The sequence below is a fragment of the Streptomyces sp. NPDC107654 genome, assembly GCF_055639035.1.
The window spans coordinates 166,545-223,767 of sequence record NZ_JBVKBI010000012.1 but is presented as its reverse complement, the minus strand read 5'-3'; the positions used below and the strand labels follow the sequence as shown (position 1 = coordinate 223,767).

The following is a 57,223-nucleotide window of genomic DNA, read 5'->3' as shown; positions in this document are numbered from 1 at the left end:
CGCTGCTTGGGTTACCTCTTCGGGGGTACGCCCGTCGGTGGCCACCACCGCGGTGGCGACCTCCTCGTACAGGTGCCGGCGCGCCTCCATCAGCTCCCGCCACTGCTTGCGCGGGTTGACCGCCAGCAGCGGGCGGGCCACGTTCAGGCCGGTCCGCTTCACGGCCTCCTCGACGTCCATCGACAGGTAGGCCACCTGGTGCCCGGCGAGCAGCGCGCGCGTGTCCGCGTCCATGACCGCCCCGCCGCCGAGCGCGACGACGCCCCGGTGCTCGGCGAGCGCGGCGCGTACGGCGGCCTTCTCGACGGCGCGGAAGGCCTCCTCGCCCTCGTCCAGGAAGATCTCGGCGATGGTGCGGCCCTGGGCAGCGACGATGTCCTCGTCGGTGTCCCGGTAGCCCACGCCCAGACGCTCGGCGAGCAGCCGTCCGACGGTGGACTTGCCCACCCCCATCGGGCCGACCAGGACGACCGCGGGCCCGCCGGTCACCTGATCTCCAGGCCGTCGAGGTACGACCGCACGTTGCGACGGGTCTCGGCTACGGAGTCACCGCCGAACTTCTCCGCGACCGCGTCCGCCAGCACGAGCGCCACCATGGCCTCGGCGACGATGCCTGCGGCCGGGACGGCGGAGACGTCGGAGCGCTGGTGGTGGGCCTGGGCGGGCTCGCCGGTGGCGACGTCGACCGTCTTCAGCGCGCGCGGCACGGTGGCGATCGGCTTCATCGCGGCGCGCACCCGCAGCAGCTCACCGGTGCTGAGGCCGCCCTCGGTACCGCCCGAGCGGCCGGAGACGCGCCGGATGCCCTCGGGGGTGTTGACGATCTCGTCGTGGGCCTGGGAGCCGGGGACGCGGGCCAGCTCGAAGCCGTCGCCGACCTCGACGCCCTTGATGGCCTGGATGCCCATCAGGGCGGCGGCCAGGCGCGCGTCCAGCTTGCGGTCCCAGTGCACGTGCGAGCCGAGCCCGACCGGGACGCCGTAGGCCAGCACCTCGACCACGCCGCCGAGGGTGTCGCCGTCCTTGTGGGCCTGGTCGATCTCGGCGACCATCGCCTTCGAGGCGTCCGCGTCGAGGCAGCGCAGCGGGTCGGCGTCCAGCTTCTCGACGTCGGCCGGGGTGGGGTAGACGCCCTGCGGAGCCTTCACGGAGCACAGCTCGACCACGTGGGAGACGATCTCGATGCCGGCCGTCTCCTTCAGGTAGGAGCGGGCCACGGCGCCCAGCGCGACACGCGCGGCGGTCTCCCGGGCCGAGGCGCGCTCCAGGATCGGGCGGGCCTCGTCGAAGCCGTACTTCTGCATGCCCGCCAGGTCCGCGTGGCCGGGGCGGGGCCGGGTCAGCGGGGCGTTGCGGGCGAGGCCGGCCAGCACCTCCGGGTCGACCGGGTCGGCCGCCATGACCTGCTCCCACTTGGGCCACTCGGTGTTGCCGACCATGACCGCCACCGGGGAACCCAGGGTCAGGCCGTGCCGGACTCCACCGAGGAAGGTGACCTCGTCACGCTCGAACTTCATCCGCGCACCGCGGCCATAACCGAGCCGCCGCCGCGCCAGGTGATCCGCCACCATCTCCGTGGTGATCGGCACGCCGGCGGGAAGACCCTCCAGCGTCGCGACAAGTGCGGGACCGTGGGACTCCCCCGCGGTCAGCCAACGCAGCCTGCTCAACGGTGCTCCTCAGTGTTCGCGCCCGGTACTGCCCTGCCCACGCGCGTCCTCGCGCACGGCGGCGGCGCCACCGGGTGCGCGACCCCGGTGCGCCACCTCCGATCCTCCCACGTCCGGGGGCGGGAACAGGCCGCCGGTCCAGGAAGCGGACGGAGCGGGGGCGTCAGCGGGCCGCGAGCGCCTTCTCCCCGGCGTGCCGCATGGCCTCCACCGGGCCGGGGACGTGCCCGGTCATCTGCTCGAACTGGAGCACGGCCTGGTGGACCAGCAGGTCGAGGCCGCTGACCACGGCACCGCCGAACATGGACCAGCGGGCCGCCAGCTCGGTGGGCCAGGGGGCGTAGAGCACGTCGAAGAGGGTGGCGGGGCGTTCGGGTACGGCGGTGGCGAGGGCGTCGGCCGCCCCCGCGGGCGTGGTGGCGATCACGAGCGGGGCGCGCAGCGCCTCGGCCGCGTCCGCCCAGTCCGCCGTACGGACCTCCACGTCGAGCCGCTCGCCCCACTGCCGCATCTCGGTGGCGCGGGCCTCGCTGCGGACGTAGGCGACGACCTCCCCGGTGCAGATCCGGGCCAGCACGGCGAGCGCGGAGGAGGCGGTGGCGCCGGCGCCCAGGATGGCGGCGGACCCGACCTCCTCGATGCCGTGCTCCCGCAGGGCGGCGACCATGCCCGGGATGTCGGTGTTGTCACCGAGCCGGCGGCCGTCCTCGGTGAGGACGAGCGTGTTGACAGCGTCGACCGAGGCGGCCGTGTCGCTGACCTCGTCCAGCAGCGGGATCACCGCCCGCTTCAGCGGCATGGTCAGCGACAGCCCGGCCCACTCCGGCCCGAGTCCGTCCAGGAAGCCGGGCAGGGCGGCCTCGTCGACGTCGAAGCTGTCGTACGACCAGCCGGTGAGGCCGGCCGCCTCGTACGCGGCGCGGTGCAGCACCGGGGAGAGGGAGTGGGCGATCGGCGATCCGAGCACGGCGGCGCGGCGGCCGTCAGTTGCCCGCGTTGGCATTGAACTTGTCCTTGAGCTCTAGGAATTCTGCGTACGTCTTGGCGAACTCGGTGTTGTTCGTGCCGTCGGTCGCCACGAAGTAGATCCAGCCGTCGTGCGTCGGGTTCAGGGACGCCTTCAGCGCGTCCTCGCCGGGGTTGCCGATCGGGCCGGGCGGAAGCCCCGGGTACCGGTACGTGTTGTACGGGCTCGTGTTGCCGTTGATCTCCTTCTCGGAGATGTGGATGTTGCTCGTGCCCTTGAGGTAGTTGTAGCTCGAGTCGAACTGCAGCAGCCGGTTGGTCTCGGTGTTGGTGGGCTTCAGGCGGTTGTAGACCACCTCCGCCATCTTGCGGAAGTCGTCGTGGGTCTTGCCCTCGGCCTGGACCAGGCTGGCGACGGTGACGAGCTGGAAGGCGTTGTCCAGGCCGAGCGCCTTGGCCTTCTCGGTCAGGCCGTAGGCGGCGTACTTCTGCTTGGCCTGGGTGACCATCTGCTTCAGGACGGCGTCGGGCTTCATGCCCTTGGCGGCCGGGTAGGTGCCCGGGAAGAGGAAGCCCTCCAGCCGGTCCTTGACCTCGCCGCTGTTCTGCGCCCAGGCCGGCAGGCCGAGGCTCTTGTACTGCTGGTCGGCGACCTTCCTGGTCGTGCCCGCGGACAGTTCCAGCTTCTTGTCGATGGCCGCGTAGACGCCCGAGTTGCGCTCGCCCGGGGTGACCACCACGTTGTTCTGGCTGCGCGGGTCCAGCATCAGCCGGACGGCGCTGGCCGCGGACATCTCCTCCTTCAGGAGGTAGGCACCGGCCTGGATGCCGTCGGCGCCCGGTGTGTTGGTCTGGGCGTGGACGAACGCCTCGGCGCTCTTGACGACCCCGGCCTCTTTCAGCCGGCGGCCGATCTCCCAGCCGCCCGCGCCCTTGGGGATCTCGACGGTCACCGTCTGGCTGGTGCCGTCGCCCGCGTAGTCCGGAGCCGTGCCGAAACGATTTTGGTAGAACTGGTACCCGAAGTACCCGACGCCGCCTAGGCCGCCGCCGAAGACCAGGACGACCACCATGCAGGCGCAGCCGGTCCGCCGCTTCTTGCTCTTGACGGGCTTCTTGCCACCCTTGCCGCGCCGCTCCCGCCGGCTCTGCAGCCGGTGCTCCTCGTCGTCCTCGCCGCCGCCCGCGAGGACGGCGTGCTCCTCCTCGGCCGCCGGTTCCGGCTCGGGCTCCGGCTCGGGGCGTCTGCGGCCGGGCGGCTCCGGCGGCGGGTAGGCGTCCTCGGTGCCGTAGAAGTCGGGCTGCTCGCCGCCGTAGGCCACGGGCTGCTGGCCGTACGGGTCGCCGGGGTCGGCGGCGTACGGCACATGGCCGTGGGTGCCGGTCGCGTCCCAGCCGCCCTGGTGGGGCTGCTGCGGGGTGTGATCCGCGAACCGCTGGTCGAAGTGCTGTTGGCCGGAACCGTCGTGGTACTGGTGCTGCTGCCCGTCGTACCCGGGCTGCTGTTGCTGGTTCCAGTCGCCGTACTGCGGCGTCTGGGGATGCTGCTGCTGCGGCCGGCCGTCGTAGGCGGACTGCCGGCCCGCCTGGGTCTGCTGTCCTCCCCATCCGCCGTCCCCGTACAACGGGTCCTCCGGATGCCACGGTTCGGAGCCTGGGCCCCGGCCATACTCAGTCATCGATCCCCTAGAGCCGCGAGGCCGACGGTCACGCGGCCGGTGGGCCGGGCTTCCGCTCCGCCTCTTGCTGTGCGCCGGCTGTTCGAACACCGGCGCATCGCGCGGAACGTTACCGTATCGCGATCAGATGACCACTTCGACGCCTTCGCCGGGTGGATCGCCTGACACCCGTTCGGATTCCAGGGCCTGCTGCAAAATGATGACGGCGGCGGCCTGGTCGATGACCGCGCGGCCCTTCTTCGACTTCACGCCCGAGGCGCGCAGTCCCTGACTGGCCGTCACCGTCGTCATCCGCTCGTCCACCAGCCGCACCGGCACCGGCTTGACGCCCTTGGCCAGCTCCTGGGCGAAGGCGCGGACCTTGACCGCGGCCGGGCCCTCGCCCCCCTTGAGGGAACGAGGGAGGCCGACGACGACCTCGATCGGTTCGTACTCCTCCACCAGGTGGAGCAACCGGCGGTGGGCGGCGGGGACGTCCCGTCCGGGGACGGTCTCCACGGGGGTGGCGAGGATCCCGTCGGGGTCGCACGAGGCGACCCCGATCCGGGCGTCCCCGACGTCGATCGCGAGTCGACGCCCTCTGCGCATCGTCACTTGGCCGTTTCCGTCACGAGCCGCTCGACGGCCTCGACGGCCTCGCCGATCGCGGCCGGGTTCTGGCCGCCGCCCTGGGCGACGTCCGGCTTGCCGCCACCGCCGCCGCCGAGCGTCTTGGCGGCCGTACGGACCAGGTCACCGGCCTTGAGGCCACGATCGCGAGCCGCGTCGTTGGTGGCGATGACCGTGAGCGGCTTGCCGTTGTTCACCGTGAAGAGGGCGACCACGGCGGCGCGACCGCCCTGGATCCTGCCGCGCACGTCCAGGACCAGCTTGCGCAGGTCGTCCGGGGTGGTGCCGTCCGGGACCTGCCCGGTCACCAGGGCGACACCGCGCACGTCCTTGGCGGACTCGGCGAGGCCGGCGGCGGCCTGGAGCACCTTCTCGGCGCGGAACTTCTCGATCTCCTTCTCGGCGTCCTTGAGCTTGCCGAGCATGGCGGAGACCTTCTCCGGCAGCTCCTCCGGGCGGCCCTTGAGCAGCTCGGTCAGCTGGTTGACGACCGTGTGCTCACGGGCGAGGAAGTTGTAGGCGTCCACGCCGACGAGGGCCTCGATACGGCGCACACCCGAGCCGATGGAGGACTCGCCGAGCAGCTTCACCAGGCCCAGCTGGGCGGTGTTGTGCACGTGGGTGCCGCCGCACAGCTCCTTGGAGAAGTCACCGATGGTCACGACGCGGACCCGCTCGCCGTACTTCTCGCCGAACTCGGCGATGGCGCCCTGCTTCCTGGCCTCGTCGATGCCCATGACCTCGGCGTGCACGTCGAGGTCGCGGGCGAGCACCTCGTTGATCTTCTGCTCGACGTCGGTCATCACGGCCGTCGGGACGGCGGACGGGGAGCCGAAGTCGAAGCGGAAGCGGCCCGGCTGGTTCTCGGAACCGGCCTGGGCGGCCGTGGGGCCGAGGGCGTCACGCAGGGCCTGGTGGGTCAGGTGGGTGGCCGAGTGGGCGCGGGCGATGGCCGTACGACGGCGGGCGTCGATGGAGGCGTGGGCCTTGGCGCCGACGGTCACCTCGCCGACCTGGACGACGCCCTTGTGGACGTACACGCCCGGGACCGGCTTCTGGCAGTCGCGGACCTCGATGACGGCACCGGAGTCGATCCTGATGCGGCCGGTGTCGCCGATCTGGCCGCCGCCCTCGGCGTAGAAGGGGGTGCGGTCGAGGACGATCTCGACCTCGTCGCCCTCGGTGGCGGCCGGGGAGGAGACACCGTCGACCAGGATGCCGACGATCGTGGACTCGCCCTCGGTGTCCGAGTAGCCGATGAAGTCGGTCTCGCCGGCGGCGTCGGCGATCTCGCGGTAGGCGCCCATGTCGGCGTGGCCGGTCTTCTTGGCCTGGGCGTCGGCCTTGGCGCGCTCCCGCTGCTCCTTCATCAGGCGGCGGAAGCCCTCCTCGTCCACGGACAGGCCCTGCTCGGCGGCCATCTCCAGGGTGAGGTCGATCGGGAAGCCCCAGGTGTCGTGGAGCAGGAAGGCCTTGTCGCCGGAGAGGACCGTGCCGCCGGACTGCTTGGTCTCGGTGACGGCGGTGTCGAGGATGTTGGTGCCGGCCTTGAGCGTCTTGAGGAAGGCGTTCTCCTCGGCGAGGGCGACCTTCTCGATGCGCTCGCGGTCGGTGATCAGCTCGGGGTACTGCCGGCCCATCATGCCGATCACGGTGTCGACCAGGTCCTTGACGACCGGACCGGTGGCGCCGAGCAGGCGCATGTTGCGGATGGCGCGGCGCATGATGCGGCGCAGGACGTAGCCGCGGCCCTCGTTGCCCGGGGTGACACCGTCGCCGATGAGCATGGTGGCCGTGCGCATGTGGTCCGTGACCACACGGAGGGACACGTCCGAGTCGTGGGCCTCGCCGTAGCGGACGCCGGTCAGCTCGGTGGCCTTGTCGATGACGGCCATGGAGGTGTCGATCTCGTACATGTTCTGCACGCCCTGCAGAATCATGGCGAGCCGCTCCAGGCCGAGGCCCGTGTCGATGTTCTTGCTCGGCAGGTCCCCGAGGATCTCGAAGTTGTCCTTGCCGATGCCCTCGCCACGCTCGTACTGCATGAAGACGAGGTTCCAGATCTCCACGTACCGCTCGTCGTTGACGGCGGGGCCGCCCTCGACGCCGAACTCGGGGCCGCGGTCGTAGTTGATCTCGGAACAGGGGCCGCAGGGGCCGGGGACGCCCATGGACCAGAAGTTGTCCTTCATGCCCAGGCGCTGGATGCGCTCCTTGGGCACGCCCACGACCTCGTGCCAGATCTGCTCGGCCTCGTCGTCGTCCTGGTAGACGGTGATCCACAGGCGCTCGGGGTCGAGGCCGTAGCCGCCCTTGTCCTGGGAGCCGGTGAGCAGCTCCCAGGCGAGCTTGATGGCGCCTTCCTTGAAGTAGTCGCCGAAGGAGAAGTTGCCGCACATCTGGAAGAACGTGCCGTGACGCGTGGTCTTGCCGACCTCTTCGATGTCGGGCGTGCGCACGCACTTCTGCACGCTGGTGGCGCGCGGGAACGGCGGCTTGACCTCACCCAGGAAGTAGGGCTTGAAGGGCACCATGCCGGCGGGGACGAGGAGCAGAGTCGGGTCGTCCGCGATGAGCGACGCCGAAGGGACGACGGTGTGCCCGCGCTCCTCGAAGAAGCTCAGCCAGCGGCGGCGAATCTCGGCCGACTCCATCAGTGGTCCTCATTCCGGTTGTGCGAGTACGTCGGGTTCTCGATGTACTTCGGGTTGCTGCGGTCGTTCTCGATGGCGGCGAGCCGCCGGGGTGCCGGGAGTTCGGGGCTGTCCTGGATGCCGAGGGCCTCCTCCAGCTCGGCCTCCCGCTGGGCCATGTTGTCGCGGACGTCGAGCGCGAAGCCGACCGCGCGGTCCTTCAGCCGCTGACCGGTCTCCAGGGCCTTGTTGGCGGCGGTGGCGGCCAGGCTCTCCGGGGTCAGCTGCCTCAGCTTGCGGTTGACCTTGGTGGTGGCCCAGACTCCGGCGGCGACACCGGTGCTGAACCAGAACGTACGGCGGAACATCGCTCGGTCTCAGTCCTTACTTCCGCTTGCGTCGTGCGGCGGGGACCGTCCGGCCCACGATCACCGTACGCCGGGGCGACTTCGCGGGCACGTCCTCCTTGCGGCCGCCGAGCGCCCGGCGCACGCCGTAGCCGAAGGCCGCGACCTTGACCAGCGGGCCGCCGAAGGTGGAGGCGACGGTGGAGGACAGCGCGGAGGCGTTGGACGTGACCTCCTGGACGTCGGAGGCGATCGCGTCGACCCGGTCGATCTGGGTCTGTGCCGAGCGCACCGCCTGGGAGGCGTCGGCGAGCAGCGGCACCGCCTGGTCGGTCACGTCCGCGACGAGCTTGGTGGTCGCCTTGAGCGTCTGGGCCAGCCTCGCCAGTGCGACCGCGAGGAAGGAGACCAGGATCGCCCAGAACACGGCCACCAGGATCCCGGCCACCTCACCACCGGACACTGTGCGCACCCGCTCTCTGAAACGTGCTCTGAACATCTGAACCATGAAAAAAGCAGTGCCCCGAGCCTATCGCGCCGGGGCTGCGGCTCCGTACCCGATTACCCGGCGGAGCGGGCGGAGTTGCGGTGGGGGATTGTACGGAGTGAACACGGTTCAGTACGCTCCGTGTCCCATGCGAGGTCCTCACAGCCCCGGCTCCCGGGCGGACGGCGATCCGTCTCTCGAACTCACCGCCTTCGTCGGGCGCTCGGCCGAGCTGGCCGAGCTGACGTCGGCGCTCGGCCAGGCGCGGCTGGTGACCGTCACCGGGGTGGGCGGCGTCGGCAAGTCCCGGCTGGCCGCACGGGCGGCGGCGCGGTGGGCGCCGGGTGCCCCGGGCGGCGGTCCGCGCCGGGGGCGGGTGGAGCTGGCGCCGGTGCGCGATCCGCAGTTCGTGGAGTACGCGGTCGTGGAGGCGCTGGGGCTGACCGACCACACCACCCGGATGCCCCGGGAGACGCTGCTGGAGCATCTGGCCGGCCACCCGGCGCTGCTGGTGCTGGACGGGTTCGAGCACCTGGTGACGGCCTGCGCGGATCTGACGGCGGAGCTGCTGCGCCGGCTGCCGGAGCTGCGGGTGCTGGCCGTGGGCCGGCGTCCGCTGGGCCTCGCGGGCGAGCGGCTGTTCCCGCTGGCGCCGCTCGGCGAGGACGAGGCGGTGGAACTGTTCGCGGACCGGGCCCTGGCGCAGGGCGTGCCGGTGTCGGACGGCGCCGAGGTGCGGGAGCTGTGCCGGCGGCTGGAGGGGGTCCCGCTGGCGCTGGAGCTGGCGGCCGGGCGGCTGCGGGCCCTGTCCCCGGGGCAGGTCCTGCAACGCCTGGACGACCGGTTCCGGCTGCTGACCGGAGGCGGCCGGGACGCCCTGCCCCGGCACCAGACGCTGCGCACGGCGATCGGCTGGAGCCACGAGCTGTGCACGCCGGCCGAGCGGCTGCTGTGGGCGCGGCTGTCGGTGTTCGCGCAGACCTTCGACCTGGAGGCGGCCGAGTACGTGTGCAGCGGCGACGGGCTGGCCGCCGAGGACGTCCTGGACGTGCTCTCGGAGCTGCTCGCCCAGTCGGTCCTGGCCCGCGAGGAGACCCCGGCGGGCCCCCGCTACCGGATGCTGGACACCGTCCGGGCCTACGGCGCCGAGTGGCTGGAGGCGACCGGGGACGCGGAGCGGCTGCGCAGACGGCACCGGGACTGGTACCTGGGCCTGGCGACCTGGTGCGAGCTGGAGTGGTTCTCGCCCCGGCAGCGGGAGGTGGCCGCGCGGGTCGAGGCCGAGCTGCCGAATCTGCGGACCGCGCTGGAGTTCTGTCTGACCGAGCCGGAGGAGGCCCATCTCGGGCAGCACCTGGCGGGTTCGCTGTGGTTCTGCTGGGTGGGCTGCGGCCGGCTCTCGGAGGGCCGGCGCTGGCTGGAGCGCAGCGTGGACCTGGACTCGCAGTACGAGCAGTCCCGGCTGAAGGCGCTGTGGGTGCTCGGCTACGTGGCGATCCTTCAGGGCGACACCGTGGCGGCGCTGCAGGCGCTCCAGGTGTGCCGGGAGCAGGCGGAGCGGTCGGCCGACCCGACGGCGGTGGCGTACGCCGAGCACCGCGCCGGGTGCCTGGCCCTGGTCTCGGACGACATGGCCCGCGCGGAGACGCTGCTGCGGTCGGCGCTGGAGCGCTACCAGGAGATCGGCGAGCTGAACAGCAACGTGCTGATGGGCCAGGTGGAGCTGGCGATGACGCGGGCGTTCCAGGGGGATCTGCCGGAGGCGGTACGGCTGTGCGAGGACGTGCGCCGGGTGTGCGAGGACCACGGGGAGCGGTGGGCGCGCTCGTACGCGCTGTACGTGCTGGCGTACGCGGCCTGGCAGGGCGGCGACGCGGCCCGCGCGCGGGAGTTGCTGACCGACTGCCTGGACCACGCGCACACGTTCCGCGATCTGCTGGGGACGGTGCTGTCGATCGAGCTGCTGGCCCTGGTGACGGTGGCGCAGGGGGACGCGGTGGAGGCGGCGGTGCTGCAGGGCGCCGCCGGGCGGATGTGGCCCTCGGTCGGGCTGCCGCTGTTCGGCTCGGCGTACTACAACGCCCCGCACGAGCTGTGCGAGGCGACGGCCCGGAAGGCGCTGGGCGACGAGGGGTACGAGGAGTGGGTGCGCCGGGGGGCGCGGCTGGACCGGGAGGCGGCGGTGGAGCGGGCACTGCGGCCCGACGTACGGCCGCTGCCGGCGCTGCCGACGCCCCGGGGGCCCCTCCCGCGCACCCGCGCCGGACAGCGCGAACCCGCCGCCTCGCCCACCCGGAAGGGCGGGGAGACGGCGGGCTGAGGTGCTGCGCCGGGGCTGGGGTCAGCGGGCGTAGTACTCGACGACGAGCTGCTCGTCGCAGATCACCGGGATCTCCTTGCGGTTCGGCTCGCGGTCCAGGCGGAACGCCAGGGCCTTGAGGTTCACCTGGAGGTAGCGCGGGGTCTCGCCGTCGGGGGCGAAGCCACCCTCACGGGCGATCGTGAAGAGCGTCTTCTCCTTGGAGCGGTCGCGGACCTGCACGACGTCGTCCGGGCGGACGCGGAAGGACGGCTTGTCGACCTTCTGGCCGTTGACCTGGATGTGGCCGTGGACGACCATCTGGCGGGCCTGGTAGATCGTGCGGGCGATGCCCGAACGCAGGACCAGCGCGTCGAGGCGGCGCTCCAGCTCCACGATCAGGGCCTCGCCGGTCTTGCCCTGGACCTTGGACGCACGCTCGTAGGCGCGGACCAGCTGGCGCTCGGAGATGTCGTACTGAGCGCGCAGGCGCTGCTTCTCCAGCAGACGGACCTTGTAGTCCGAGTTCTGCTTGCGGCCGCGGCCGTGCTCACCCGGCGGGTAGGGGCGGGCCTCGAAGTACTTGACGGCCTTCGGGGTCAGCGCGATGCCGAGGGCACGCGACTTCTTGACCTTGGGGCGGGACTGGTTCGCCACTGTCTTTCGTCTCTTTCGTAGTGTCGGCTCGTCAGCGTTAGGGAGGTCGCATCCGCAGCCGGGAAAACCCGCCGGATCCCGTGAAGGGACCTGCCGGGCAGCCGCTTCCCTGGTCTGGGCACATACGTGCAGCACGCGAGTGGCCCACCGACCGTCCCGGTACTCCGGGTGGTGGTGGGCTGCCCGCGACACCGTTCGACGGTGCGCGACGCTCCTGGAACCCGCTGGGGGTTCCGGCTGTCCGTCCCGCTCTGACAGCACGGGACTCAGCACTTCGGAGCATTCTACAGGGTGCTCAGGACCGCCTGCGACCGAGGTGGGTGCGCGTCCACTCGACGGCGTCCGCGTACCTGGCCTCGGCGCCGTGCCGGCTCGGCGTGTAGTACTCGCGGTCCTTCAGGGCGTCCGGGGCGTACTGCTGCTGGGCGATGCCCTCGGGCAGGTCGTGCGGGTACACGTACCCCTGGGCGTGGCCGAGCTTGGCGGCGCCCTTGTAGTGCCCGTCGCGCAGGTGCGGCGGGACCGGTCCGGCCAGGCCCTTGCGCACGTCCTCCATCGCGGCGCCGATCGCGGTGGTCGCCGAGTTGGACTTGGGGGCGAGGGCCAGGGCGATCGTGGCGTGGCTGAGGGTGAGGGCGGCCTCCGGGAAACCGATCATGGCGACGGCCTGGGCGGCGGCGACCGCGATCGGGAGGGCGTTCGGGTCCGCCAGGCCGATGTCCTCGCTGGCGGAGATCATCAGGCGGCGGGCGATGAACCGGGGGTCCTCGCCCGCCTCGATCATGCGGGCCAGGTAGTGCAGGGCCGCGTCGACGTCGGAGCCGCGGATGGACTTGATGAGGGCGCTCGCGACGTCGTAGTGCTGGTCGCCGTCGCGGTCGTACTTCACCGCGGCGCGGTCGACGGTCTGCTCCAGCGTCTGGAGGCTGATCGCGCTCTCGCCCTGGTCGAGCGCGGCCCCGGCGGCCGCCTCCAGGGCGGTCAGGGCGCGGCGGGCGTCGCCGCCGGCGATCCGCAGCAGGTGCTCCTCGGTGTCCTCCGGAAGGGCGACGGCGTCCTTCAGGCCGCGTTCGTCGCCGAGGGCACGCCGGAGCAGGCCGCGGATGTCGTCGTCGGTGAGCGGTTCGAGGGTGAGCAGGAGGGAGCGGGAGAGCAACGGGGAGATCACCGAGAAGTACGGGTTCTCCGTGGTGGCCGCGATCAGGGTCACCCAGCGGTTCTCCACGGCCGGGAGCAGGGAGTCCTGCTGGGCCTTGCTGAAGCGGTGGATCTCGTCCAGGAAGAGGACGGTCTCCTTGCCGAAGCCGCCGGTGGCGCGGCGGGCACCGTCGATGACCGCGCGGACCTCCTTGACGCCCGCGGTGATCGCGGACAGCTCCACGAACCGCTTGTTGGTGGCCTTCGAGACCACGTACGCGAGGGTGGTCTTGCCGGTGCCGGGCGGGCCCCAGAGGATCACCGAGGAGGGTCCGGCGGGGCCGCCGTTGCCCTCGCCGACCAGCCGGCGCAGCGGGGAGCCGGGCCCCAGCAGGTGCCGCTGGCCCACGACCTCGTCGAGTGTGCGCGGTCGCATGCGCACCGCCAGGGGGCTGGCCGCCGGGTCCTTCTCCTGGCGTTCTTCTGCTGCTGCGGTGAAGAGGTCGGGTTCCACGCTGAAACCCTAGAACACCGCACTGACAATCGGGTCCGGGCCGCCGGCCGGCCCCCTGCGCCCGGTCAGCTGGTCCAGAAGTCCCACCAGCGGGTGAGGACCAGCATGCCGATGACGCCGACGTGCGCGACCGGCAGCACCCAGGTGAACTCGCCGAGGAAGGACTTCAGCCGGCGCGGGGACGGCAGGAAGTCGTTGCGGACGTTGAACGAGGTGACGTACCAGAACATCGTGATCGTGGCGACCCAGGCCAGCGAGCACCACAGGCACAGCGCGTTGATCCGGTACAGGGACTGGAACTGCAGCCAGGTGCAGAAGGCCACGCCGAAGAGCGTGCCGAAGTTGAACGTCAGCCAGTACCAGCGCGGGAACCGGGCGCGGGCCAGCAGGCTCATGCCGACGCAGATCACGATGCCGTACGCGACCAGTCCGAGCATGGGATTGGGGAAGCCGAAGACGCCGGCCTGCTTGCTCTCCATGACGCTGCCGCAGGACACCACCGGGTTGAGGCTGCACCCGGGGGTGAACGTCTTCCCGGCGACCTTGGCTTCCAGCAGCTTGAACTTGTCGATCGTGATGACCCAGGCGGCCAGCAGCCCGGCCGCGCCGGTGACCACCAGCAGGACGGCGAAGGCACGGCTGCCGCCTACCGCGCGCGGGACGCCGGCGCCGCGCTCCGGACCGGGCTCCGCGGAGATGTCTGTGACTGTCGTCTTGCTCATCACGCCGATTCCGTCACTTGAGAGTTGGACCACCTTCGGGCACGGGTCATTGTGCCGCACAGGCCTGTGTGCGCACCGTTCGCTGCGCATAAGGACGTACGGACACCGGCCACGGACCGTTCGGAAAACCTCCGGCGGGGGGAACCGTCGCGCACGAGGTTGACGTGGCGTGGGAACGACCGGGCACGAGGAGGGCGGGGAAGCGGACCGTGTCCGCTTCCCCGCCCCGCCGTCTCCGTCTCTAGCCCAGCCGCGCTTCCAGCTCCGCCACGATCTCGTTGACACCGACGGCCGTCTGCTCGCCGGACTCCATGTCCTTGAGCTGGACGACGCCCTCGGCGAGGTCGCGCTCGCCGGCGACGATCGCGTAGCGGGCGCCGGAGCGGTTGGCGTTCTTCATGGCGCCCTTCAGACCCTTGCCGCCGTAGGCGAAGTCCGCCGCGATGCCGACCTTGCGCAGGTCGGTGACCTTGCCGAACAGCACCCGCCGGGCCTCTTCGCCGAGCGGGACGGCGTAGACCGACGTGGCGGGCGGGATGTCCGGTTCCACACCCTCGGCCTCCAGGGCGAGGACCGTGCGGTCGACGCCCAGGGCCCAGCCGACGGACGGCAGCGCGGGGCCGCCGATCATCTCGGACAGGCCGTCGTACCGGCCGCCGCCGCCCACCGCTGACTGCGAGCCGAGACCGTCGTGCACGAACTCGAAGGTGGTGCGGGTGTAGTAGTCCAGGCCGCGCACCAGCTTCGGGTCGTCCTCGAAGGAGACGCCCGCGGCGGTGATCAGCTCGCGGACCTCCTCGTGGTACGCCTTGCACGCGTCGCACAGGTAGTCCCGCAGCAGCGGCGCGCCGGTCAGCTGCTTCTGCACCGACTCGCGCTTGTCGTCGAGGACCCGCAGCGGGTTGATGTCGACGCGGCGGCGCGTGTCCTCGTCCAGGTCCAGGCCGTGCAGGAACTCCTGCAGCGCCGTCCGGTACACCGGGCGGCACTCCTTGTCGCCGAGGCTGTTCAGCAGGATGCGGAAGTTCCTGAGGCCCAGCGAGCGGTACGCCTGGTCGGCCAGGATGATCAGCTCGGCGTCCAGCGCCGGGTCCTCGGCGCCGATCGCCTCGGCGCCGACCTGGGAGAAGTGGCGGTAACGGCCCTTCTGCGGGCGCTCGTAGCGGTAGTAGGAGCCGGAGTACCAGAGCTTGACCGGGAGGTTGCCCGACTTGTGCAGGCTGGCCTCCAGGGCCGCGCGCAGCACGGACGCGGTGCCCTCGGGGCGCAGGGCGAGCCTGTCGCCGCCCTTGGTCTCGAAGGCGTACATCTCCTTGGTCACGATGTCGGTGGATTCGCCGACGCCGCGCGCGAAGAGTTCGACGTTCTCGAAGCCGGGGGTCTCGATGTAGCCGTAGCCGGAGTTGCGCAGCGGGGCGGCGATCGCCTCGCGGACCGCCAGGTACTTCGCCGAATCCGGCGGGATCAGGTCGTAGGTGCCCTTGGGGGCCTTGAAGGTGCTCACGGAAGGTCTCTCGTCACATTCCTCGTCGGGGAGCCTCGGCGGCTCCCTGGCCGGCCGCCACCTGCCGCAGGTAGGGGTTGGTGGCGCGCTCCTGGCCGATGGTCGTCTGGGGGCCGTGGCCGGACAGCACCACGGTGGAGTCGTCGAGCGGCAGGCACACACGGGCCAGTGACCGCATCATGTCCTCCATGGATCCGCCCGGCATGTCGGTGCGTCCGATGGAGCCGGCGAACAGCAGATCCCCGGAGAAGAACACCGACGGGACGTCGGCGGTCTCGGGCATCCGGAAGGTCACCGACCCCCTGGTATGGCCCGGCGCGTGCGCGACGGAGAGTTCCAGCCCGGCCAGCTCCAGCCTCGTGCCGTCGGCCAGCTCCTTGACGTCGTCGGGCTCCCCCACGGTCAGCTCGCCCATCAGCGGCATGCCGATGGACCGGCCGAGCGCCTTCTCCGGGTCGCTCATCATGTACCGGTCCTCGGGGTGGATCCAGGCGGGTACGTCGTGCGCCCCGCAGACGGGGACGACCGAGGCGACGTGGTCGATGTGGCCGTGGGTGAGGACGACGGCGACGGGCTTGAGCCGATGCTTCTTCAGCGCTTCCTCGACGCCTGGGGCGGCCTGGTGGCCCGGGTCGATGATCACGCACTCCTCACCGGCGGCGGGGGCGACGAGATAACAGTTCGTCCCCCAGGCCCCGGCGGGGAACCCGGCAATGAGCACGATCGTCCTTCGTTGTGTCGGTTACAGGCGGCTTCAGCTGCTGTCAGAGCCTACCGGCGCTGCCGTTTCCTCAGCGAACCCATATACGGTACGGGGCTACACGCAGCGGTCGGATCACGAGGACGCACGCGTACCGCCCGACACACGACACCATGAGGAGAGAACCCGGTGGTCAGCCAGGAGCAGCGGCGGCGTCAGCTCGCCCGGGAGAAGTTCTTGCGGCAGCAGCAGCGGCGCACCGAGGCGCGGCGCAAGGCCCGCCTGCGCAACTCCGTGATCGCGTCGGTACTGGGCGTGGTCGTCATCGGCAGTGTCGCCCTGTACACGACCGGGGTGCTGAAGGACGACGGCGACAAGAAGGAGAACGCGAGCGCCCAGGTCACCCCGAGCGCGACGCCCACCCGCAAGGCCCCGGACCCCTGCCGGAAGCCGGCGGCCGGCTCGGTGAAGAAGCTCAACTGGAAGAAGGAGCCGGCGATGTCGATCGACACGTCGGCGAAGTACACGCTGAAGCTCGCGACGACGTGCGGTGACATCGGCGTCGCCCTGAAGACGTCGGCGGCCCCGCACACGGTGAACTCGTTCGACTTCCTCGCGGGCAAGGGCTACTTCGACCACACCAAGTGCCACCGCCTGACCACCCAGGGCATCTACGTCCTGCAGTGCGGCGACCCGCAGGGCACCGGCATGGGCGGTCCGGGCTACACGCTCCCGGACGAGAACCTCAAGGACAAGAGCCTGAAGAACAACATCTACCCGGCGGGCACGGTGGCGATGGCCAACACCGGCCAGAAGCACACCGGCGGCAGCCAGTTCTTCCTCGTCTACAAGGACAGCCAGCTGCAGCCCAACTACACCCCGTTCGGCACGATCGACGCGGCGGGCATGAAGGTGCTGAACAAGATCGCCGCGGCCGGCGAGAGCACGGGGGCCGGTGACGGCGCCCCGAACGCGACCGTCGTCATCGACAAGGCGACGGTCACCCGATCCTGACGCCACCGGACGACGTCACCGGAGGACGTCACCGGAGGTCCGGGAACGGCCGACTGACGAATTTCGGTCGCGCTGGATGCGGACAGGCAACCCGCTGGTCGCCTATGTTGGCCGTGACGAAACTGTGGACGATGCCCGGGGCGCAGAGGCCCCCGCAGGCATCATGTGGAGGAGGCGCTGTGAGCAGCGACCCGTGGGGCCGCGTCGACGAGACGGGGACCGTGTACGTGCGTACGGCCGACGGCGAGCAGGTCGTCGGTTCCTGGCAGGCCGGCTCCCCCGAGGAGGCGTTGGCCTACTTCGAGCGCAAGTACGAGGGCCTGGTTGTCGAGATCGGCCTCCTCGAAAAGCGGGTGCGGACCACCGACCTGTCGGCGAAGGACGCCCAGGCCGCCATCGACCACCTGCGCGAGCAGGTCGACGCGCACCACGCGGTCGGTGACCTGGACGCGCTGCGGCGGCGGCTGGACAAGCTGGTGGCGACCGTCGAGGCGCGCCGCGAGGAGCGCAAGGCGCAGCGGGCCAAGCAGTCCGACGAGGCCCGCAAGGCCAAGGAGGCGCTGGTCACCGAGGCGGAGGAGCTGGCGCAGTCCGACCAGTGGCGGGCGGCCGGTGAGCGGCTGCGGTCGCTGGTGGACACCTGGAAGGGTCTGCCGCGGCTGGACCGCAAGTCGGATGACGAGCTGTGGCACCGCTTCTCGCACGCCCGCTCGGCGTTCTCCAAGCGCCGCAAGGCCCACTTCGCGCAGCTGGACGCGCAGCGCGAGGATGCCCGCCGCGTCAAGGAGCGGCTGGTCGCCGAGGCCGAGGCGCTGTCGGGATCGACGGACTGGGGTCCGACGGCCGCCCGTTACCGCGAGCTGATGGCGGAGTGGAAGGCCGCGGGCCGCGCCCAGCGCGAGCACGAGGACGACCTGTGGAACCGCTTCCGCGGCGCCCAGGACGTCTTCTTCGCCGCCCGCAGCTCGGTGTTCGCCGAGCGGGACGCGGAGCAGTCGGAGAACCTCAAGCTGAAGGAGGAGCTGGCCGAGGAGGCCGAGAAGCTCCTGCCGATCGGCGACCTGAAGGCCGCCCGGGCCGCCTTCCGCTCGATCAACGAGCGCTGGGAGGCCATCGGTCACGTCCCGCGGGACGCCCGGCCGAAGGTCGAGGGCCGGATGCACGCCGTCGAGCGGGCGATCCAGGAGGCCGAGGAGGCCGAGTGGCGCCGCACGAACCCGGAGGCACGCGCGCGTGCCGAGGGCCTGACCGGTCAGCTCCAGGCCGCCGTGGACAAGCTGCGGACGCAGATCGAGCAGGCGCGCGCCCAGGGCAACAACGCCAAGGCCGACAAGCTGGAGAAGGAGCTGGAGGGCCGCACGGCGCTTCTGGACCAGGCTCTGAAGGGCCTGCAGGAGTTCGGCGGCTGACCGAACGCCGAGCGGCTCCCGCCGTCCCGTCCGGGCGGCCCGGTGGTGTACCACACCCCGGGCCGCCCGGTCGTTTCGGTCGGGCCGCCCCAGGAAGTGGGTCGCCGGACTGCCGCGGCAGTCCGGCCCGAACGCTGCGGCAGGGGCCGGTTCCTGGCGCTCGGGCGTTCTCCGGGGCCCGGGCACGCCGATGCCGTACCGTCCCAGCCGGCGCGGGCCCCGTAGCGGCCCGCGATCACGTGGGCCGGGCCGTCCGGGGCCGTGGCGTCCGATCAGCCGGGCTGCCGCCGCGCTCCTGCCTCTCCCCCGGCACCGACGGCTCTAGGACCGGCTGCGGCCCGATGTCACGCGGTAGACGTCGTACACGCCCTCCACGCCCCGGACGGCCTTCAGGACGTGACCGAGGTGCTTGGGGTCGCCCATCTCGAAGGTGAACCGGGAGGTGGCCACCCGCTCGCGGGAGGTCTGGACGGCCGCCGAGAGGATGTTGACGTGCTGGTCGGACAGGACCCGGGTGACGTCCGAGAGGAGACGGGACCGGTCCAGCGCCTCCACCTGGATGGCGACCAGGAAGACCGAGGACTGGGTGGGCGCCCATTCGACGTCGAGGATGCGCTCGGGCTCGCGGGACAGCGAGTCGACGTTGACGCAGTCGCTGCGGTGAACCGATACGCCGCTGCCGCGGGTGACGAAGCCGATGATCGGGTCGCCGGGCACCGGCGTACAGCACCGGGCCAGCTTGACCCACACGTCCTCGACGCCCTTGACCACGACACCCGGGTCGGCGCTGGAACGGCGCTTGCGGCCGCGGCTGCGCGACGGCGGGACCGTCTCGTCGATCTCCTCGCTTGCGGCTTCCTCGCCGCCGAGGGCCTGGACGAGCTTCTGCACGATGTTCTGTGCGGAGACATGGCCCTCGCCGATCGCCGCGTACAGCGCGGAGATGTCCGAGTAGCGCATCTCGTGGGCGAGGGTGACGAGCGAGTCGCCGGTGAGGATCCGCTGGATCGGCAGGTTCTGCTTGCGCATGGCCCGCACGATGGCGTCCTTGCCCTGCTCGATCGCCTCGTCCCGGCGTTCCTTGGAGAACCAGGCGCGGATCTTGTTGCGGGCCCGCGGGGACTTGACGAAGCCGAGCCAGTCGCGGGACGGGCCGGCGCCCGCCGCCTTGGAGGTGAAGACCTCCACGAGGTCGCCGTTGTCCAGGGTGGATTCGAGCGGGACCAGGCGGCCGTTGACCCGCGCTCCTATCGTGCGGTGGCCGACCTCCGTGTGGACGGCGTAGGCGAAGTCCACCGGGGTGGCACCGGCCGGCAACGCGATGACATCGCCCTTGGGGGTGAAGACGAAGACCTCGTTGCGGGACAGGTCGAAGCGCAGGGACTCCAGGAACTCGCCCGGGTCCTCGGTCTCCTTCTGCCAGTCCAGCAGCTGGCGCAGCCACGCCATGTCGTTGAGGTGGTCGTCCTTCTTGCCGGCCTTGGGCACGTCGGTGCGGACCTTGGAGGCGCCGGCGACGGCCTCCTGCTTGTACTTCCAGTGCGCGGCGATGCCGTACTCGGCGCGGCGGTGCATGTCGAAGGTGCGGATCTGCAGCTCGACCGGCTTGCCGTTGGGGCCGATGACCGTCGTGTGCAGCGACTGGTACATGTTGAACTTGGGCATCGCGATGTAGTCCTTGAACCGGCCGGGGACCGGGTTCCATCGCGCGTGCACGGTGCCGAGGGCGGCGTAGCAGTCGCGGACCGTGTCGACGAGGACGCGGATGCCCACCAGGTCGTAGATCTCGGCGAAGTCCCGGCCTCGCACGATCATCTTCTGGTAGACGCTGTAGTAGTGCTTCGGGCGGCCGGTGACGGTCGCCTTGATCCGTGCGGCCCGGAGATCGGCCTGGACCTCGTCGGTCACTATGGCGAGGTACTCGTCCCGCTTGGGCGCGCGCTCGGCGACGAGCCGTACGATCTCGTCGTACATCTTGGGGTAGAGGATCGCGAAGGCGAGGTCCTCCAGCTCCCACTTGATGGTGTTCATGCCGAGGCGGTGGGCGAGCGGAGCGTAGATCTCCAGCGTCTCGCGCGCCTTCTTCTCCTGCTTCTCGCGCTTCAGGTAGCGCATCGTGCGCATGTTGTGCAGGCGGTCGGCGAGCTTGATGACCAGGACGCGCGGGTCCTTGGCCATGGCCACGACCATCTTGCGCACGGTCTCGGCCTGCGCGGCCTCGCCGAACTTCACCTTGTCCAGCTTGGTGACGCCGTCCACGAGCAGGGCGACGGTGTCGCCGAAGTCGCGGCGGAGCTGGTCCAGGCCGTACTCGGTGTCCTCGACGGTGTCGTGCAGCAGGCCGGCCATCAGCGTGGCCGGGTCCATGCCCAGCTCGGCGAGGATCGTGGTGACGGCGAGGGGGTGCGTGATGTACGGGTCGCCGCTCTTGCGCTTCTGGCCGCGGTGCCAGCGCTCGGCGACCTGGTAGGCGCGCTCGATCTGCCGGAGCGTGGAGTTCTCGATCTTCGGGTCGTTGCTGCGCACTATCCGCAGCAGCGGTTCCAGGACCGGGTTGTACGGGTTCGCGCGCTGCACACCGAGACGGGCGAGGCGGGCCCGGACGCGGTTGGAGGAGCCGGTGCGGGTGGGCGGGGTGGCCGGCTGGCGCACCACGGGGGGCTGGGCCGGGCGCTCGGGCGAGGGGGTGGGGGACGGCTTGGGGCGCGAGGCCTCGGCGCTCTTCTCGACGGGCGCCGACTGGGCGTGCTCGACCGTCCCGCGGGGATCGTTCTTCACGTGGGAAGCGTTCGGCGCGGGTTTCGCCGCGGGGGCCGAGGCGGGCTCGGGCTTGGCGGCGGTCAGTGGCTGGGCCTCGTCTGGCAAGAGGACTCCTCGTGCGCGATCCGGGTCCCCCGGTCAGGCTCCGGAAACCCCAATGGTAGCGATCCTGGGCCCGGTCATCGCCTGCAGGCGCCTGTGAGGACCGTCTAACCGTGAAACGCCGGGGGCGGTCGCGGGATTCCGGGGGCTCGGACCGCGGCCTCCGCCGCGGCTTCACCGACCCCTTTCCTCGCCGTCGGCGGGTGCGGGTGGCCCGGAAGGAGCCCGCCCGCCGTGTCACGGGGGCGGAATGCCGAACGGCCGCCCCGGGTGTGGGGCGGCCGTATCGCGTGGGCGGGGTCAGACCTGGAGGAGGGCCTTGAGAGGGGCGCCGTTCAGGGTCGGTTCCAGGCGGGGGCGGGCGGCCAGGAAGGTCAGCTCCATCAGGACCGCGAGGCCGGCGACCTCGGCGCCCGCGCGGTGGATGAGCCGGATTGCGGCCTCGGCGGTGCCGCCCGTGGCCAGGACGTCGTCCACGATCAGGACGCGGTCGCCGTGGGCCAGGTCCTCCGCGTGCACCTCGATCTCCGCCGAGCCGTACTCCAGGTCGTACGCCTGGCGCAGGGTGGCTCCGGGCAGCTTGCCCGCCTTGCGGACCGGGATGAAGCCCACGCCCGCGCGGACGGCGACCGGGGCGCCGAGGATGAAGCCCCGGGCCTCCAGGCCGACGACCTTGGTGGCGCCGGTGCTCTCCGCGATCCCGGCCAGCTCGTCGGTGAGGGCGGTGAAGGCCGCCGGGTCGGCCAGGAGCGGGGTGATGTCCTTGAACATCACGCCCGGCTCCGGGTAGTCGGCGACGTCACGGATGCGGCTGAGCAGCAGCTCCTGGATGTCGGTCATCGGCGCTTCCCCGAGGGACGGCCGCGGCCCCGGCCGCGGGACGCGGGCTGGCTGCGCGGACCCACCACGGCGGGCGCGGCCTCGTCGGCGTCGTCACCGGCGGCGGGGGCCTCCGCGACCTCCTCGCCCGCACCGGCCTGGGCACGCTTGGCCAGGACCCGCTTGCTGAGGGCCTTCATCGCCGGCTCGCGCTCCTTGAGGTCGGCGACGAGCGGTGTGGCGATGAAGATCGACGAGTAGGCACCGGCCGCGAGACCGACGAACAGCGACAGGGAGATGTCGTTGAGCGTGCCCGCGCCGAGGAAGCCGCCGCCGATGAAGAGCAGACCGGCGACCGGCAGCAGGGCGACGACCGTGGTGTTGATGGAGCGGACCAGGGTGCCGTTGATGGAGCGGTTCGCGATGTCGCTGTACGTCCACCTGGTCTGCTTGGTGATGTCCCTCGTCTGCTCCTTGAGACTGTCGAAGACGACGACCGTGTCGTAGAGCGAGTAACCGAGGATGGTCAGCAGACCGATGACCGTGCCGGGCGTGACCTCGAAGCCGACCAGCGCGTAGATACCGGTCGTGATGGTGATGTCGTGGATCAGCGCGACCAGCGCCGCGATGGCCATGCGCCACTCGAACGCGATCGCCAGGTAGATCACGACGAGGACCATGAAGATCGCCAGACCCTCCCAGGCCTTGTTGGCGATCTGCTCGCCCCAGCTCGGTCCGACCAGGTCGGCGGCGAGCTTCTCGGGGTTGAGGTCCAGGTCCTTGGCCAGCTCCTGCTTGATCCTGTCGGACTGGCCGGTGTCGATGCCCGCGATCTGGATGCGCAGGCTGCCGTTGCCGAGCTTCTGCACGACCGACTGGTGGCCGGAGGCGGCGTTGGCGTACTCCTCGGCCTGGGCGACCGAGGTGCTCATCTTCGTCGGCGTGGTGAAGACCGCGCCGCCCTGGAACTCGATGCCCATGTTCAGGCCGCGCACCGCCAGGCCGACGATGGCCGTGATGGTGATCAGGATCGAGATGCCGTACCAGATCTTGCGCTTGCCGACGAAGTCGTACGAGATCTCGCCGCGGTGCAGTCGAGCGCCGAGGTTGCCGAGTTTCGACATCGCTCAGGCCTCCTTCGGGTCGACAGAGCCGGCGGCAGGACCGGCGGGACGGCGGGTACGGCGCAGCGGCGGCTTGGCACCGAGGCTCTTCGGGTCGAGCCCGGACCACTTGTGGCCGTTGGCGAAGAACTTCCGGCGGGCCAGCAGCGTCATCAGCGGCTTGGTGAAGAAGAAGACCACGACGACGTCGAGCAGGGTGGTCAGGCCGAGCGTGAACGCGAAGCCCTGGACCTTGCCGACGGTCACGATGAACAGGACCGCGGCGGCGAGGAACGACACGAAGTCGGAGACCAGGATGGTGCGCCGGGCGCGCGGCCAGGCCCGCTCGACGGCGGGGCGCAGGGAGCGGCCCTCGCGGATCTCGTCCCGGATGCGTTCGAAGTACACGATGAACGAGTCCGCGGTGATACCGATCGCGACGATGGCACCGCAGACGGCCGGCAGGTTCAGCGCGAAGTGGATGGCCGGACCGAGCAGCGTCATGATCAGGTAGGTGAGCATGGCGGAGACCAGCAGGGACGCCATGGCCACGATGGACAGGCCGCGGTAGTAGACCACCAGGTAGATCACGACGAGGGCGAGGCCGATCGCGCCGGCCAGCAGACCCGCGTGCAGCTGCTCGCCGCCGAGCGCGGCGGTCACCGTGGTGACGGACTGCTCCTGGAAGGACAGCGGCAGGGCGCCGTACGACAGCATGTTGGCGAGGCTCTGGGCCTCCTCCTGCTTGAAGCTGCCGGAGATCTCGGCCTGGCCGCCGGTGATGGCCTCGTGCACGACCGGGCTGGAGACGACGTCGCCGTCGAGGACGATGCCGAACTGGTTCTGCGGGTCCGGCTTCTGGGCCAGCGCGCCGGTGATGTCCGCGAACTTCTTGGAGCCGCTGCCGGTGAAGGTCATCTGGACCTGCCAGCCGGCGGCGCTCGTGGTGTTGAAGACGGCCTGGGCCTTCTTCACCTCGGTGCCGTCCACGGCGGCCGGACCGAGCAGGTACTTGAACCAGGCGCCGTCGTTCTCGCCGCAGGCCACCGTGCTGTCACCGGGCTTGGCGTTCTTGCCGGCCTTGGCGCGGTCGGTGGCCTTGCTGCAGTCCAGGGCGGCGTACTGGGCCTGGAGCTTGGAGTTCCCGGTGGTGCCGCCGGAGGGCGAGGCCGACGGGGTGGACGACGGCTTGCCGCTGCCGGAGGCGGACGGCGAGGGGGTGGAGTCGGCCTTCAGCGCGTCGCTGACGGCGCGGCCCTGGGAGGTGGCCGTGGCCGTGGGGGACGCGGAGCCGGGAGAGGTCGCCTTCTGGCCGGAGGAGGCGGTCGAGGAGGGGCTGCCGCTCGGCTTCGGCGAGGAGCCGCCGCCGGAGGAGGCGCTCGGCGCGGGGCTCTGTGCGGCCGGACCGCTGGGCGCGGCGGCCAGAACCGGCCGGAAGTACAGCTTCGCGGTGGTGCCGACCTGCTGCTGGGCCTCCTTGGAGTTGGTGCCCTTGGGGATGTTGACGATGATGTTGTCTTTCCCCTGGGTCTGCACCTCCGCCTCGGAGACGCCCAGGCCATTGACACGGCGGTTCATGATGTCGACCGCGGTGTCCATGTTGGCCTTGTTGATCGCGGACCCCTGGTCGGCCTTCGCCTTCAGCGTGATGCTCGTGCCACCGGCGAGGTCGATGCCGAGACGCGGGGTCGTGTGCCCGGAGAGGAACATCCCTCCGGTGAGCGCCACGATGGCGATCAGGATGAGGGCCAGCGAGCGCCCTGGCTTGCTCTGGGCGCTCGCGCTTCGGCCCCTCTTGGGTGCTGCCACCTTCTCGTACTCCCTCTCGGGCCGCCCCGCGCCCGGTCGGCGCGGTCGGCCATGACATGGAATCGGGCTCCCGTGCGGGAAACAGACGCGCCCGGGATACGCGGGGCGCCATCATGCCGCCGCCGCGCCTCCCGGGGCGTGACTACTTCGCGTCGGAGTCGCCGTCGGTCTTCTTCGGCTCGTCCTGCGCCTTCGCCTCGGCGGCGTCGGCCTTGTCCTCGGCGGCCCGGATCGCGTCCTCGCCGCGCTCGGCGGCGTCCTTCTTACCGAGGTCGATCTTGTCGTCGGAGGCGGCGGCAGCGGCGGCGGATCCGTCGGTCTCGTCGGTCTCGGTGAGGGAGGAGGCGTCGTCGGGGACGAGGCCGGCGTCGGACTTCAGGTCGTGCTCGATGCCGTGGACGATGCGGTTGTACTCGTCGTCGGTGAGGACGGCGCCGATGGCGTTCTTGGCGAAGAGGAGCTCGACGCCCGGTCCGGCGTCGAGGAGGACGGTGTCCTCGTTGACCTCCTTGACCGTCGCGTACATACCCCCGATCGTGCGGACACCGGAGCCGGGCTGCATCTCGTTCCGCATCTGGGCGGCCTGCTGCTGCTTCTTCTTGGCCGAACGCGTCATCAGGAACATCGCCGCGATGAGCACGATGAACGGGAGAAGGGTATAGGCATTCACGGGACGGAATTTCCTTCGCGCGACCGCGCGGGTGAGCGGCCAGTTCGGGGGTGTGGTCGGCGCCGCCCGCAAGGGCGGCATCGGCGGAGTCTAAGCGAGTCCGCTCTGATGGAACAACGCTCAGCATGGCACCTGGGTTCCTGCCCGTGCCATTGCCCTCGCCGGGGCGCTGCCCTCACGTCCCGAACAAGTCCTGTTGTCCGTTTCCCCCGGCCTGCGAGCGCGGCGGGGTGAGGCCGAGATGCGCCCATGCGGCGGGCGTGGCGACCCGGCCGCGCGGGGTGCGGGCGAGCAGGCCCTCGCGGACCAGGAAGGGTTCGGCGACCTCCTCGACGGTCTCCCGTTCCTCCCCCACCGCGACGGCGAGGGTGGACAGGCCGACCGGTCCGCCGCCGAAGAGCTTCAGCAGGGCCTGGAGGACCGCGCGGTCGAGCCGGTCGAGGCCGCGCGCGTCGACCTCGTACACCGCGAGGGCGGCGGCCGCGATGTCGCGGGTGATCAACCCGTCCGCCTTGACCTGCGCGTAGTCGCGGACCCGGCGCAGCAGGCGGTTGGCGATGCGGGGCGTGCCCCGGGAGCGGCCGGCGATCTCGGCGGCACCGTCCGGCTCGATCCCGACGTCCAGCAGCTGCGCCGAGCGGTGGACCACCCGCTCCAGCTCGTGCGGCTCGTAGAACTCCATGTGCGCGGTGAAGCCGAAGCGGTCGCGTAGCGGCGGCGGCAGCAGGCCCGCGCGCGTGGTGGCGCCGACCAGGGTGAACGGCGGCAGTTCCAGCGGGATCGCGGTGGCGCCGGGGCCCTTGCCGACGATGACGTCGACGCGGAAGTCCTCCATCGCCATGTACAGCATCTCCTCGGCGGGCCGGGACATGCGGTGGATCTCGTCGAGGAAGAGGACCTCGCCCTCCTGGAGGGAGGAGAGGATCGCGGCGAGGTCTCCGGCGTGCTGGATGGCGGGGCCGGAGGTGATGCGGATGGGGGCGCCCATCTCGGCGGCGATGATCATCGACAGGGTGGTCTTGCCGAGGCCGGGCGCGCCGGAGAGCAGCACGTGGTCGGCGGTGGCACCGCGCGCGCGTGCGGCGCGCAGGACGAGGTCGAGCTGCTCGCGGACCTTTTCCTGGCCGATGAACTCGCCGAGGTCCTTGGGGCGCAGGGCGGCCTCGACGGCCTGGTCCTCCCGGTCGGCGACGGAGTCCACCAGCCGCTCGGCGGCGGGGGCGTCGGTCGGGTCGTCCCAGTTCACGAAGATCTCCTAGCGGTGGCGCAGGTCAGCGGGCTCGGTTCAGGGTCTGCAGGGCGGCCTTCAGCAGCTGCCCGACCTGGGGTGCGCCGCCCGCCTGTTCGGCCTGGGGCGCGACGGCGGTCACCGCCTCGTCGGCCTCGCGGGTGGCGTAGCCGAGGCCGATCAGGGCGGCGTGGAGCTGGTCGCGCCAGCCCTGGCCGACGGGCGCGCCGACGGCGGGGGCACCGATGGGCTCGCCGAGCCGGTCCTTCAGTTCCAGCAGCAGCTTCTGGGCGCCCTTCCTGCCGATGCCGGGGACGGCGGTGAGGGCCTTCTCGTCCCCGGTGGCGACCGCGCGGCGCAGCGCGTCCGGGGTGTGCACGGCGAGCATCGCCTGCGCCAGGCGCGGTCCGACGCCGCTGGCGGTCTGGAGCAGCTCGAAGACCTGGCGTTCGTCGTCGTCGGCGAAGCCGTACAGGGTGAGCGAGTCCTCGCGGACGACGAGGGAGGTGTGCAGCCTGGCCGGCTGGCCGACGCGGAGCGTGGACAGGGTGTTCGGCGTGCACTGGACGGCCATGCCGACGCCGCCGACCTCGACGACCGCTGCGTCGGGGGCGAGCGCGGCGACCGTGCCGCTGACGAAGGCGATCATGCCGTACGGCCTTTCGTTGCGTGGACAGCCTGCCGGGCGACGGCCTGCTGGAGTCGGTTCTGGGCGGGGGCGCGCCAGATGTGGCAGATGGCGAGCGCGAGGGCGTCGGCGGCGTCCGCCGGCTTCGGCGGGGCGGCGAGCCGGAGCAGCCGGGTCACCATGGCTCCGACCTGCGCCTTGTCGGCGCGTCCGCTGCCGGTGACGGCGGCCTTGACCTCGCTGGGGGTGTGCAGGGCGACGGGGATGCCGCGCCGGGCGGCGCACAGCATGGCGACGGCGCTGGCCTGGGCGGTGCCCATGACCGTGCGCACGTTGTGCTGGCTGAAGACGCGCTCCACGGCGACGAACTCGGGCCGGTGTTCGTCCAGCCACTGCTCGATGCCCTGCTCCACGGCGAGCAGCCGGTGGCTGAGGTCGGCGTCCGCCGGGGTCCGTACGACACCGACGCCGACCATGGTGAGCGGGCGGCCCGCGACTCCCTCGACCACGCCGACGCCGCACCGCGTCAGGCCGGGGTCCACCCCCAGTACGCGCACGCGCCCCTCCCTTCGATGGCCTGTTCGTGCAGGCTATCGGGTGTCACTGACAACGCGACGGGCCGACGGGTGTGTCCCGTCGGCCCGGTCGGTCAGCCGTGCGCGTTACGCGTCGACCTTCTCCATGATCTCGTCGCTCACGTCGAAGTTGGCGAAGACGTTCTGCACGTCGTCGCTGTCCTCCAGCGCGTCGATGAGCTTGAAGATCTTCTTGGCGCCCTCTTCGTCCAGCTCGACCTGCATGGTGGGCACGAAGTTGGCCTCGGCCGACTCGTAGTCGATGCCGGCCTCCTGCAGGGCGGTGCGGACGGCGACGAGGTCGGTCGGCTCGCTGAGGACCTCGAAGTTCTCGCCGAGGTCGTTGACTTCCTCGGCACCGGCGTCCAGGACCGCGCCGAGCACGTCGTCCTCGCTCAGCTCACCCTTGGGGACGATCACCACGCCCTTGCGGTTGAACAGGTACGACACCGAGCCCGGGTCGGCCATGGAGCCGCCGTTGCGGGTCATGGCGACGCGGACCTCGGAGGCGGCGCGGTTGCGGTTGTCGGTGAGGCACTCGATGAGCACCGCGACACCGTTCGGGCCGTAACCCTCGTACATGATCGTCTCGTAGTCGGCGCCACCGGCTTCGAGACCGCCGCCCCGCTTGATCGCGGAGTCGATGTTCTTGTTCGGGACCGACGACTTCTTCGCCTTCTGGACGGCGTCGTACAGCGTCGGGTTGCCGTCGAGGTCGACACCGCCCATGCGCGCCGCGACCTCGATGTTCTTGATCAGCTTCGCGAAGAGCTTGCCGCGCTTGGCGTCGATCACGGCCTTCTTGTGCTTCGTCGTGGCCCATTTAGAGTGGCCGGACATCTGCCTGTCTCCTTCGCGTAACCCATCCTGTACGAACGCCCCCTGGTCGAGAGGCCGGGGGGACCCCCGGAGATCCTACAAGGACTCCGGTGTCCGGGTGGCGCGCACCATGTCGACGAAGAGCGCGTGCACGCGGTGGTCGCCGGTCAGTTCCGGGTGGAACGAGGTGGCGAGCGCGTTGCCCTGGCGTACGGCGACGATGTGGCCGTCGTGCTCGGCGAGCACCTCGGCACCGGCGCCCACGGACTCCACCCAGGGCGCGCGGATGAAGACGCCCTCCACAGGATCGCCCGGAACGCCCTTCACGTCGACCGTGGCCTCGAACGACTCGTTCTGCCGGCCGAAGGCGTTGCGGCGCACGATCATGTCGATGCCGCCGATGGTCTCCTGGCCCGAACGCGGGTCGAGGATCTTGTCGGCGAGCATGATCATGCCGGCGCAGGTGCCGTAGACGGGCATGCCGTCCCGCACGCGCGCGCGAAGGGGCTCCATCAGACCGAACAGGACGGCCAGCTTGGAGATGGTGGTGGACTCGCCGCCGGGCAGGACGAGACCGTCGACCTCGGCGAGTTCCTCGGGGCGCCGCACCGGCCTGGCCACGGCGTCGGCCGCGGCCAGGGCGATGAGGTGCTCCCGTACGTCGCCCTGGAGGGCCAGGACGCCTATGACAGGAGTGTTCATGGGGTGTCGTTACCTGTGGTGGGTTACCAGCCGCGGTTGGCGTACCGCTCGGTCTCGGGGAGGGTGTCGCAGTTGATGCCGACCATGGCCTCGCCGAGGTTGCGGGACGCGTCCGCGATGATCTTCGGGTCGTCGTAGAAGGTGGTGGCCTTCACGATGGCGGCGGCGCGCTTGGCCGGGTCGCCGGACTTGAAGATGCCGGAGCCGACGAACACGCCCTCGGCGCCGAGCTGGCGCATCAGGGCCGCGTCGGCCGGGGTGGCGACGCCGCCGGCGGAGAAGAGGACGACCGGGAGCTTGCCCAGCTCGGCGACCTCACGGACCAGCTCGTACGGGGCGCGCAGCTCCTTGGCGGCGGCGTACAGCTCGTTGTTGTCGAAGCCGCGCAGCTTGGCGATCTCGTTCTTGATCTGGCGCAGGTGGCGGACGGCCTCGACGACGTTGCCGGTGCCGGCCTCGCCCTTGGAGCGGATCATCGCGGCGCCCTCGGCGATGCGGCGCAGGGCCTCGCCCAGGTTGGTCGCACCACAGACGAAGGGGGTGGTGAAGGCCCACTTGTCGGAGTGGTTGACCTCGTCGGCCGGGGTGAGGACCTCGGACTCGTCGATGTAGTCGACGCCGAGGGACTGCAGGACCTGGGCCTCGACGAAGTGGCCGATGCGCGACTTGGCCATGACCGGGATCGAGACGGCGTCGATGATGCCCTCGATCATGTCCGGGTCGGACATGCGGGCCACGCCGCCGTCCTTGCGGATGTCGGCCGGGACCCGCTCCAGGGCCATGACGGCGACGGCGCCCGCGTCCTCGGCGATCTTCGCCTGCTCCGGCGTGACGACGTCCATGATCACGCCGCCCTTGAGCTGCTCGGCCATGCCGCGCTTCACGCGGGCGGTACCGGTCTCGGGAGCCTGGTTGTCGATGGTGGACACGGGTGACCTCACTGATGGGAAAGAGGGTTTCTGCACCGATGAGGAAACGCGAGTGGACCAGGCCACAGCAAGGGCCAATGGAAAGCCGGTGGATCCTTTTCGTCCACCGGGCGTTCAGGAGACCCTCTCGACCAGCGCCGCGGGCGGCTCGTCGTCCATCTCGAAGGCCAGCGGGAAGGGGGCGTGGCCGGCCAGCCGGAACCAGCGGACCTTGCGGTGCTCGCGGAGCCTGCGGGCGGCGCCCACGGCGTCGTTGTGGAAGCGGCGGGCCATCGGCACCCGGCGGACCGCCTCGGCCAGCTCACGGGCCGCCTCCTCACCGCCCGGGGCCTCACGGACGGCCTCGACCTGCGCCGGGTCCCCGAAGACGGCGCGCAGCGCCTGGCTCAGCTCGCTCTCGGCGACCTCCCGCTGCTCCTCCTCGGCCTGCCGGGCCGCGTGTGCGGCCTCGTACAGCACGATCGAGGCGGCCGGGTCGAGCACGCCCGAGGTCGCCAGTTCCTGCGCCACGGAGGCCCGCCGCAGCAGCTGCGCGTCGAGCGCGGCCCGCGCGGCGTCCATCCGCACGTGCAGCCGGTCCAGCCGCCCGGCCGTCCAGCTGAGGTACACGCCGATGGCGACGAGTGCGACGAGGATCCAGATGAGGGTTGCGGTCACGCCGGAAGGCTATCGGCTGCCGCCCCACGCCCCCGCGCCGGTCAGCGCCTCGGCGCCGACGGGGGCGGGCTGCAGGCACACGCCGTCGATGTCGAGAAAACGGCTCTCCGATCCGGGGAAACGGCTCTGGGCACTCACCCTCGGCACCGACTGGACCCGCTGCCGCAGGCCGGCCGCAGCCGGCCCCCAGCCCCCCGTCAGTCCCCAGCCCCCTCGTCAGTCCCCCGCCGTCCCGTCAGTCCCGCGCCAGCCCGAACCGCGCCCGCAGCCCCGTCGCCCGCTCGTCCGCGCCGACCGCTGCCGCGCCGGCCGTGACCGTCTCGTAGACGGAAAGGATGTCCGCGCCGACGGTGGACCAGTCGAAGCGCCGCACGTGGGCGCTGCCGCGCTCGCGCAGCAGTGCTCGGCGGGCGGGGTCCGCGAGGAGCCGTACCGCCGCCGCGGCCAACGCGTCGGCGTTCTCGTTGGCGAAGACCTCGCCGGCCTCGCCCTGGTCGAGGACCTGCACGAACGCGTCCAGATCGGAGGCGAGCACGGGGGCGCCCGCCGACATCGCCTCGACCAGGATGATGCCGAAGCTCTCGCCGCCCGTGTTGGGCGCGACGTACAAGTCGACGCTGCGCAGGAGCCGCGCCTTGTCCTCGTCGCTGATCATGCCGAGGAACTCCACGCGCGAGCGCAGCTCCGCCGGCAGCTGGCCGAGGGCCGCCTCCTCGTCGCCGCGGCCCGCGACCAGCAGACGGGTCTGCGGCCGGGCGGCGAGGATCTTCGGCAGGGCCTGCATCAGCACGGGCAGGCCCTTGCGGGGCTCGTCGATCCGGCCGATGAAGCCGATGGTGTCGCCCTGCCACCGTGGGTCGGGCTCGGCCCGGGCGAAGAAGTCGACGTCGACGCCGTTGGGGATGACCACCGCGTCCCCGCCGAGGTGCTCGACCAGCGTCCGCCGGGCGTACTCGCTGACCGCGATCCGCGCGCTGATCTTCTCCAGGGCGGCCTGCAGGATCGCGTACGCGGCGATCATCGCGCGCGAACGCGGGTTGGAGGTGTGGAACGTGGCCACGATCGGACCGGACGCCGCCCAGCAGGTCAGCAGGCCCAGCGACGGTGACGTCGGCTCGTGGATGTGCACCACGTCGAACTTGCCCTCGTGCAGCCAGCGCCGCACCCGCGCGGCCGACAGGAAGCCGAAGTTCAGGCGGGCCACCGAGCCGTTGTACGGCACCGGGACCGCGCGGCCGGCCGAGACGACGTACGGCGGCAGCGGGGTGTCGTCGTCGGCCGGGGCGAGGACGGAGACCTCGTGGCCGAGGCGCAGGAAGTACTCGGCGAGGTCGCGGATGTGGAACTGGACGCCACCGGGCACGTCCCAGGAGTACGGGCAGACGATCCCGATTCTCACGCGGGTCCCTTCGCGGGGTCGAGGTCGGCGAGCCAGAGCCGCTGGAGCATGTGCCAGTCCTCCGGGTGCTCGGCGATGCCGGAGGCGAAGGCGTCGGCCAGGGCCTGTGTCATGACGGACGTCTTCTCGGCCCGCTTGCCTGACTCGGGGACGTCGACCGGCGGATGCACCCGGCCCTTCATGACCGGCGAGTCGTCGTACCAGAGGGTGACGGGCAGCAGCAGCGCGCCGGTGTGCTGGGCGAGCAGCGCGGGGCCGGCGGGCATCCGGGCCGTCTCGCCGAAGAAGTCGACCTCGACGCCGGAGGCCGACAGGTCGCGGTCGGCGACCAGGCAGACCAGGCCGCCGTCACGGAGCCTGCGGGCCAGGGTGCCGAAGGCGGAGCCGCCGCTGTGCGGCAGGACCTCCATGCCGAGGCCCTCGCGGTAGGCGACGAAGCGGTCGTAGAGCGTCTCCGGCTTCAGGCGCTCGGCGACCGTCGTGAACGGCGTCCGAAGCTCGGTGGTGACCCAGGCGCCGGCCAGGTCCCAGTTGGCCAGGTGCGGCAGCGCGAGGATCACACCCCGGCCGGAGGCGAGCCCGTCGGTCAGGTGGTGGACGTCCTTCGGGTCGAAGCCCGTCCGCACGCGCTCGGCGCTCCACGCCGGCAGCCGGAAGGACTCCATCCAGTAGCGCAGGTACGAGCGCATCCCCGCGCGGGACAGCTCGGCGAGCCGCTCGGGAGTGGCGTCGGGCACCACGCGCGCGTAGTTGGCCTCCAGGCGCTGCACGCCCTTGCCGCGCTGCTTCCAGGCGAGGTCGGCGATGGTCCGGCCGAGGCGCACCGCGACCGGCTCGGGCAGCTTCTTGACGGTGCTCCAGCCGGCGCCGTACAGCGCGTCGGTGAGTCGGTCGGCGGCGCTCACTGTGCCGCCTCGCTCGCGCCCGCCCGCGCCGCCGCCTCCGCCTCGGCGGACTCGCGGCGGACGGTGACGACCCGCTGGACGAGCGTGACCAGGCTGCCCACGGCGACGATCCACAGTGCGATCGGCAGCAGCCACTGGACGCCCGGCACACCGAACGTGTGCAGACCGGCGAGACCGGCCGCGACCAGCGAGATCACCAGCCGCTCGGCGCGCTCCACGAGCCCGTTGACGGCGACCGGAAGCCCGATCGACTCGCCGCGCGCCTTGGTGTACGACACCACCTGGCCGCTGGCCAGGCAGAAGATCGACACCGCGCACAGCACGTTGTCGTCGCCCCGGCCCGCGTACCAGAGCGCGAAACCGCCGAAGATCGCGCCGTCGGCGACCCGGTCCAGGGTGGAGTCCAGGAACGCGCCCCAGCGGCTGGAGCGGCCCAGCTGGCGGGCCATGTTGCCGTCGACCAGGTCGGAGAAGACGAACAGGGTGATCACGACCGTGCCCCAGAAGAACGCGCCCCGGGGGTAGAAGACCAGCGCGCCCGCGACCACACCGGCCGTGCCGAGGAGTGTGACCGTGTCGGGGCTCACGCCCCGGCGGATGAGAAACGCGGCGAACGGTGTGAGGACACGCGTGAAGAATGCACGCGCGTACTTGTTCAGCATGGCCTTCCCGACGGTCGGTGTCGCCGCGGCCCTGGTGGCCGCCGGCTGGCCCATCGTAGCCACGCGCGTGCGTGCGCGGCTGGCGGGCACCCACAGCCGCGTCGGGAAGCGGTGCGCGGCCCGCGCGCGGGACGACGCGCGTGACGACGCGCGTGACGCGGACGGCGTGCGGTGCGCGGGTGCGCACCCTTCGTAGTCCTTCGTATGGACGGCGCGAGACGGGAGTGGAAAGCTCGAATGACCGCGGGCGTCGCCGGAGCCGCCTCAGCACGCGGGTCCCGCGTGTCCGCGCCCACAGTGACCTCACCGTGCACGGGAGGCAGGATCATGGGCGACAAGGCACAGACACACCACCCCGGAGCCGCCGGCAGGGCTCTGGCGGCCGACCAACCCGCGTCCGTACGCAATGTGGTGCTGGTCGGCCACTCCGGATCGGGAAAGACCACCCTCGTGGAAGCCCTCGCGCTGACCGCGGGGGCCGTGAACCGTGCGGGCCGCGTCGAGGACGGCGCCACCGTCTCCGACTACGACGACATCGAGCACCGGCAGCAGCGCTCCGTACAGCTCTCCCTCGTGCCGGTCGAATGGGACGGCATCAAGATCAACCTCCTGGACACCCCCGGCTACGCCGACTTCGTCGGGGAGCTGCGGGCCGGTCTGCGCGCCGCCGACGCGGCCCTGTTCGTCGTCTCGGCCTCGGACGGGGTCGACGGCTCCACCCGCATGGTGTGGGAGGAGTGCGCGGCCGTCGGCATGCCCCGCGCGATCGTCGTCACCCACCTGGAGGCCGCGCGCGCCGACTTCGAGGGGATGACCCGGACCTGCGCGGAGGCCTTCGGCGGCGACGACCCCGACGCCGTCCTGCCCCTCTACCTGCCGCTGCGCGGCCCCGAGGGGCCCGACGGGCACGCGCCCGTGACCGGGCTGATCGGGCTGCTGTCGCAGAAGCTGTTCGACTACGCGACCGGTGAGCGCAAGGAGTCCGAACCCGGCGAGGACCAGCTGCCGGACATCGAGGAGGCCCGCAACCGGCTCATCGAGGGAATCATCGCCGAGAGCGAGGACGAGACCCTCATGGACCGCTACCTCGGCGGCGAGCAGGTCGAGGTCAAGACGCTGATCGAGGACCTGGAACGGGCCGTGGCACGCGGGACCTTCTTCCCCGTGCTGGCCGCCGCCCCCGCCGCCGAGGGCGCCCGCCAGGGCCTGGGCACGGTCGAACTGCTGGAACTGATCACGCGCGGCTTCCCCACCCCCTTCGAGCACCCGCTCCCCGGGGTCACCACCGTCGACGGCACACCCCGCGAGCTGAAACCGTGCGACACGGACGGCCCGCTGGTCGCCGAGGTCGTCAAGACCTCCTCCGACCCCTACGTCGGCCGGATCTCCCTGGTCCGCGTCTTCTCCGGCACCCTGCGCCCCGACCAGACCGTGCACGTCTCCGGGCACGGCCTCGCCGACCGCGGACACGAGGACCACGACGTCGACGAGAAGGTCGGCGCGCTGTCCATGCCCTTCGGCAAACAGCAGCGCCCGGTCACCCACGCCGTCGCCGGCGACCTGGTCTGCGTGGCCAAACTCGGCCGCGCCGAGACCGGCGACACCCTCTCCGCCAAGGACGACCCGCTCCTGATGGAGCCCTGGCGGATGCCCGACCCGTTGCTGCCGCTGGCCATCCACGCGCACAGCAAGGCCGACGAGGACAAACTCTCCCAGGGCCTGGCCCGGCTGGTCGCCGAGGACCCGACCATGCGCCTGGAGCAGAACCAGGACACCCACCAGGTCGTCCTGTGGTGCCTGGGAGAGGCCCACGCCGACGTGGCCCTGGAACGGCTGCGCAGCCGCTACGGCGTCCAGGTCGACGTCGTCCCGCACAAGGTCTCCCTGAGGGAGACGTTCGCGACCAGGGCCACCGGGCGGGGCCGGCACGTCAAGCAGTCCGGCGGCCACGGCCAGTACGCCATCTGCGAGATCGAGGTCGAACCGCTGCCGGGTGGCTCCGGCATCGAGTTCGTGGACAAGGTGGTGGGCGGCGCGGTGCCCCGCCAGTTCATCCCCTCCGTCGAGAAGGGTGTACGCGCCCAGGCCGCCAAGGGCGTCGCCGCCGGCTACCCCCTGGTCGACGTGCGGATCACGCTGCTGGACGGCAAGGCCCACTCGGTGGACTCCTCCGACGCCGCGTTCCAGACCGCGGGCGCCCTCGCCCTGCGCGAGGCCGCGGCGGACGCGAGGATCCATCTGTTGGAGCCGGTCGCCGAGGTGACCGTCCTGGTCGGCGACGAGTACGTGGGCGCCGTGATGAGCGACCTCTCCGGCCGCCGCGGCCGGCTGCTCGGCACCGAACAGGTCGGCACCGGCCGGACCCTGATCCGCGCCGACGTACCCGAGTTCGAGATCGGCCGGTACGCCGTCGACCTGCGCTCGCTCTCGCACGGCACCGCCCGCTTCGACCGGCGCTACGCCCGGCACGAGCCGATGCCGCCGCAGATCGCCGAACGCGTCCGCGAACAGGCCGGGGACGACGCGTAGCGCGCCGGCGCACAACTCGGCGCACAGGCGGGCGGCTTCGGCCGTCCGCCCACGCGTGTCAGTGCCGGCGGATACGCTGATCACCGGATCACGTCGTGCCGCGGCCGTCCGCCGGAACCGGCCGGTGCGGGCACGGCGGCCGGTCCAACAGGTGTGCGCAGCAGGGAAGTCGGGAAGGCCGCAGGCACGGCACCGGCGGCGATGGGGGCGGGAATGTCGTTTGGAACGGAGTGGGACGGGCCCCAGGTACCCGTCTCGGGCGACGAAGGGCAGGCGGCGACCTCCGCGCTGGCCTCCGCGGCGTACCGGGACAGCCCGATCGAGGAGATCAAGAAGGCCGACAACGAATGGCACCAGTCGACCGTGAAGGCCGGCCGGATGAAGCTGTTCCGGCCCAATCTCGGTGAGGCGTTCTCCCGTGCCCTCGTCGACCGGATGCTCGCCCCCGGACGCAAACCGCTCATCCAGTCCTTCGGTTCCGAACCGCAGTTCGTCGTCGAGCACGCCATGGCCGCCAACAACATCCGCCGGGAGCGCGACAACCGGCTGACCGCCGTCACCGTCGTCTGCGGTCTGCTCTTCCTGCCCGGGATGCTCGTGTGGCTGCTCGTCTTCCAGGTGCGCTCCCTCGTCGCGAGGCGTGACGACAAACGGGCCGGCACCCTGGCCACCGTGCTCCTCCTGGGGGTTGGCCTGCTCGCCGCGCTGTTCCTGATCAAGATGCCGTTCTCCGGTTTCTGGGCGTGGTACGCCCGCGCGGCCGTAGTCATCCCCGTGCTCGGCTGGTACTGGGCCAAGCAGATCTGCGAACGCACCGCCGGGGACCTCAGAGCCCGCTGGGAGGGCCTGCTCTCCGGCACCAGTGTCGGCGCCAAGGTCCCGGAGGCCGTCCCGCGCGGCCCCAACCAGACCGCCGCCGAGGCGTTGCGCCAGTCCCTGGCCCGGCTGAGCGCCGAGCAGCAGTCGAACTCCGTCTTCTACGCCGGCCCCAAGGGCATACTCGGCATGGGCACCCGGTGGGGCGCCTGGCAGCTCGCCGAGGACCTCGTCCCCGCCGACCCCACCCGGGAGATCCACCCCTTCCGCAGCTGGGACGTCGTACGCGCGATCCACGACCAGCTCACCCTCCTGGAGCGCGGGCCGCTCAACACCGGCGGCTTCCCCAAGCCGTCGATACGGCACTGGATCGTCACCCCGATCGGCGAGAAGGCCACGGCGGTCTCCCGGCCCGAGGGCACCGACGTCGAGGCCTTCCAGGTCAAACCGCACGCCATACAGGAGATCTGCAACAAGCAGCAGTTCGGCAGCGGCGACCGGCACTACCTGGGCGTGCAGTGGACCCTCTGGGACGGACAGCTGGTCATCACCATGCTGATCACCGTCACCGTGCTCCACGAGACCCTGCGCATCGAGGTCACCGGACACGCGCTGGGCCCGGTGAACTCCCTGTTCACCAGCAAGCCGGAGGCGCCGACCAAGGAGGTCGCCAAGTCCCTCAAACCCTGGGAGAACCGCACGATCAAGCTGCCCCTGGTCACCACCGACGAGGTCGTACGCCTCGCCGTGCGGGCCCCGCTGACCTGGTACCCGCCGCTGCTGAACTGGCTCGGCGGCTCACTGGGCCTGCCCGAGCCGTTCGGCCTGCGTCACGCCTGGGCCGACCAGCCCTGGCGCCACCGCTTCATGGCCGACGACGCGCTGCGCGCGGCCACACCGGTGCTGCGCGTGGTCCACTCCGCCGCGATCAGGGTCCTGGCGGAGAACGGCGTGAACACGGAGAAGTTCGGCGCCCGCTCGGCGTTCCTCAGCGGCAACGTCCAGGACCCGACGCCCAGGAAGGCCGACCTCTACGACGCGTAGGCCTGAGGCACCACGGCCGGTGCGGGGGCCTGGGGCCGGCCGTCCCCGGCCCCCGCGCCGGCCGGTGAACGGCCTCGTCCCTCCCGCCGGACGGGCTGTTCATCCCGCCGTCGGCCAGGCCTCCGCCAGCATCTTCCGGGTGTCCGCCAGCAGCTGCGGCAGCACCCGCGTGTGGCCCACCACCGGCATGAAGTTCGTGTCGCCACCCCAGCGGGGCACGATGTGCTGGTGCAGGTGCGCCGCGATACCGGCGCCCGCGACCGCGCCCTGGTTCATGCCGATGTTGAAACCCTGCGCCCCGGACGCGGTCCGCAGCGCCGTCATGGCCTGCTTGGTCAGCTCCCCCAGCTCGGCGGTCTCCGGCCCGGTCAGATCCGTGTAGTCGGCCACATGACGGTACGGCACGGTCATCAGATGACCACCGTTGTACGGGTACAGGTTGAGCACCGCGTACACGTGCTCACCGCGCCGGACGATCAGCCCGTCCTCGTCCGACTTGGCCGGAATCGAGCAGAACGGGCAGCCGTCGTCGGCCCCCGGGCCGGTCGGCTTGTTCTCGCCCTGGATGTACGCCATCCGGTGGGGCGTCCACAGGCGCTGGAACGCGTCCTGCGTCCCCACTCCGATCTGCTGCTCCGGCTCACTCGTCATGCTAGGCAGCATATGGCTTCACCCCTTCCCGGCGTGTCGCCGGGGCTGCCCGCCGGTATTCTCCGGCCAAGCTTGGCCGGTGGACGCCGACAGCCGCACACGGCTCTGGGAACGCTGGCAGGGGCGCGCCGCCCTGCCCCTCGGCGTCGCGTCGCTGCTCTACCTCGCCGGCTACGCGACGCACGTGCTCGCGCCGGGCCTGCCCCCGCCCGCACACGACGTCCTGCGGGCCGTCACCGGTGCCGCCTGGGCCGTCTTCGTCATCGACTACGCGGTGCACTGGCGGCTCAGCGGCCGCGGACCCGGCTTCGTCGCCCGCCACTGGCTGGACACACTCGTCATGCTGTTGCCCCTGCTGTGGCCGCTGCGCATCGTACGGCTCTACGACGTGGTCCAGCGGCGGCACGGCCGGCCCCGTCTCACCCTGCACGCGCGCGTGGTGCTCTACGCCGGCCTGTCCGCGCTGCTGCTCGCCTTCTCCGGCGCGCTGGCGGTGTACCAGCAGGAACGCGGCGCCCCGCACGCCACGATCCGCAGCTTCGGCGACTCGGTGTGGTGGGCCTGCTCCACCCTGGCGACCGTCGGCTACGGCGACGTCGCCCCGGTCACCCCCTGGGGCCGCACCCTCGCCGTCGGGCTCATGGCCTGCGGCGTGGCACTGCTGGGCGCGGTGACGGGGTCGTTCTCGTCGCTGATGCTGCGACGGTTCTCACGAGAGGGGGACGAGGACGGGGAAAGGCCCCCGGGACGGTGATCCAGGGGGCCTTCGCGGTACAGGCGGTTCAGGCGGTTCAGACCTGGGTCCGCTCCTCCACGATCCGCGCGATCTTGGCGATGGCCTCGTCGAAGGGGATGCCGTTCTCCTGCGAGCCGTCGCGGTAGCGGAACGACACCGAGCCGTTCGACATGTCCTCGTCGCCCGCGATGACCATGAAGGGCACCTTCTGCTTCTGGGCGTTGCGGATTTTCTTCTGCATCCGGTCCGAGGAGGAGTCCACCTCGACGCGCAGGCCCTTCCTCCGGGCCGCCGCCGCGAACTTCCCCAGGTACTCCACGTGCGCGTCGCCGATCGGGATGCCGAGCGCCTGGACGGGGGCCAGCCACGCCGGGAAGGCGCCCGCGTAGTGCTCCAGCAGGACGGCGAAGAACCGCTCGATGGAGCCGAACAGCGCACGGTGGATCATGACCGGACGCTGCTTGGAGCCGTCCGGGCCCGTGTACTCCAGGTTGAACCGCTCGGGCAGGTTGAAGTCGAGCTGGATGGTCGACATCTGCCAGGTCCGGCCGATCGCGTCCTTGGCCTGGACGGAGATCTTCGGGCCGTAGAAGGCGGCGCCGCCCGGGTCGGGCACGAGGGGCAGACCCTGCTTCTCGGCGACCTGGCGCAGCGTCTCGGTCGCCTCCTCCCAGACCTCGTCGGAGCCGACGAACTTCTCCGGGTCCTTGGTCGACAGTTCCAGGTAGAAGTCGGTCAGACCGTAGTCCCGCAGCAGGCCGAGGACGAAGGTGAGCGTCTTGTCCAGCTCCTCGGACATCTGCTCAAGGGTGCAGTAGATGTGCGCGTCGTCCTGCGTGAAGCCCCGCGCTCGGGTCAGACCGTGCACGACGCCCGACTTCTCGTACCGGTACACGGTCCCGAACTCGAAGAGGCGCAGCGGCAGTTCGCGGTACGAACGGCCACGCGCGTCGAAGATCAGGTTGTGCATCGGGCAGTTCATGGGCTTGAGGTAGTAGTCCACGCCCTCGTCGAGCTGCATGGGCGGGTACATGCCCTCGGCGTACCAGTCCAGGTGCCCGGACGTCTCGAAGAGCTTCCCCTTCGTCGCGTGCGGGGTGTAGACGAACTCGTAGCCCTCTTCCTCGTGGCGGCGGCGCGAGTAGTCCTCCATGACCCGGCGGACGATGCCGCCCCTGGGGTGGAAGACGGCCAGGCCGGAGCCGATCTGCTCGGGGATGGAGAAGAGGTCCAGCTCGCTGCCGAGCTTGCGGTGGTCGCGCTTCTCGGCCTCGGCGAGGAAGTCCAGGTACGCCTTCAGCTCGTCCTTCGACGGCCAGGCGGTGCCGTAGATACGCTGGAGCATCGGGTTCTTCTCGCTGCCGCGCCAGTAGGCGGCGGCGTTGCGCATCAGCTTGAACGCCGGGATGAGGCGGGTGGAGGGCAGGTGCGGACCGCGGCACAGGTCCTTCCAGCACAGCTCGCCGGTCTTGGCGTCCAGGTTGTCGTAGATCGTCAGCTCGCCGGCGCCGACCTCGACGTCCGCGCCGTCGTCGCTGGAGGCGGAGCCCTTGAGGCCGATCAGCTCCAGCTTGTAGGGCTCGTCGGCCAGCTCCTCGCGGGCGGCCTCGTCGGTGACGACGCGGCGGGCGAACCTCTGCCCGCGCTTCTGGATCTCCTGCATCTTCTTCTCGATGGCCTTGAGATCCTCGGGCGTGAACGGCTTCTCGACGTCGAAGTCGTAGTAGAAGCCGTCCTTGACGGGCGGGCCGATGCCCAGCTTGGCCTCGGGGAAGAGTTCCTGCACGGCCTGCGCCATGACGTGCGCGGTGGAGTGGCGCAGGATGTTCAGGCCGTCCTCGGACGCGATCTCGACGCCCTCGACCTCGTCGCCGTCGGACAGTGCGTAGGTGAGGTCCTTCAGCTCGCCCCCCACGCGCGCGGCGATGATCGAGCGCTCGCCCGCGAAGAGGTCGGCGGCCGTAGTGCCCGTCGTCACCACGCGTTCTTCCCGCTCGGAATCGCGTTGGATGATCACACGGACGTCTGACACCGGTCTCTCCTGACTGAAGGTGGGGTGCGGCGCCATACCAGGAGCGCGCGCACAGGCGATCGTACCGACCCGACGGCACCGACCGCGAAACGGTCACCCTCGGTCGCCCCTCCCTCACGCGTCCCCGGCCGCCTCCTCGAAGAAATCGAGGTTCTCCTGCAGGGATTTCAGCAGCCGGTCCCGCTCCCCCTCGTCCACCTGGACGGGGACGACTCCGCAGGCGCCGGTGAGCCTGCGGAAGCCGCCCCGGCGCTCCAGCCGGCCGTTCAGGCGGACGGGGAGTCCGACGAGGTGGGCGTGGCCGGCGATGCGGTAGTCCTCCTCGTCCAGGGTGACGCGCAGGTGCGGGACGTCGGCGCCGGCGAGGACGCGCAGGCGTACGGTGCCCGCGCCGCCGGGTCCGGAGCGGCGCATGCGGACGACGGCGCCGGTGACGCGGACCGGGACCGAGGGTTCGGCGCGGAGGTAGCGGGCGGCGGCCTCGCGGAGGACGGGCAGGTCGCCGGGTGAGAACTCGACGGGTTCGGCGGAGGGGGCGCAGCCGTCGGGGGTGCCGGCGCCGGGTGCCCAGGCGACCGCGACGCGGGCGCCCTCGGTGCCGCGGACGAGGGCGCTGAGCGCCTCCGTCAGCTCGCGGCTGACGCCGGCCTCGACGGCGCCGTCGAAGGCGTCCATGCCGCCGGTGGCGCGCCGGTAGTCGATGGCCTCGCGGGCGGCGTGCAGGGCCTGGTGGAGACGGACGGCGAGGGGGCGGTGGGTGGGCACGGGCGCGAAGGCGGTGAGGGTGTGGCCCTCGGCGGCGGGGCCGACGAGGACGTCGGCCAGGAGCGCGGCGGCGGGGCGGCGGTGGCGGGCGCCGTGGTAGCCGGCACGCGCGCGGGTGGCGAGGGCGGCGGCGAGGAGGGTCTGGCGCGCGGCGCCGCGCAGCTGGTCGTCGGCGCCCCAGGGGGCGGCGCCGGCGGGTCCGGCGGGGGTGTCGCGCCACCACCGGATCTCGTCGCTGGGGACGGCGAGGGAGATCAGTACCTCGCGTGCGGAGGGTGCGGGGTCGCGGGTGAGGGCGTCGAGCGCCTCGCCGAGCAGGTCGTCGCTGTCGGGGAAGGCGCGGCTCTCGGGGACGAGGAGGCTGGTTCCGGCACCGCCGGGGCCGGGCGGGGTCCAGCGGCCGTAGCGCCCGGGTGCTCCGCCGCGCCGCTGCCAGCCGTGGCGGTGCAGCAGGGCACCGAGGACGGCGGGGTCGACGTCGGCCGGCCGCGGGGGCCGGTTCCAGGGGAGGTCGCCGGGGTACGGCCGGAGCTGCCGTACCGGCTCCTCGTGGGGACGGTTCCTCATGGTCTGCCTCCCGTCCCGACCCGCGTCATGATCTCGCAGAGGGCCCGGTCGTCGAAGATGCGCGAGGTCGGTATCCGCACGGTGGTCCGGTGCCGGCCGGTGACGGGGTGGCCGGCGAGGTTGGTCCAGTAGCAGCAGTGCCTGAGGTCGAGGCGGTCGTGGCCGGCGCGCAGCCAGTCGTCCTGGGCGCGCGGCACGAGCATGACGACGAGGATCTTGTGGACCGAGACGGGGGTGCGGGCGAGCTTGCGCAGGTGGTCGTTGTCGAGGGTGAAGGAGAAGAAGGGCCCCGGTGGGTTGGGGGCGATCTGGTAGGTGGCCTTGAGCTGCACCTTGATGGTCACCTCGTCGTCGACGGTGTGTCCGGGCGCGCTGTGGCTGACGTGCCAGTCGATGCCGTTGTCCGGGAAGGGCTGGGACAGCGAGCAGCCGGCCGCGGCGGCGACCGCGTGGAGGTAGCCGACCTGCAGTGTCTCCATGCAGGCGGTGGTGGCGAGCGTGCCGCGTAGGGTGCCCGGGCCTTGGGGCAGCAGCCCGCCGCGCTCGGGCTGCGCAATGGCCATGGCCAACAGCCTTCCCAGTCAGGGTTTTCCCCGCTGCGGGTCGCTGAACTGCAAAGACCCGTATTCCTGTTGTCTCCTCCCGGCGTACGGCGCAAACGGCCCGGGTATCACCAAACGGGCAGAAGACGGATCGTCATGTGCCGTTGGGAAACGAGGAGTTGGGTTGGGATGACGACCTGGTACGAGGGGCCGCTGGCCGCCTTCGACACGGAGACGACGGGCGTGGACGTCGAGACCGACCGGATCGTGTCGGCCGCCGTCGTCGTCCAGGACGCGCCGGGGACCCGGCCCCGGGTCTCCCGCTGGCTGGTGAATCCGGGCGTGCCGGTGCCGGAGGCGGCGACGTCGGTGCACGGGCTGACGGAGGAGCACCTGCAGCGCAACGGGCGCTGGCCGGCTCCGGTGATGTACGAGATAGCGGAGCAGCTGGCGGAGCACGCGGCGCTGGGTCGGCCACTGGTGGTGATGAACGCGCCGTTCGACCTGACGCTGCTGGACCGGGAGTTGCGCCGGCACCGGGCGTCGGCGCTGGACCGCTGGTTCCAGTCGGTGCCGCTGCGGGTGCTGGATCCGCGGGTGCTGGACAAGCATCTGGACCGGTACCGCAAGGGACGGCGGACGCTGACGGACCTGTGCGCGCACTACGAGGTGACGCTCCAGGACGCGCATGACGCGGCGGCGGACGCGCTGGCGGCGCTGGAGGTCGTACGGGCCGTGGGCCGCCGTTTCGCGACCCGGTTGGAGCGGCTGTCACCGGCCGAGCTGCACACGCTGCAGACGAACTGGCACGCGGCGCAGGCGCGGGGGCTGCAGGCGTGGTTCGCGCGCAGCGGTTCGGAGGAGATCGTCAGCACGGAGTGGCCGCTCAGGCCGGAGCTGCCGGCGGCCGCGTGACGCCCCCCGGTGGCATGAAGAAGGCCGGTCCGCTGCTGCGGACCGGCCTTTCCCGGTGGGCGATACTGGGTTCGAACCAGTGACCTCTTCGGTGTGAACGAAGCGCTCTCCCACTGAGCTAATCGCCCGGGAACGCACTGAACAATACAGGTCCCGCCGGGGTTCCTTCAAACCGCTTCCAGTCGGCGCAGCAGTCCGCGCCGGCCGGCCCGCATCATCAGACGGTGGTTGAGGCGGAAGAGCGGCCGTCCGGGTACGGCGAGCCACCTGAGCAGCGGCTTGCGTACGCGGACGTCCTGGTCGTACCGGGCGAGGGTGCCGGGGCCGCCGGGGACGACCGTCCAGCGGGCCCAGCCGTCGAGGTCACCGGACAGGGTGACCTCCAGGACGCCGGCGGCCGGGTCCCTGCGGATCTCCCGCACGCCGGAGGTGAGGCTGTACGGCAGCGCGGACCGGATGGTGATCAGGCCGGTGCCGTCGTCCCGGCGGGCCACCGCCCGCACCTGCGGCCACCAGCGAGGGTAGTCCTCGGCCCGCTCCAGCGCCGCGAAGACGACGGCCGGCGGGGCGGGCAGGGGCCACAGGCTGCGGAAGCGGTAGTGGTTCCAGTCCATGGGACGAGTGTGGCGCGAACCGGTGCACACATCTGAGTACGCGTACTCATGCGGCGGTTCGTGGCCGGCGTCACACTGGGGGCGCGAGCGCCGCCGCCCGTGCAGCGGCGCTCCCCAGTCCCGGCCAGGAGTCCCGGTCAGGCCGGCATGCGGTCGCCGAGGAGGGCCAGGTTCTCGATCGCGGCGAGGCCGTAGAGCGCGGTGTCGTTCGTGGACACCCAGGCCGCCTCGCTGCCGGCGACCAGGGTGGCCGGTCCGGTGAGCTTCTCGGTCTTCCAGGGGGAGGACTCGGTGTAGCCGTCGGAACCGTGGAACCTGGCCCAGGCACGCTTGGCGAGGGCGGCGTCCCCGGTCTGTACGGCGGCGTAGGCGTCGAGGCGGGAGTGGCCCTGGAAGAGCAGCAGGGTGCCGAAGTCGGAGCCGTAGCGGGCCTTCTGCTCGGCCTTGGTGGCGTTGAAGTAGCGGCAGTAGTCCAGGTAGGCCTCCTTGAACTCCGGCAGGTCGACGAGGTGGATCAGTTCCGCGCACAGCTCGTTCAGGCCGAAGACGGCCGACAGGTGGGAGACGGAGACCGCGGGCTTGCCGGCGACGGCGAACTCGCCGGTGTCGAGGTCGTACAGGCCGCTGCCCTGGACGAAGCCGTTGGGCTGGGCGGCGATGCCCTCCATCGTGGACAGGACGCGGGCCTTGGCCTTCTCCCACTGGGGGCCCTTGCGTTCCCACTCGGTGAGCCAGGCCGAGACGAGGCCGCTCCAGTCGGTGCCGAAGCCGATCGAGAGGGCGTGCCGGTCGGGGGTGTAGGGGTCGGTGCGGACCTTGCGCTGCGGGTCGAGGACGAGGAAGGTCTCGTCGGAGTCGACGTTGGCGTGCATGAGGTCGCCGACGCGTTCGTCGGCGGTGAGGAAGTAGTAGAAGCGCCGGTACGTGGTGTTGGCGATGCGCTGCTGCTTGGCGCTGTCGGCGTGGTGCTGGACGCCGTGCCGGGTGCCGAGGCCCGCCCACGTGCCGAGGTGGTAGACGTCGACCTCGCCGGTGTGCCGGGTCATCGCCTCGGCGAAGCGGAAGATGTCGGACCGGCCGGAGCGCAGGTAGGCGTACCAGAGCCAGAGGTCGGGTGAGAGTTCGGAGTTGTCCCAGGCGTAGCCGCCGATGTCGTACCGCCACACGTGCCGGGCGGCGTCGTAGGTGTGCATGATGTCGCCGTAGTCCCAGAAGCCGTACCAGCGGCGCGTCTCCACCTGCTCCCGGTAGTAGGTGAAGAGGAAGTCGAGGTGGTCCTCGATCTTCGCCTTGGCGGGGGTGGAGCGGTCGGGTTCGGAGTACAGGCCGGGGCCGAAGACCTTGGCCTCGATGAGCTGCCTCGGCGGGGCGGCGAGCTGGGGCAGGACGCGTACGGCTTCGGCCTGCCGGGCGAGGGTCTCGGCGGCGGGGGTGGAGTCGTTGGCCCAGAAGAGGAGTTCGGAGGTGCGGGCGATGCCGTACGGGGTTCCGAAGCCGGGCTCGTAGTCCTCGTAGGTGATGTTGAGGCCTTCGAGCTGTTCGGCGTAGGTGTCCTGGCCCATGCCGTCGTGGTAGAAGCGCAGGTCCATGGGCTGGGCCTCGGGCGACCACAGCCAGAGGGTGACGGTGGCCTCGTCGGTGTGGGCGTCGCGGACGTCGAGCTGGGCGGGGAACTTCTCCCAGAAGCCGCGCAGGCCGAAGGAGAGGCCGCCGCTCGCGCCGCCGACGTAACCGAATCCGGATGCCCGGCGGCCGCCGCCGGCGGTGATCCAGCCATGGCCCTTCCTGGTGCGCTTGCGGACGGTGAAGCCGTCGGCGGAGAGCTGGGCGAGGGTGTAGTCGCCCCAGTGCGGGATGTACCGCAGCCGTGCCGTCACCCGCTGGTCCCAGGTGGCGGGGACGGGCAGCTTCTCCCCCTCGTACTGTGCGGCCTGGACGGCGGCGCCGGGGTCGCGGCGCAGGCCGGTGATGCCCTGGACGGCCTCGCGGAGCAGGCCGGTGCCCTCGCCGCCGAGGCGGATGTGCCGGTCGTAGGCCGCGTCGCGCAGGGGCACGGTGAAGCGGACGCCGAGACCGCGGACGAAGTCGCCGGAGGCCTTGCCGGGTTCCTGGGTGCCGTCGTAGGTGATGGTGTGCACCATGCGGAAGGAGTCGGAGCCGGCGTGGAAGTACAGGCGCAGGGAGAACGGCAGCCAGCCGCGGTCGCCCTTGCGGTGCTTGCCGTCGACGCGGACGACGGCGCGGACGGGACCGTCCTGTTCGACGGTGACCTCGGAGATCGCCCCGTCGAACCGCTCGGTCCTGACCGTGCCCTGGTCCTCGTCCTCGATCTCGGGCTGGCGGATGAGGACGAGTCTGCCGTTCCGGGCGATCTCGGTGGAGCCGCGGGTGACGGACTTGACGATCGTGGAGCCGCTCTTGCCGATCTTCGCGGTGAGGACGCCGGTGGAGACGTCGATGGTGCCGCCGCTCCTGTCGACGGTCACCTTCTTCGGGGGTTCGGCGGGGGTGCCCGTCGTGAGGGTGAGCCTGCCGGTTCCGGAGCTGACGGCGTGGGCGGTCCACTTGAGGGAGCCGTCGGGCCAGTAGGCCAGCGGCCAGGTCTGGACGGGGACGTCCTTGCCGTCGGCGTCGGTGACGGCGAAGGTCCGGCCCTCCTGGTGGGTGCCCATCGGCCAGGGCACGCCGACGGTGGTTCCGGGGGCGGCGCCGAGACCGCCGTCCTCCAGCCAGTCCAGGGTCACCGGGCCGGCACCGTCGGCGGCTGCTCCGGGCGCCGCCTGCGCGCTCCCGGCGCCCAGGGCCCAGCTGAACCGGGCGGCGGCTCCGGCGACGGCGGCGGTCTTGAGGAGGGATCTGCGGGGGATGGGAGACATGGGGGTGCGGCCTTCCTTCCTACGGGTGCACTGGTCAGGGGCATGACAGGCGAGGGGTGGCGCTCGGGCGCCGCTCCCGGGGTGACGGGCAGGCCGCCCTGCCTCCGGTGCGACGAGGCGCGACGGGCACCGCGGGTCAGCGGCGCCGGCACCGCTCCTCGACGGCGACGGCCGCGGCGGCGACGGCCCCCGACACGGGGACCGCCAGCGGGGCGATGAGCAGGGCGGAACAGCAGGTCAGCACGGCTCCGCCGACGAGCAGGAAGGACCCGGCGGGGTCCCCGACCGTACGGCGGGCCGCGCCGGCGAGCAGCACCCGCCACCGCTCCCCCGGCGCCCAGACCGCCGCCGCCCGCAGCCCGGCCACGGCGAGCGCGATCAGCGCGAACAGTCCTACGGCCCCGGCCGGCGGCCCGCCGGGCAGCCCCGCTCGCACCGCCTGGACGTCCACCCAGGCGAGTCCCACGGCGCCCCACCCGGCGGCCCCGACCGCCCAGCCCCCGCGCAGGGCGGAGCGGAAGTCGGCGGCGAACTCCCGCCCGCCGCCGCCCTGATGGGCCGCGCGCCGGCGCAGGTGCCGGGCACCGGCGGCGAACGCGGCCGGATAGGTGACGACCCCGAGGGAGGCGACCGCGATCCACACCCCGGTCAGCAGAGACTCGGCGAAGATCCCGAAACGTTCCGCGAGCGGTGACTCCCCGCGCGGCCTCACCCGTGCTTCGGCCATGGCTTCAGCCCTTCAGTCCGGAGGTCGCCATGCCGTCGATGAGATGGCGCTGGAAGGCGAGGAAGAACAGCAGCACGGGCAGCAGCGCGACCAGCGACATCGCGATCATGCCGCCGTAGTTCGCGGCCACGCCGTCGGAGTCGCGGAACATCATCAGGCCCAGCGAGACGGTGTACTTGCCGGGCTCGTTCAGATAGATCAGCGGGCCCATGAAGTCGTTCCAGGCGTTGATGAAGGTGAAGATGGCGCTGGTGATGAGCGCGGGCCGGCACAGCGGCAGCACGATCGACCAGTAGATCCGCGGGTGTCCGCAGCCGTCGAGGCGAGCGGCCTCGTCCAGCTCCCGGGGCAGGTTCCGCATGAACTGCACCATGAGGAAGACGAAGAAGGCCTCGGTGGCGAGGTACTTGCCGATCAGCAGCGGGACGTAGGTGTTGACCAGCTCCAGCTTCTGGAACATCACGTACTGCGGGATCAGCAGCACGTGGTACGGCAGCAGGAGCGTGCCGATCATGAGGGAGAACAGCAGGTTGCGCCCGGCGAACCGGATGCGCGCGAAGGCGTACGCGGTGAGCGAGCAGGAGACCAGGACGCCGGCGACCGCGCCGGCCGCGTAGAGGAGGGAGTTCTGGAAGAACGTCCGGATGCCGATGTCCGCCATGCCGTCGGCGAGGCCCTCGAAGTTGGACAGGATCGGGTGGGGCGGGAACAGCGTGAGGCTGTTGATGATGTCCTTGCTCGGCTTGAAGGAGGCGCCGATCACCCAGACGACCGGGTAGAGGATGACGGCCAGGACGAGCAGGGCGCCCAGGTGCCAGGCGAGGGAGCCGGTGCGCCTGCGGCCGAGGTTGGTGAGGGGACTCGGGGAACTCATCGGGCGCCCTCCTCGTAGTGCACCCACTTCTTCTGGGACCAGAAGAGGACGGCCGTCACCAGGGCCACGGCGAGCAGCAGCATCCAGGCCATCGCGGAGGCGAAGCCCATCTGGGCGTTCCTGAAGCCCTGCTGGTAGAGGTAGCAGGTGTAGACGAGGGTGGCGTCGGCCGGTCCGCAGGAGGCGTTGGAGACGACGTAGGCCGAGCCGAAGATCTGGAAGGAGTGGATGGTCTCCAGCAGCACGTTGAAGAAGAGGACCGGGGAGATCATCGGCAGGGTGATGTTCCAGAACCTCCGGAAGGGGCCGGCGCCGTCCATCTCGGCCGCCTCGTACAGTTCCCTCGGCACCTGCTTGAGCCCCGCCAGGAAGATGACCATCGGTGCGCCGAACTGCCAGACGGTCAGCGCGACCAGGCAGTACAACACCCAGTCGGCGTTGCCGACCCAGCCGCCGACGTGGAAGCCGAGGAAGCTCTGCGTACGGTCCACGACGGCGTCGTCGGAGAAGAGCGACCGCCATACAAAGCCGACCGAGACGCTCGCGCCGATGAGCGAGGGAGCGTAGAAGGCGGCCCGGTAGAAGGCCTGGCCGCGGCGGCTCTGCGCGAGGAGCAGGGCGACGCCCAGGGCCAGCAGCAGCTTCAGCGGGGTGCCGATGACGACGTACTTGGCCGTCACCTCCACCGACTTCCGCCAGCGCGGGTCGTCGAACATCCTGGTGAAGTTGTCGAACCCGATCCACTCGGGGGTGTCGAAGAGGTTGTAGTCGGTGAACGCGAAGTACAGCGAGGCGGCCATCGGGCCCGCGGTCAGCAGCAGGAAGCCGGCGATCCACGGGGACATGAACAGGTAGCCGGCGAGGTTCTCCCGCCGCCGGCCCGGCCGCCCCGTCCTCGCGGTGGCGGCCGAGCGGGCCGCGCGGGCCGCGGGCACGGAGTCCTTGACGAGCGTCACGGCTGTTCCCATCAGGCCTGGAAGGCGGCCTCGGCCTCGGTGAAAAACTGCTTCACCGCGTCCGGGACCCTCGTCTTGCCCTGTCCGAGGTCGCCGCCGATGCGCAGGAAGGCGGCCTCGACGGTGTCGGCACCGGAGGGGTGCGGGGTGATCGTGCCGAGGACTCCGGACTTGGCGGTGTCCTCCTCGTACCGCGCGATCTCCTTGTTAATGGCGTCGGTCGGCTGGTAGGCCTCGTACTGCTCGGTGCTCGCGAGGATGCCCCGGTCGTAGCCCATGATCCTGCCGACCCGGGGGTCGTGGACCATGAAGTCGATGAACTGCGCGACTTCCCCGGGATGCGAGGTGCGGGCGGAGGCGCTGAGCATCAGGGAGGCGAGGTACTGACCGGTGTGCTCGCCGTCCGTGGTGGGGACCGGCACGAGACCGTACTGGCTGTCGCCCTCCGTCGTGTAGCGGACGGTGAAGTTGTCCCAGGTGAACTCCGAGGCACCGTGCCCGGCGGAGAGGGAGGACTTGGGGTAGTCCTGGGAGACGACCTTCGGGTCGGTGACGATGCCGGCCCTGACCCGGTGGTAGCCGTCGTTCCACCACTCCGTCAGATCGGCCTTGTCGAAGCCGAGTCCGTCGTCGGTGAAGAACGCCTTGCCGTTCTGCCGCAGGTAGAGGTCGTACAGGTACATGATGGTGAAGTAGCCGGTGTCCCCGGGGACCTTCGTCCTGTCGTGGATGGTCTTCAGGGCCTTGAAGTACTCGTCCCAGGTCCAGCCCGGCCGCGGCTCGACGCCCGCCTTCCGGAAGACCTTCTCGTCGATCACGAGTGCCATCGTGTTGGAGCCGACCGGAACGCCGAGCTGCCTGCCGTCGACCTCGCCGACCTTCGTGACGCGCTCGCGGAAATGATCGAGGCTCAGATTGCCGGCCTGCACCTGTGACTTCAGATCGAGGAGAATTCCTCGCTTGTCGTACTTCCGCAGGAAAGTGACGGCGTTTTGGAAAACGTCCGGGGGATTTCCGCCGGCGGCCTGGGTCTGGAACTTCTCCCAGAACGATTGATACGTCTGGAAGTCCGTTTTGACCTTGATCTTGGGGTGCTTCTCCTCGAAGAGCGCAATGGACTGGTTGATCTTCTTGGCCCGCTCCTCTGCACCCCACCACGAGTAACGGATCGTCACCGTCCCGTTTCCGGAACCGCTTTCACCCCCGCAACCGGTCGCCGCCGCGAGCCCGAGCGTGGCCGCCGAGGCCCCGGCCGCCTTCAGGATCGTACGCCTGTCAAGATTCCTGGATCCCACAGTCGGGCCCCTCCCCGCAGCTCGTCGCCGCGCTAGATGAATCGTTTCAAGTAAGCGCTTGCTGGCACAAGGTACGGAGGGGCCCGGGGTGCGTCAATGATTCGGACAGGATTTTCCCGCGAGGCGGCGCGCGGGGGCCTTGCCGAGGGTACGGGCAGACACCCCCGGCCCGCCGGCCGTTCGCCCGGCTGGGAGGGGGCGTGGCCGGGCCGCCGGACCGTTCGCCGGGCTGGGAGGGGGCGTGGCCGGGCCGCCGGACCGTTCGCCGGGCTGGGAGGGAGCTTGGCCGGTGGGGCGAGCGGGGGCGGATGGGTTCGGTGGGGTGGGGTGTCGGGCAGGGGGGGCGGTTCGGTGGGGTGGGTGCCGGGCAGGGGGGCGGTTCGGTGGGGCAGAAACGCTCAGCCAGGCGGGCTCATCGTGGCAGGGACGTCAGGCAGGGGGGTGGGTGAGTGGGTGGGTGGGCCCAGGTGGGCAGGCGGCTTAGCGGGGGCAGTGACGTCAGGCAGGGGGCGGGTGGGCCCAGGCGGGCGGGTGGGTCGGCGGGACGGGACGTCAGGCAGGGGGGCGGGCGGGCCCAGGCGGGCAGGCGGCTCGGCGGGACGGGATGTCAGGCAGGGGGCGGGTTCGGCGGGGCAGGAACGTAGCCGGGCGGGCTCAGGGGGCAGGGACGTCAGGCAGGTGGCCGGGTGGGCCCGGATGGGCGGGCGACTCGGCGGGGCGCGGGCGTCAGGCGGGTGGGTGGGCGGGTCGGCGGGGCGCGGGCGTCAGGCGGGTGGGTGGGCGGGTCGGCGGGGCGGGACGTCGGCAGGCGGGTAGGGGGCCGGCGGGGCAGGGACCCCGGCCTGGTGGGCTCAGCAGGGTGGGCAGGCTCAGCGGTAGGGACGCCGGCCAGTTCGGCGGGGCGGGGACGCCGACAAGGCGGGCGGGCTCAGCGGGGCAGAAACGCTCAGCCAGGCCGGCTCTGCGTGGCTGGGGCGTGAGGCAGGCGGGCGGGCGGCGCCAGGTGGCAGGCGGCTCGGCGGGGCGGGACCTCAGGCGGTGGGCGCGCTCAGGGCGGAGACGCCAGCCGGGGCCCAGCCGGGCAGGGACCGTCCGCCAGGCAAGCGGGCAGCTCAGCGAGGCTCAGGACGCCGGCCCGGTGGGCTCAGCGGGCGGGAACGCAGCCGGGCGGGCTCAGCGGGGCAGGGACGTCAGCCAGGCGAGCAGGATCCGGTTCGTGTCGTCCGGGCGTTCCTGCTGGACGAAGTGGCCGCATCCGTCCAGGACGTGCGAGCCACGGAGTCCGGGCAGGGTCTCCGGGTACGCCTTGACGGCATCGGCCAGCCAGGCGAGGGAGGCGTCCCGGGCACCCCCGATGAAGAGCGACGGCTGCTCGATCGCGGCGCCCGCGAAGCCCGCCAGGTCCGCCCAGTCCCGGTCCATGTTCCGGTACCGGTTCAGGGCCCCGGTCAGTCCCGTCCGTTCGAACTCCCCGGCGAGGACGTCGAGGTCCCGCTCCCCCAGCCAGGACGGCAGCACACCGGCGGGGAAACGTTCGCGCATCGTGCCGCCGGCGCCGACGAAGTGCGGGTCGGGCGCGCCCGGTGCGGGCATGGTGTCGGCGGACAGGGCCGCGTAGAAGCCGGCGAGCCAGCCCCGCACATCCGGTTCCATCTCCGCCTCCGCGCGGCCCGGCCGCTGGAAGTACGACACGTAGAACTCCTCGCCGCTCTCCTCCCCGGCCATCCCCGCGAAGACCTCGCTGGGCCGCGGGCCCCCGGGCGGGGTGTACGGCACGCCCAGCAGCCCCACCGCCCGGAACACGTCCGGCCTGGTCAGGGCGGATACGGCCGCGATCGTCGCACCCCAGTCGTGCCCGACGACCACCGCCTGGCGCTCGCCCAGCGCCTCCACCACGGCGACGTTGTCCGCGACCAGGTCGAGCATCCGGTACGCGTCCACGGACTCCGGCCTCGACGAACGGCCGTAGCCCCTGACATCGATCGCCACCGCCCGGTAACCGGCGGCCGCGAGCACCGGCAACTGGTGCCGCCAGGCGTACCAGGACTCCGGGAAGCCGTGCAGGAGCAGCACGAGGGGACCGTCGTCGGGACCCTGCTGGACGAGGTGGGTGCGACCTGCGGGGGCGGGGAGCAGGAGGTGGCGGGCGGGGGTGTGCGGGCGGTCCGGGGCGGGGGCCCGCGTGCGGTCCGGGGCTGGTGAGTGGTCGGGGGCAGGGGCTGGTGTGTGGTTCGAGGCGGGGGGCTGCGGGCGGTCGGGGGTGGTGGCCTGCGTGCGGTCCGGGGTGGTGGGCGACATGGGGCCTCCTGGGGTGGTGGGGGCTGCTGGGTGGTCGCGGGTCAGGCCGGGCGGCTTCCGTAGGACGATGATCCGGTGAGCGGGCGGGCGGGCACGAGGGTTGTTGCCGGTTCGGCAAAAAGGCCGGGTGTATGACCGGTCTCGGTGCCGGAGCCTCGCCGGGCTGCCCGAGACGAGGCGACCAAAACGCTGGGGAGCTGCCACGGTGCGGCTCGTCAGTGGAGTTGCTGCGGGGGCGGGGTCGCGGCGGTTCGGCAGCCGCAGGGCCGAGACCGCAGCGGAGCCAGCGAAGGGGCGGTGTCGCGGTCAGCCGCCGCGAGGGCGGTCCCTGAGTGGAGCCACCGCGGGAGCGGGACCCTGAGTGGAGCCGCCGGAGGGAGGCGGCGGGCCCGCTGTGGAGCTGTCGCAGAGGGGCCGGACCGCAGTGGAGGCGCGCAGGGGCGGGACCGGGTAGTCGCCGCAGAGAGCCGTCGAGGCGCGGACACGCCGACGGCCCACCTGCTTCTCGCAGGTGGGCCGTCGGTCCGGGTGGGCGATACTGGGTTCGAACCAGTGACCTCTTCGGTGTGAACGAAGCGCTCTCCCACTGAGCTAATCGCCCGGGCGCAGGAAGAACATTACCCCATGTCAGGGCGTGCTTCCGACCAGGGGCCGGGCGGCGGACGGCCCGGTCCCCGAAGCCGCGTCACTGGTCCTTGATCTTCCAGGGCACGACGAGGCCGAACTTCCACAGGTAGATCCCGGCGAGCACGCCGATGACCACCAGTCCGATCACGGTGAGGGTGATGTTGCGGCGGCGCACCCTGGGGTCGAGGGCCCGCTGGGCCGCCTCGGTGACCTTGCGTTTGGTCCAGCGGAGCACGAGCTGGGCCCAGACGAACTCGGTCGCCCAGATCGCCATGCCGCCGAAGATCACCACCCAGCCGGGGCCGGGCAGGGGCAGCATGACGATGCCCGCGCCGACCACCGCGAGGCCGACCACGAAGACCCCGACCTGCCAGCTCAGGTGCAGGAGTCGACGGGCCTTGACGAATTCCGGCGCGCGTGAGCCGAGCCCGCGCTCGGCATCTCGCCCGGCTTCCCGTTCGGCCTCGGGCCGGCCTGTTCCCGGCTTGTCTGCTGCCACGGCGACCTCGCCCGGCTCGTCACTCCCCGTATTCATACAGACAAACCCTACCGGAGTGAATCCGGTCACCGGAATGGCGGCACGACTGGTACGAGTTCTCGGCCGTAAGAGGTACCTAAAGACACGCAAAACCCTCAGAGGGGTTTACAACGGCACCGTAGGTGGCATGTCGATTTCGCCGACGTGCGAATCCCCGAGCGCACACTGAGCGAAAGGCCCTGGCGCTTATGAACACCACGGTCAGCTGCGAGCTGCACCTGCGCCTCGTTGTGTCGAGCGAGTCCTCCCTGCCTGTCCCCGCAGGCCTGCGGTACGACACGGCCGACCCCTACGCCGTGCACGCCACCTTCCACACCGGAGCCGAGGAGACCGTCGAGTGGGTGTTCGCCCGCGACCTCCTCGCCGAGGGGCTTCACCGGCCCACCGGCACCGGCGACGTCCGCGTCTGGCCATCGCGCAGTCATGGTCAGGGCGTCGTGTGCATCGCCCTCAGCTCCCCGGAGGGGGAGGCGCTGCTCGAGGCCCCGGCGAGGGCCCTGGAGTCCTTCCTGAAGCGAACCGACGCCGCCGTGCCGCCCGGCACGGAGCACCGGCACTTCGATCTGGATCAGGAGCTGTCGCACATCCTGGCGGAGAGCTAGGTCGCGGCCCTACGAAGCAGCCCGGCGCCGTCCACTCGGGGAGACGGCTCGGGCCAAGACAACCGCATAAGGCACAGGCCGTCGCCGTCACCGTGAGTGCTCACGGTGACGGCGTAGGCATGCGCACGAACGCTGCCGCCTGTGTGCGGCCGGCTACGGTCGGTGCGGATCGCAGAGCCGGGAACCCGGAGGGTTCCGTGGCGTTCTCCCGGCAAGCCGGACCGGGGGTCCCAGGTCGGTCACGGGCGGGTGCGGTGGGCGCCGTTGTCGCTACCATCGGCCAGCATCGGCGGGCGCCCGCGCCCGACCCTCAGGCCAGGGAGCGAAACGTGCTGATCACCCACGACACCCGGTGCGCCCTCGACACCGTGGTGGATCTGGTGAACACCGCGCCGGAGGACGACGCGGCGGCGGACGGACTGCCCGATGTCCCTGCCCTCACGGATTTCGTGCGGAACCACAGGATGAGCGACGTCGGCGTGCTGTCGGAATTCGACCTCTCGGCCGTGCGCAGGGTCCGGGGACGGTTCGCGGCGATCTTCGCGGCGCCGGACTCCCGGTCCGCGGCCATGATGATCAACGAACTGGTCGCGGCGGCCGGCACCACACCGCAGCTGACGGACCACGACGGCTACGACTGGCATGTGCACTACTTCGCGCCCGGCGCCTCCGTGGCCGACCACCTCGCCGCCGACTGCGGGATGGCGCTCGCGTTCTTCGTGGTGGCCGGGGAGCGGGAACGGCTGCGGCGCTGTGAGGCACCGGACTGCCGGCGCGCCTTCGTGGACCTCTCCCGCAACCGCTCACGCCGCTACTGCGACAGCCGCACCTGCGGAAACCGGCTGCATGTCGCCGCCTACCGGGCCCGGCGCAAGGAGGCGGCGGGCTGAGTCGCACGTGCACGCCAGGCCGGCGCGACGTCGGTCCCGGCGGGTGGCGCCGGGACGGACGTGTACGGCTCACAGCAACAGCAGATCGTGCAGCGCAGCCATGAGGAGCAGACACCCGATCACCGCCAGGAAGATCATCAGCGGTGGCTGGGAAAGGGCGAAGAGGCACCCGCGCGGCTCGTCCTTCGGCGGCGTGGCCTCGCTCTGTGTCGTGT

At 71.4% G+C, this 57,223-nt stretch carries 51 protein-coding genes and 2 tRNA genes (2 of these 53 only partly in view); 10 read left to right on the top strand and 43 right to left on the bottom strand.

Going from position 1 to position 57,223, the window contains the following annotated elements; all coding sequences use genetic code 11:
- The 8 genes from ACZ7N4_RS22730 to ACZ7N4_RS22695 form a co-directional block, all read right to left on the bottom strand.
- Positions 1-453 carry the 5' portion of a shikimate kinase gene (locus ACZ7N4_RS22730; protein ID WP_471360511.1) on the bottom strand. Its footprint begins 30 nt before the window's first position, so 453 of the gene's 483 nt are visible here — the first part of the coding sequence; it begins with the start codon at positions 451-453; the stop codon falls past the left edge of the window.
- A gap of 32 nt (positions 454-485) precedes the next feature.
- The gene (gene aroC, locus ACZ7N4_RS22725) at positions 486-1,670 is read right to left on the bottom strand and encodes a chorismate synthase (RefSeq protein ID WP_471360449.1); all 1,185 of its coding nucleotides are present in this window, start codon (positions 1,668-1,670) and stop codon (positions 486-488) included.
- A gap of 163 nt (positions 1,671-1,833) precedes the next feature.
- A complete protein-coding gene (locus ACZ7N4_RS22720; protein ID WP_471360446.1) occupies positions 1,834-2,673 on the bottom strand; it encodes a shikimate dehydrogenase in 840 nt (279 codons plus the stop codon).
- Positions 2,654-4,261, bottom strand: a complete 1,608-nt coding sequence (gene mltG, locus ACZ7N4_RS22715) for an endolytic transglycosylase MltG (RefSeq protein ID WP_471360443.1) — start codon at positions 4,259-4,261, stop codon at positions 2,654-2,656. The genes ACZ7N4_RS22720 and mltG overlap by 20 nt, the downstream gene beginning before the upstream one ends.
- A 177-nt stretch (positions 4,262-4,438) precedes the next feature.
- The gene (gene ruvX / locus ACZ7N4_RS22710; protein WP_471360508.1) at positions 4,439-4,903 is read right to left on the bottom strand and encodes a Holliday junction resolvase RuvX; all 465 of its coding nucleotides are present in this window, start codon (positions 4,901-4,903) and stop codon (positions 4,439-4,441) included.
- 2 nt (positions 4,904-4,905) lie between these two features.
- Complete coding sequence (gene alaS / locus ACZ7N4_RS22705; protein WP_471360440.1) at positions 4,906-7,578, bottom strand: alanine--tRNA ligase; 2,673 nt, start codon at positions 7,576-7,578, stop codon at positions 4,906-4,908.
- A complete protein-coding gene (locus tag ACZ7N4_RS22700; protein ID WP_471360437.1) occupies positions 7,578-7,925 on the bottom strand; it encodes a hypothetical protein in 348 nt (115 codons plus the stop codon). Before ACZ7N4_RS22700 ends, alaS begins: the two co-directional genes overlap by 1 nt.
- Before the next feature lie 16 nt (positions 7,926-7,941).
- Positions 7,942-8,376 (bottom strand): DUF948 domain-containing protein, encoded by a 435-nt coding sequence (locus ACZ7N4_RS22695; protein WP_189300509.1) that lies wholly within the window; start codon positions 8,374-8,376, stop codon positions 7,942-7,944.
- Between the two features lie 163 nt (positions 8,377-8,539).
- On the opposite strand from ACZ7N4_RS22695, the gene ACZ7N4_RS22690 reads away from it, so the two are divergent.
- Entirely contained in the window at positions 8,540-10,711 is a 2,172-nt protein-coding gene (locus tag ACZ7N4_RS22690; protein ID WP_471360434.1) for an ATP-binding protein, read from the top strand.
- Between the two features lie 21 nt (positions 10,712-10,732).
- Here the strand turns inward: ACZ7N4_RS22690 and rpsD are convergent, their stop codons facing one another.
- The 5 genes from rpsD to ACZ7N4_RS22665 form a co-directional block, all read right to left on the bottom strand.
- A complete protein-coding gene (rpsD, locus tag ACZ7N4_RS22685; protein ID WP_030343860.1) occupies positions 10,733-11,347 on the bottom strand; it encodes a 30S ribosomal protein S4 in 615 nt (204 codons plus the stop codon).
- A gap of 295 nt (positions 11,348-11,642) precedes the next feature.
- Positions 11,643-12,998 (bottom strand): replication-associated recombination protein A, encoded by a 1,356-nt coding sequence (locus ACZ7N4_RS22680; protein ID WP_471360431.1) that lies wholly within the window; start codon positions 12,996-12,998, stop codon positions 11,643-11,645.
- A 65-nt stretch (positions 12,999-13,063) separates the two neighbouring features.
- Positions 13,064-13,720 (bottom strand): vitamin K epoxide reductase family protein, encoded by a 657-nt coding sequence (locus ACZ7N4_RS22675; RefSeq protein WP_471360428.1) that lies wholly within the window; start codon positions 13,718-13,720, stop codon positions 13,064-13,066.
- Positions 13,721-13,961: 241 nt separating this feature from the next.
- A complete protein-coding gene (gene hisS / locus ACZ7N4_RS22670; RefSeq protein ID WP_471360425.1) occupies positions 13,962-15,224 on the bottom strand; it encodes a histidine--tRNA ligase in 1,263 nt (420 codons plus the stop codon).
- Positions 15,225-15,237: 13 nt separating this feature from the next.
- Entirely contained in the window at positions 15,238-15,945 is a 708-nt protein-coding gene (locus ACZ7N4_RS22665; protein WP_471360423.1) for an MBL fold metallo-hydrolase, read from the bottom strand.
- Between the two features lie 168 nt (positions 15,946-16,113).
- On the opposite strand from ACZ7N4_RS22665, the gene ACZ7N4_RS22660 reads away from it, so the two are divergent.
- Both ACZ7N4_RS22660 and ACZ7N4_RS22655 read left to right on the top strand, forming a co-directional pair.
- On the top strand, positions 16,114-16,938 hold the full coding sequence (locus ACZ7N4_RS22660) for a peptidylprolyl isomerase (protein WP_471360420.1): 825 nt from the start codon (positions 16,114-16,116) through the stop codon (positions 16,936-16,938).
- Between the two features lie 179 nt (positions 16,939-17,117).
- A complete protein-coding gene (locus tag ACZ7N4_RS22655; protein ID WP_471360417.1) occupies positions 17,118-18,347 on the top strand; it encodes a DUF349 domain-containing protein in 1,230 nt (409 codons plus the stop codon).
- Between the two features lie 321 nt (positions 18,348-18,668).
- Here ACZ7N4_RS22655 and ACZ7N4_RS22650 read toward each other — a convergent pair whose 3' ends face one another.
- The 15 genes from ACZ7N4_RS22650 to pgsA all read right to left on the bottom strand — a co-directional run bounded on the left by ACZ7N4_RS22650 (position 18,669) and on the right by pgsA (position 34,168).
- Entirely contained in the window at positions 18,669-21,212 is a 2,544-nt protein-coding gene (locus ACZ7N4_RS22650; RefSeq protein WP_471360414.1) for a RelA/SpoT family protein, read from the bottom strand.
- A 297-nt stretch (positions 21,213-21,509) separates the two neighbouring features.
- Positions 21,510-22,049 (bottom strand): adenine phosphoribosyltransferase, encoded by a 540-nt coding sequence (locus ACZ7N4_RS22645; protein ID WP_471360411.1) that lies wholly within the window; start codon positions 22,047-22,049, stop codon positions 21,510-21,512.
- On the bottom strand, positions 22,046-23,152 hold the full coding sequence (gene secF, locus ACZ7N4_RS22640) for a protein translocase subunit SecF (protein ID WP_471360408.1): 1,107 nt from the start codon (positions 23,150-23,152) through the stop codon (positions 22,046-22,048). Before secF ends, ACZ7N4_RS22645 begins: the two co-directional genes overlap by 4 nt.
- A gap of 3 nt (positions 23,153-23,155) precedes the next feature.
- Positions 23,156-24,940 (bottom strand): protein translocase subunit SecD, encoded by a 1,785-nt coding sequence (gene secD / locus ACZ7N4_RS22635; RefSeq protein WP_471360405.1) that lies wholly within the window; start codon positions 24,938-24,940, stop codon positions 23,156-23,158.
- A gap of 142 nt (positions 24,941-25,082) precedes the next feature.
- Positions 25,083-25,610 carry a preprotein translocase subunit YajC gene (gene yajC / locus ACZ7N4_RS22630; RefSeq protein WP_471360402.1) on the bottom strand — a complete coding sequence of 176 codons (528 nt, stop codon included), beginning with the start codon at positions 25,608-25,610 and terminating at the stop codon, positions 25,083-25,085.
- Between the two features lie 175 nt (positions 25,611-25,785).
- A complete protein-coding gene (ruvB, locus tag ACZ7N4_RS22625; protein ID WP_471360399.1) occupies positions 25,786-26,856 on the bottom strand; it encodes a Holliday junction branch migration DNA helicase RuvB in 1,071 nt (356 codons plus the stop codon).
- A gap of 25 nt (positions 26,857-26,881) precedes the next feature.
- Positions 26,882-27,487, bottom strand: a complete 606-nt coding sequence (gene ruvA, locus ACZ7N4_RS22620) for a Holliday junction branch migration protein RuvA (RefSeq protein ID WP_471360396.1) — start codon at positions 27,485-27,487, stop codon at positions 26,882-26,884.
- Positions 27,484-28,023 (bottom strand): crossover junction endodeoxyribonuclease RuvC, encoded by a 540-nt coding sequence (gene ruvC, locus ACZ7N4_RS22615; RefSeq protein ID WP_471360393.1) that lies wholly within the window; start codon positions 28,021-28,023, stop codon positions 27,484-27,486. Before ruvC ends, ruvA begins: the two co-directional genes overlap by 4 nt.
- A gap of 105 nt (positions 28,024-28,128) precedes the next feature.
- On the bottom strand, positions 28,129-28,881 hold the full coding sequence (locus ACZ7N4_RS22610) for a YebC/PmpR family DNA-binding transcriptional regulator (protein ID WP_471360390.1): 753 nt from the start codon (positions 28,879-28,881) through the stop codon (positions 28,129-28,131).
- Positions 28,882-28,956: 75 nt separating this feature from the next.
- Positions 28,957-29,562, bottom strand: coding sequence for a pyridoxal 5'-phosphate synthase glutaminase subunit PdxT (pdxT, locus tag ACZ7N4_RS22605; RefSeq protein WP_471360387.1), 606 nt, complete (start codon positions 29,560-29,562; stop codon positions 28,957-28,959).
- Positions 29,563-29,585: 23 nt separating this feature from the next.
- Positions 29,586-30,491, bottom strand: a complete 906-nt coding sequence (gene pdxS / locus ACZ7N4_RS22600) for a pyridoxal 5'-phosphate synthase lyase subunit PdxS (protein WP_471360384.1) — start codon at positions 30,489-30,491, stop codon at positions 29,586-29,588.
- Between the two features lie 114 nt (positions 30,492-30,605).
- Positions 30,606-31,148, bottom strand: a complete 543-nt coding sequence (locus tag ACZ7N4_RS22595) for a LemA family protein (protein WP_471360381.1) — start codon at positions 31,146-31,148, stop codon at positions 30,606-30,608.
- A 235-nt stretch (positions 31,149-31,383) separates the two neighbouring features.
- Positions 31,384-32,547 (bottom strand): glycosyltransferase family 4 protein, encoded by a 1,164-nt coding sequence (locus ACZ7N4_RS22590; RefSeq protein ID WP_471360378.1) that lies wholly within the window; start codon positions 32,545-32,547, stop codon positions 31,384-31,386.
- Entirely contained in the window at positions 32,544-33,452 is a 909-nt protein-coding gene (locus tag ACZ7N4_RS22585) for a phosphatidylinositol mannoside acyltransferase (RefSeq protein ID WP_471360375.1), read from the bottom strand. The genes ACZ7N4_RS22590 and ACZ7N4_RS22585 overlap by 4 nt, the downstream gene beginning before the upstream one ends.
- A complete protein-coding gene (pgsA, locus tag ACZ7N4_RS22580) occupies positions 33,449-34,168 on the bottom strand; it encodes a phosphatidylinositol phosphate synthase (protein ID WP_471360505.1) in 720 nt (239 codons plus the stop codon). Before pgsA ends, ACZ7N4_RS22585 begins: the two co-directional genes overlap by 4 nt.
- On the opposite strand from pgsA, the gene ACZ7N4_RS22575 reads away from it, so the two are divergent.
- The 3 genes from ACZ7N4_RS22575 (at position 34,083) to ACZ7N4_RS22565 (ending at position 38,503) form a co-directional block, all read left to right on the top strand.
- Entirely contained in the window at positions 34,083-34,310 is a 228-nt protein-coding gene (locus ACZ7N4_RS22575; protein ID WP_471360514.1) for a hypothetical protein, read from the top strand. The two genes, pgsA and ACZ7N4_RS22575, sit on opposite strands and share 86 nt — an antisense overlap.
- Before the next feature lie 131 nt (positions 34,311-34,441).
- The gene (locus ACZ7N4_RS22570; RefSeq protein ID WP_471360372.1) at positions 34,442-36,643 is read left to right on the top strand and encodes an elongation factor G-like protein EF-G2; all 2,202 of its coding nucleotides are present in this window, start codon (positions 34,442-34,444) and stop codon (positions 36,641-36,643) included.
- Positions 36,644-36,856: 213 nt separating this feature from the next.
- Positions 36,857-38,503 carry a hypothetical protein gene (locus ACZ7N4_RS22565; RefSeq protein WP_471360369.1) on the top strand — a complete coding sequence of 549 codons (1,647 nt, stop codon included), beginning with the start codon at positions 36,857-36,859 and terminating at the stop codon, positions 38,501-38,503.
- 99 nt (positions 38,504-38,602) lie between these two features.
- Here ACZ7N4_RS22565 and ACZ7N4_RS22560 read toward each other — a convergent pair whose 3' ends face one another.
- Positions 38,603-39,166 (bottom strand): HIT family protein, encoded by a 564-nt coding sequence (locus ACZ7N4_RS22560; RefSeq protein WP_471360367.1) that lies wholly within the window; start codon positions 39,164-39,166, stop codon positions 38,603-38,605.
- Positions 39,167-39,233: 67 nt separating this feature from the next.
- Between ACZ7N4_RS22560 and ACZ7N4_RS22555 the strand changes: the two genes are divergently transcribed.
- The gene (locus ACZ7N4_RS22555; RefSeq protein WP_471360364.1) at positions 39,234-39,908 is read left to right on the top strand and encodes a potassium channel family protein; all 675 of its coding nucleotides are present in this window, start codon (positions 39,234-39,236) and stop codon (positions 39,906-39,908) included.
- A 37-nt stretch (positions 39,909-39,945) separates the two neighbouring features.
- On the opposite strand, the gene thrS is transcribed toward ACZ7N4_RS22555, so the two are convergent.
- The 3 genes from thrS to ACZ7N4_RS22540 form a co-directional block, all read right to left on the bottom strand.
- A complete protein-coding gene (thrS, locus tag ACZ7N4_RS22550) occupies positions 39,946-41,922 on the bottom strand; it encodes a threonine--tRNA ligase (RefSeq protein WP_471360362.1) in 1,977 nt (658 codons plus the stop codon).
- Between the two features lie 114 nt (positions 41,923-42,036).
- On the bottom strand, positions 42,037-43,254 hold the full coding sequence (locus ACZ7N4_RS22545; RefSeq protein ID WP_471360359.1) for a hypothetical protein: 1,218 nt from the start codon (positions 43,252-43,254) through the stop codon (positions 42,037-42,039).
- Positions 43,251-43,817, bottom strand: coding sequence for a DUF4365 domain-containing protein (locus ACZ7N4_RS22540; protein WP_471360356.1), 567 nt, complete (start codon positions 43,815-43,817; stop codon positions 43,251-43,253). Before ACZ7N4_RS22540 ends, ACZ7N4_RS22545 begins: the two co-directional genes overlap by 4 nt.
- Before the next feature lie 168 nt (positions 43,818-43,985).
- Here ACZ7N4_RS22540 and ACZ7N4_RS22535 point away from each other — a divergent pair, with 168 nt between their 5' ends.
- Positions 43,986-44,711, top strand: coding sequence for an exonuclease domain-containing protein (locus tag ACZ7N4_RS22535; RefSeq protein ID WP_471360353.1), 726 nt, complete (start codon positions 43,986-43,988; stop codon positions 44,709-44,711).
- Positions 44,712-44,767: 56 nt separating this feature from the next.
- Here the strand turns inward: ACZ7N4_RS22535 and ACZ7N4_RS22530 are convergent.
- From ACZ7N4_RS22530 to ACZ7N4_RS22485, 10 genes are all read right to left on the bottom strand, one after another.
- Positions 44,768-44,839: transfer RNA gene (locus tag ACZ7N4_RS22530), tRNA-Val, on the bottom strand.
- Positions 44,840-44,878: 39 nt separating this feature from the next.
- On the bottom strand, positions 44,879-45,325 hold the full coding sequence (locus ACZ7N4_RS22525; protein ID WP_471360350.1) for an SRPBCC family protein: 447 nt from the start codon (positions 45,323-45,325) through the stop codon (positions 44,879-44,881).
- Positions 45,326-45,462: 137 nt separating this feature from the next.
- Entirely contained in the window at positions 45,463-48,201 is a 2,739-nt protein-coding gene (locus ACZ7N4_RS22520; protein ID WP_471360347.1) for an exo-rhamnogalacturonan lyase family protein, read from the bottom strand.
- A gap of 136 nt (positions 48,202-48,337) precedes the next feature.
- Complete coding sequence (locus ACZ7N4_RS22515) at positions 48,338-48,928, bottom strand: hypothetical protein (RefSeq protein WP_471360344.1); 591 nt, start codon at positions 48,926-48,928, stop codon at positions 48,338-48,340.
- Positions 48,929-48,932: 4 nt separating this feature from the next.
- Positions 48,933-49,802 carry a carbohydrate ABC transporter permease gene (locus ACZ7N4_RS22510; protein WP_471360341.1) on the bottom strand — a complete coding sequence of 290 codons (870 nt, stop codon included), beginning with the start codon at positions 49,800-49,802 and terminating at the stop codon, positions 48,933-48,935.
- Positions 49,799-50,770, bottom strand: a complete 972-nt coding sequence (locus tag ACZ7N4_RS22505) for a carbohydrate ABC transporter permease (protein ID WP_471360339.1) — start codon at positions 50,768-50,770, stop codon at positions 49,799-49,801. The genes ACZ7N4_RS22510 and ACZ7N4_RS22505 overlap by 4 nt, the downstream gene beginning before the upstream one ends.
- Entirely contained in the window at positions 50,770-52,053 is a 1,284-nt protein-coding gene (locus tag ACZ7N4_RS22500) for an ABC transporter substrate-binding protein (protein ID WP_471360336.1), read from the bottom strand. Before ACZ7N4_RS22500 ends, ACZ7N4_RS22505 begins: the two co-directional genes overlap by 1 nt.
- A 1,173-nt stretch (positions 52,054-53,226) precedes the next feature.
- Positions 53,227-54,351: an alpha/beta fold hydrolase gene (locus ACZ7N4_RS22495; RefSeq protein ID WP_471360333.1), complete on the bottom strand. Its 1,125-nt coding sequence runs from the start codon at positions 54,349-54,351 to the stop codon at positions 53,227-53,229.
- 529 nt (positions 54,352-54,880) lie between these two features.
- A tRNA-Val gene (locus ACZ7N4_RS22490) sits at positions 54,881-54,952 on the bottom strand.
- An 84-nt stretch (positions 54,953-55,036) separates the two neighbouring features.
- Entirely contained in the window at positions 55,037-55,513 is a 477-nt protein-coding gene (locus ACZ7N4_RS22485; RefSeq protein WP_471360330.1) for a TIGR02611 family protein, read from the bottom strand.
- A gap of 191 nt (positions 55,514-55,704) precedes the next feature.
- On the opposite strand from ACZ7N4_RS22485, the gene ACZ7N4_RS22480 reads away from it, so the two are divergent.
- Together ACZ7N4_RS22480 and ACZ7N4_RS22475 are read left to right on the top strand one after the other, a co-directional pair.
- Positions 55,705-56,118, top strand: coding sequence for an SsgA family sporulation/cell division regulator (locus ACZ7N4_RS22480; RefSeq protein ID WP_004002642.1), 414 nt, complete (start codon positions 55,705-55,707; stop codon positions 56,116-56,118).
- A 329-nt stretch (positions 56,119-56,447) separates the two neighbouring features.
- Positions 56,448-57,008: a CGNR zinc finger domain-containing protein gene (locus tag ACZ7N4_RS22475; protein WP_471360328.1), complete on the top strand. Its 561-nt coding sequence runs from the start codon at positions 56,448-56,450 to the stop codon at positions 57,006-57,008.
- 69 nt (positions 57,009-57,077) lie between these two features.
- Here the strand turns inward: ACZ7N4_RS22475 and ACZ7N4_RS22470 are convergent, their stop codons facing one another.
- Positions 57,078-57,223, bottom strand: the 3' portion of a protein-coding gene (locus ACZ7N4_RS22470; protein ID WP_467929192.1) for a hypothetical protein. Its footprint extends 28 nt past the window's final position; the window shows 146 of its 174 coding nt (coding positions 29-174); its start codon lies off the right edge, out of view — the gene reads right to left on this strand; it ends in the stop codon at positions 57,078-57,080.

Excerpts from the sequence above, each read along its gene's own strand:
- ACZ7N4_RS22720 (WP_471360446.1), bottom strand. The coding sequence starts at position 2,673 with ATGCCAACGCGGGCAACTGACGGCCGCCGCGCCGCCGTGCTCGGATCG.
- ruvX (WP_471360508.1), bottom strand. The coding sequence starts at position 4,903 with ATGCGCAGAGGGCGTCGACTCGCGATCGACGTCGGGGACGCCCGGATC.
- alaS (WP_471360440.1), bottom strand. The coding sequence starts at position 7,578 with ATGGAGTCGGCCGAGATTCGCCGCCGCTGGCTGAGCTTCTTCGAGGAG.
- ACZ7N4_RS22700 (WP_471360437.1), bottom strand. The coding sequence starts at position 7,925 with ATGTTCCGCCGTACGTTCTGGTTCAGCACCGGTGTCGCCGCCGGAGTC.
- ACZ7N4_RS22690 (WP_471360434.1), top strand. The coding sequence starts at position 8,540 with ATGCGAGGTCCTCACAGCCCCGGCTCCCGGGCGGACGGCGATCCGTCT.
- ACZ7N4_RS22675 (WP_471360428.1), bottom strand. The coding sequence starts at position 13,720 with ATGAGCAAGACGACAGTCACAGACATCTCCGCGGAGCCCGGTCCGGAG.
- ACZ7N4_RS22645 (WP_471360411.1), bottom strand. The coding sequence starts at position 22,049 with ATGACCGACATCCAGGAGCTGCTGCTCAGCCGCATCCGTGACGTCGCC.
- secF (WP_471360408.1), bottom strand. The coding sequence starts at position 23,152 with ATGTCGAAACTCGGCAACCTCGGCGCTCGACTGCACCGCGGCGAGATC.
- ruvA (WP_471360396.1), bottom strand. The coding sequence starts at position 27,487 with ATGATCGCCTTCGTCAGCGGCACGGTCGCCGCGCTCGCCCCCGACGCA.
- ACZ7N4_RS22610 (WP_471360390.1), bottom strand. The coding sequence starts at position 28,881 with ATGTCCGGCCACTCTAAATGGGCCACGACGAAGCACAAGAAGGCCGTG.
- pdxT (WP_471360387.1), bottom strand. The coding sequence starts at position 29,562 with ATGAACACTCCTGTCATAGGCGTCCTGGCCCTCCAGGGCGACGTACGG.
- pgsA (WP_471360505.1), bottom strand. The coding sequence starts at position 34,168 with ATGGGCCAGCCGGCGGCCACCAGGGCCGCGGCGACACCGACCGTCGGG.
- ACZ7N4_RS22570 (WP_471360372.1), top strand. The coding sequence starts at position 34,442 with ATGGGCGACAAGGCACAGACACACCACCCCGGAGCCGCCGGCAGGGCT.
- ACZ7N4_RS22565 (WP_471360369.1), top strand. The coding sequence starts at position 36,857 with ATGTCGTTTGGAACGGAGTGGGACGGGCCCCAGGTACCCGTCTCGGGC.
- ACZ7N4_RS22560 (WP_471360367.1), bottom strand. The coding sequence starts at position 39,166 with ATGCTGCCTAGCATGACGAGTGAGCCGGAGCAGCAGATCGGAGTGGGG.
- ACZ7N4_RS22545 (WP_471360359.1), bottom strand. The coding sequence starts at position 43,254 with ATGAGGAACCGTCCCCACGAGGAGCCGGTACGGCAGCTCCGGCCGTAC.
- ACZ7N4_RS22540 (WP_471360356.1), bottom strand. The coding sequence starts at position 43,817 with ATGGCCATTGCGCAGCCCGAGCGCGGCGGGCTGCTGCCCCAAGGCCCG.
- ACZ7N4_RS22535 (WP_471360353.1), top strand. The coding sequence starts at position 43,986 with ATGACGACCTGGTACGAGGGGCCGCTGGCCGCCTTCGACACGGAGACG.
- ACZ7N4_RS22525 (WP_471360350.1), bottom strand. The coding sequence starts at position 45,325 with ATGGACTGGAACCACTACCGCTTCCGCAGCCTGTGGCCCCTGCCCGCC.
- ACZ7N4_RS22520 (WP_471360347.1), bottom strand. The coding sequence starts at position 48,201 with ATGTCTCCCATCCCCCGCAGATCCCTCCTCAAGACCGCCGCCGTCGCC.
- ACZ7N4_RS22515 (WP_471360344.1), bottom strand. The coding sequence starts at position 48,928 with ATGGCCGAAGCACGGGTGAGGCCGCGCGGGGAGTCACCGCTCGCGGAA.
- ACZ7N4_RS22510 (WP_471360341.1), bottom strand. The coding sequence starts at position 49,802 with ATGAGTTCCCCGAGTCCCCTCACCAACCTCGGCCGCAGGCGCACCGGC.
- ACZ7N4_RS22505 (WP_471360339.1), bottom strand. The coding sequence starts at position 50,770 with ATGGGAACAGCCGTGACGCTCGTCAAGGACTCCGTGCCCGCGGCCCGC.
- ACZ7N4_RS22495 (WP_471360333.1), bottom strand. The coding sequence starts at position 54,351 with ATGTCGCCCACCACCCCGGACCGCACGCAGGCCACCACCCCCGACCGC.
- ACZ7N4_RS22485 (WP_471360330.1), bottom strand. The coding sequence starts at position 55,513 with ATGAATACGGGGAGTGACGAGCCGGGCGAGGTCGCCGTGGCAGCAGAC.
- ACZ7N4_RS22480 (WP_004002642.1), top strand. The coding sequence starts at position 55,705 with ATGAACACCACGGTCAGCTGCGAGCTGCACCTGCGCCTCGTTGTGTCG.